This is a genomic window from Rhodoplanes elegans, assembly GCF_016653355.1.
In the GTDB taxonomy this organism is placed as follows: domain Bacteria; phylum Pseudomonadota; class Alphaproteobacteria; order Rhizobiales; family Xanthobacteraceae; genus Rhodoplanes; species Rhodoplanes elegans.
The window spans coordinates 1-45,877 of the sequence record NZ_NHSK01000190.1 but is presented as its reverse complement, the minus strand read 5'-3'; the positions used below and the strand labels follow the sequence as shown (position 1 = coordinate 45,877).

Below are 45,877 nucleotides of genomic sequence, written 5' to 3'. Positions count from 1 at the left end.
AGGGCATTCTGCGCATCGAGCTGCCGCACGAGAACACGCCGATCATCTCCGACCTGCAGATCGGCATGCGGCCGTATCTCGCCGCCTTCGACATCCTGGCGGCCGACATCCAGCAGGCGCTCGGCAATCTCACCCCGGTCACCGGCACGCTCTGAGGGAGCAGCTCCATGGATTTCGTCCGCCTCGCCGGCAACCTCTACTGCGAGGACGTCAACGGGTGGCTGGCGCTGAGGCGCTACAAGCTGCCGTTTCCCAAGGTGAAGACCGAGAACCATCTGCCCGGCGGCGGCGTGATGGAGCTCGACGTACCGATCGGCGCCATCGATCCGCTGACCCTGTCGTTCGACCTGGTCGGCGCCAACCCGGCGATCCTCGGCCAGTTCGGCATGCGGCTCGCGCAGCGCAAGCTCTACACGATCTACGAGCTGATCACCGACGAGAAGTCCGGCGTGAAGCGCGAGCGCATAGTCACGATGCGGGGCCTGTTCGCGGAGGGCGACGCCGAGGAGATGAGCGGGCGCGGCCTGAAGGGCTACGGCTACCAGATCAAGGCGATCACCGACTACGAGGACGTGATCGAGGGCTACGGCATCGTGGCTCGCTTCTCGTTCTGGACCAACACCTGGCAGGGCTACGACATCGACGTCGGCTCCGAGGAGAACCGCATCCTGCGGATTTCGGGCTGAGGCGGCGGCCGCAAGCCCACCCGTGAAGCCCCTTTGATCCTCCTTCGAGGAGCCTCCGATGGACCTTCCCGATCCGATCGACACCACGCCGAGCCTCGCGCCCGTAACGCCGCCGCCCGGCTCGCCCGACGCTGCACGCCGGGGTGGCGGGGCCGCTGCCGCGGCGGCACCCGTGGCGCCGGCGGAGACCGCTCCGGCCCGGCCGCTGCCGGCGGAACGGCTGAAGTTCGCCGGCCGGCCGCGCGAGGAGACGATCACGCTCGACTGGCCGTTCGAGCGCGACGGCGCCGTGGTCGAGACCGTCACGGTCCGCCGCCTCACCGTCGCCGAGGTGGCCGAGGTGGTGGATTCGGGCGCGCTCGCCGAGCACGGCCTGTGGGCCATATGGGCCACGCAGGCCGGGCTGACGATCGGTGAGCTGCGCGGCCTCGACGAGGACGACGGCCAGCGGGTGACGGAGGTCGCCGACCGTTTTTTGCCCCGTGCGTTCGCCGCAGTGTCGGGCGGCTCGTCCGCGGCGAACGGGTCCGCGGTGAGCCCGCCGAGTGGAGCCGCTACGTCGCCCGCGTGAGCGCAACCTTCGGGGGCGGCTGGGACGCGCAGCTGGCGCTCCTCTGGGACGAGCTGATCCTGCGGTGGATCGAGGTGGCCGACGTGGAGGCCGATGCCCAGGACGACGGGTTGGCCGCGCTGCTGGCGCTGATCAGGGGATGAGGCCGGACGCATGACGATCCTCGACGTCGCCCTCCGCCTAAAACTGATCAGCGATCTCAAGCGAGGGGCGGCCGACGCGGCCAAGGATCTGGCCGGCATCAAGACCGCGGCGAGCAGCCTGAACGGCACCCGCGGCCCGGACAAGCTCAAGCGCGACATCGTCGAGGTTTCGACCGCGTCACGCCAGGCCGGCGTTCACCTCGCGACGGTGCGGCGCGAGGCGGCCGGGCTCGGCAATGTGCGCGGTCCGGACAAGCTCAAGCGTGACCTCCTGGAGACGGCCGCGGCGGCTCGGCAGGCGAACCGGGAGCTTGCCGGCGTTCGCACCGCCGGCACCAGGAGCGGGATCGGGCCTGCGGCGGGTGCCGGTGCGCTGCTCGCCGGCAGGTCGGTGCGGCAGCTCGCCGGCGGCGTCACCGCCTATTCGACCGGGCGGCGGGCGTCGCAGGGCTTCGTCGACATGGCGGACTTCGACCGCCGGATGAGCCGGATCGGGCTCACGGCCGACGCTGCGGCCAGCGAGCTGGCGGGTGCCCGCGCGACCGTGAAGGACACGGCGAACCGCACCGGGCTCCTGATCGACGACGTGACCGGGGGACTGGAGGCCATCGTCGCACAGGGCCGGTCGCTGAAGGAGTCGCTTGCACTGCTGCCCTCGGTCGCCACCACGGCGCAGGCGAGCGGCGCCGCCGTCGACGACATGGCGAAGTCGGCCGACTCGCTGGGGACACACCTCAAGATCGGTGCGAAGGACATGCAGGGCGCCTTCGACATCCTGGTCGCCGGCGGCAAGGCGGGCCAGTTCGAGCTGAAGGACATGGCCCGCTACCTGCCGTCGATCCTGCCGGCCGTGAAGGCGCTGGGTGTCGAGGGGAACGCCGGCCTCACGCAGATCACGGCGCTCCTGCAGATCATGCGCAAGGGCGCCGGGACGTCCGAGGAGGCGGCGACCGACCTCACCAACGTGCTGGCCAAGATGACAAGCAACGAGACCGTCAAGAAGTTCGAGAAACAGGGCATCGACCTCGAGAAGGTCATGGCGAACGCCCGCAAGGAGGGGAAGAACCTGCTGGAGGTGTTCGCCGACACCACCTGGAAGGCGATCGGCGGCGACCTCTCGAAGATCAACAAGCTCTTCGAGGACATGCAGGTCCAGCGCGGCATGCGCTCCTGGCTGTCCCAACGCAACGAGCTGAAACGGATGCAGGCCGAGATCGCCCGCACGGCGCCAGGCTCGGTGATGAAGGACGCAGCCGCGCTGACGAACGACGCGCGGTCGGCCGTCAACCGGCTCAGCGACGCCTGGAACGGGTTCTGGATGAGTGCCGGACGCGCGCTCGACGCCGGTGGGGCCACGAAGGCCCTCGAAAAGTTCGGCGGAATGCTCGACACGCTCACCGACCGCCTCGCGAACAACCCGATCACCAATCCCGGGGGCTTCGGCGAGTCCAACCGGAAGCTGACCGAGGCGTGGGAGCGAGAGAAAAGCGCAATTCGCGCCGGGCAGGCGGATCAGGAGGTCAAGCGGCTCGAAGAGCGGCTTGCGAGGGTGGAAGCCGCGGCCGCGAGGGGGCATCCGTCCTCGCGGCGTATCCTGCCCGAGCTGCGGAAGGAGCTGGCCGAAGCGCGCGCCCGCCGAGGGGGCGCCGCGTTGGCCGCAGATGCCCTCGGTGAGAAGGCGGGGGTGACGATCACGGCCGAGGACATGGCGCGGATCAAGCGCGAGGACTACGGCCGCCGCGTTGCCAAGGGCACAGCCGCCTGGCGCTCCGGCTTGACGATGCCGCGGAGCGGGCCGCCGAAGGCAACGCCCCTGCCGTCCACCCCCGAGGTCCCGGTGCTGGGCTTCGACGATTCGACGCCCGGCGGCCGGATTTTCCCGAAGGGCGTGGTCCCGGCGACGCCGCTCAAGACGCTCGACGACGTGAGGCGCAAGGCATCGGACGCCGGCCAGGCGCTGGACCAGCTCGGCCACAAGTCGGTCGCGCCGACCGTCGAGACCGGCGGGCTCGACCAGGCGATCCAGAAGCTCGGCACGATCCAGTCCCTCCTGCAACGGATCGGGTCGATGAGCGTCTCACCCAAGGTCAGCCCGCAGGTCGGGCAGACGGCGGCCGTCAACTCGCGCCAGCTCGGCCGCCTCGGCGACTCGACCGGCGTGCTGTTCGACCGGGCCTGATCGGGGAGCGCGACCATGTCCCGGCTGATGTCCCTCGGGCCCCACGTGTTCATGGTGGTCGGCCTCAACGGCCAGGAGATCGAGACCGGCTCGGAGTCGGTGTGGGTCGACGTGCCGCGCTTCGGGCTGGTCGACGGCGCCCAGATGCACGGCCACAAGCGGCCGAGCATGACGATCCGCGGCACGCTGTTCCCGGACGAGATCGGCGGGTTGCCCGACTACGAGGCGATCCGCGCGAGCCAGTTCGCCGGCCGGCCGTTGCCGATGCTGCGCATGGGCCGTGGCTTCTCGGCCCGGGTGCTCGGCACCGTGACGATCGAGAAGGTCTCCGATCTCGAGACTTTCGGCGGCAAGAAGGTCGCCTTCACGGTCGAGCTGAAGGGATATGCCGGATGAGCACGATCGACCGGCGCTACACGGTGCGGCGCGACGGCCTGCGGCTCGACCACATCGCCCGGGCCGAGCTGGGCAGCGAGCGCAACGGCACCGTCGAGGCGATCCTGGCGCTCAATCCGGGCCTGTCGCAGCGCGGGCCGATCGTGCCGGTCGGCACCGTGATCGCGCTGCCGCCGCGGCAGCCGGCCGGGCCGGTGCGCCGGACCGTCGCCCGCATCTGGGGCGACGCATGACGCCCGTGATCCAGGTGTGGAAGGGCGGCGCCGACCTGCTCGCCGGGCCGATGGGGGCGTACTTCCTGCGCGCCACCTTCCACGACGCGGCCGGCGGCGAGAACGACACCTTCGAGGTCGAGCTGGACGACGACGCGCGCCAGATCCCGCTGCCGCAGGAGGACGACATGCTGGCGCCGATCGCCGGCTACCTGGAGACCGGGGTCGCGGCGCTCGGCCAGTTCAAGGTCAACGACTGGGAGACCGGCTGCGAGGACGGCCCGGAGACCATCGTGATCAAGGCCCGGGCCGCCACCATGACGGGCGACATCAAGGCCGGCGGGCTGAAGCATTTCGACGACAAGACGCTGCGCGAGGTGCTGGAGGACACGGCCAAGGGCGCGGGCCTGTCGGTTGCGATCGACCCGGCGCTGGCGTCGATCAAGCTGCCCTATGTGCTGCGCTGGGAGGCGAGCCCGATCGACTTCGCGACCCGGATCGCGGCCGAGGCGGGCGGCATCGTCAAGCCGGCCGGCGGCAAGCTGACCGTCACCAAGCGCGGCTCCGGCAAGGGTGTCGGTGGGACCGAGCTGCCGCCGATCCGCGTCACCCGGATCGGCTCGGCCGGCTGGCGCATCAACGGCACGCCGCGGCCGCGCCACGGCAAGGTGGTGGCCGCCTGGCTCGACCCGAAGACCGGCCGGCGCAAGACCGTCGAGCACAAGGCCGGCGGCAAGGGGCCGCCCCACACGCTGCTCCATCCGCGGCCGAGCGAGGACGAGGCGAAGCGGGCCGCGCAGGCGCGGGCGACCGAGCTGACCATGGCGACGGGCGGCGGGCACTTCATCGTGCCGTTCAGTGCGGCCAACTCGGCCGGGGCCAAGGTGATCGCCTCCGGCTTCGGCGACGGCATCGACGGGACGTGGTTTTCCGAGTCGATCGAGACCACCTGGGCCAAGGGCCAGCCGGTGCTCTCGACCATCACGGTGACGGCCAATCCGGACGGAAAGGGAGGTGGAACGTGACGGGGCCCGGGTGTCCCCGGCCGCGGGTCGAGTTTGGCGACCAGTCCCGCGGAGCGACGCACGTGAATGGCCGCCACCCCGTCGCGGCTCTGGCGAGCGGCTCACGGGTGGCACGATTCGAGACCAATGTCAGTGGAGACCATCCGCTGCGCCCGCTGCCGGGCGCTGCTTTTCCGTGCGACCGCCGGCGCCATCGCCGGCCCGGTCGAGATCAAATGCCGCCGCTGCGGCACCTTCAACGTGCTGAGGCCGTCCGAGCCCTCCCGAGAGCGCCCCGAGCGTCGAGACCCGAGGTCTCCCGCTCATGGCCCGCCGCAAGGCTCACCACCCGCCGCACCCCGGCGCCTACACCCGCCCGTGGACTGACGTCCCTCGCTACATCCAGGGTGCCGAGGCCGTCGCCGGCTTCGGCACCCGCCAGTTCTATGTCGGCTGGATCGAACGCTCGGTCGCCGTCGACACGGTGCTCCGGCATCACTATTCGGGCAGCATCGTCCGCAACAGCTACGTCAATCTCGGCGTCTTCATCGAAGGCCGGATGCTCGGCGTCATGCAGTGGGGCTACGCCCTCAACCCGGCCGCGACCGGCAAGGTCGTCGAAGGCTCGGGCTCGACCGATTATCTCGAGCTCAACCGGATGTGGCTCTCGGACGAGGCCGCCCGGAACAGCGAGAGCCGGGCGATCGCCTATGCGATCCGCTACATCCGGGCCGTCATGCCCCAGGTCAGCTGGATCCAGTCGTTCGCCGACGAGCGGTGCGGCGGCTGGGGCGTGGTCTACCAGGCGGCCAACTTCCTCTATGTCGGCTGCCACCGAACCACCTTCTACGAGCTGGACGGCGGCTTCTACCACGAGATGCTGCTCACGGCGCACGCCAAGGGCGGCCTGCGGGGCGAGTATCTGCGCCGGAACATCGATCGAGCCGTGGTCCGGCGCTGCCGCCAGTTCCGCTACGTGTTCTTTCTCCGGAAGAGCTGGCGCAAGCGGCTGCGGCTCCGCCCGTTGCCCTATCCGAAGCACCCGCCGGCCCCGTCCGAGGCGGCAAGGTCGGCCGGAGGCATCACACACACGGCCCCGTCTCGAACCGCCTTCGAAGGCGCTTCAGCCGAACCGGAAACCGCTGCCACATGATCTTGCGCGCCATGCCATCCGATTTTGCGCGCTACAGGTCGCCACCGGCGTGGTGCGATCGGCGAAGCGGGCGACGGCGCCCGCGATCCTGGCGCAGCCGCGGGCCGACGGCGCGCCCGTGACGTCGACATCGCCGTCCTCCGGGCAGACCAGCCGCAGATCGATCAGCGCCAGGGCGCCGGTGACCGCGATGCGCACGATGGCGTCGTCCAGAAGATCGATCCCGACGCCTGCCGCGCGCGCGAAACGGTCCTCGCGCCCCGGTGGTCTCCAGATCGTGCACAGCGCCACCGGGCGGCGCGTCGCCTTCAGCGCGTCGGCGACGGCGGCATAGCGGGTGGCGAAGCGATCCCGGATCGCGGCGAGGCGATCGAGCGCGTCCCCGACGCTCGAGGTGGCCTCCGTGGTCCCGGCCAGCGCCGCGATGGCGTCGACGCTCCCGATGCCGACGACGAGATGAGTCACGTCTGCCGGCAGGCGGGCGAGCTGGGCCGGGAGATCGTCGATCGCGGCGCCGTCACGCGCCAGGCTGGAGGCGGCCGCACCGGCGGGCAGGACGCGACGGAGCGCCGCGAGCACGCCGCCGCTCGATCCGGCGTTGGCGCCCGGGTCGAAGACCGTGTCGCCCAGCAGCACCACGTGCATTGGCCGTCCCCGCGTCCTGGCCGCGAGACGTCCGCCGCACCGCGCCCATGCCGTCGTCCATAGAACGCGCCGGCGCGAAAGTCGAAGCCGCGCACGGGGGGAAACGCCGCCAGGGCCGGAGCCCGGACGCGACGTCTCCCGCCGGCGTCGTGGACGCCTTACACCGGCTGCGGCTGCAGGACCGGGTAGTCGGTGTAGCCCTTCGCGCCGCCACCGTAGAACGTCGTCTGATCCGGCGGGTTCAGGGGCGCGCCGCGGCGCAGGCGCTCGACCAGATCCGGATTGGCGATGTAGGCCTTGCCGAAGGCGACGAGATCCGCCCGGCCTTCTGCGAGGGCCGCCTCGGCGAGCGCGGGCGTGTAGCCGTTGTTGGCGACATAGGCGCCCTTGAAGGCGCGGCGCAGCGCCGTCCAGTCGAACGGCGCGTTGTCGCGCGGCCCGCCGGTCGCGCCTTCGATGACGTGCAGGAAGGCCGGGGCGAGCGTGTTCATGCGGGCGACCAGATGGCCGAACAGGGCGGCCGGATCGCTGTCGGTGATGTCGTTGGCCGGCGACACCGGCGAGATGCGGATGCCGGTGCGCTCGCGGCCGATCTCGTCGATGACGGCGGCGAGCACCTCGAGCGTCAGCCGCACCCGGTTCTCCAGCGAACCGCCGTACTCGTCGCTGCGCTGGTTGGTGGAGTCGCGCAGGAACTGGTCGAGCAGATAGCCGTTCGCGGCGTGCACCTCGACGCCGTCGAAGCCGGCCGCGATCGCGTTGGCGGCAGCCTGCCGGTAGGCCGCGACGATGCCGGGCAGCTCCTCGGTGCGCAGCGCCCGCGGCGTCGAGGTCTCGACGAACTGGCCGCCGACCCACGTCTTCGTCTTCGCAGCGATGGCCGACGGCGCGACCGGCGCGCGGCCGCCCGGCTGCAGCGACACGTGCGAGACGCGCCCGACATGCCAGAGCTGGATGACGATGCGGCCGCCCTTTGCATGCACGGCGTCCGTGACGGTGCGCCAGCCGGCGATCTGCTCCGGCGAATGGATGCCGGGCGTCGCCTCGTAGCCCTGGCCCTCCGGCATGATCTGGCTCGCCTCGGTGATCAGCAGGCCGGCCGAGGCACGCTGCGCGTAATAGGTCGCGGCGAGCGGGCCCGGCACGTTGCCGGCAACGGCGCGGTTGCGCGTCAGCGGTGCCATGACGATGCGGTTGGGAAGCTCCATCCCGCCGAGCCGGAACGGCTCGAACAACTTGCCCGAGGATGCGGGAGTGGCCATCGTGATGTCCTTCGTTGATCGCGTCTGACGTTGATCGCGTGTGGATTGCATGCGAGGAGACGCACCGCGCGGGGCGCGCGGCGGGCACGGGGTCGGAACCGCCGGCGTTGCGGCGTCCGCGGTTGAGTTGGGTGCGCTGCACCCCGTCGTCAATGGCGCCCGCCTCGGCGCATCGGAGCACCTGCCATGCAGCCGATCACGGATCCGCGAGACGGCGACGCCGAGGACGACGCCTCCAGCACCAAGCAGCGCTCGCTCCTGTCGCTCGCCGGCAGTCTTCTGGCCGAGATCAGCCTGCCGAAGCTCGTGGTCGCGTGGGTGTGGCTGATCGGCGTGCCGGCGCTCTTGCTCGGCGTCGCGCCGCTGCTCGCCTCGGTCTGGCTGTCGACGGTTTCGACCAAAGTCGCATACGCCGTCTCCGGCGTGTGGTCGGCGCTGGTGCTCGCCGCCGTGCTGGCGCTCGGCTGGTATGGCGGACGCCGGCTCGTCCGCATCGCCGAGGGCAGCTTCTGGGCGCTGACGTCGCTCGCCGTGCAGCCGATCTATGCGCTCGCCCGCGAGGGGCTGCGTCATCTCGCCGAGGCCGTGCTGGCGAAAGGCTCCGGACAGGCGCGCCGGGCGCGGCTGCGGGCTGCGACCGCGGCCGTCGCCGGCCTCGCGGTCGCGGTGCCGGCCGTGCTGCTCGTCGTCTGGCTGTGGCCGTCGACCCGGTGGAGCGGCAGCATGGCGGATCTCGCCGCGCCGCTGCGCCTCGCCGCCGCCGGTGCCGCCAACGCGGCCGTGCTGATCGTCGGCTACTTCGCGGCCGCCGCGGCCGTGTGGGGCATCGCCGACGCCACCATGGACCAGCCGCGCACGCGCCGCTTCTCGGTGAAGGCGGGCGAGGCTGGGCCGGACGAGGCGTCACCGGACGCGACACCTCGACCGGTGGCTCGGCGCTGGCGGGTCGCGCATCTCTCCGACATTCACATCGTCGGCGAGCGGTGGGGCTTTCGGATCGAATGCGGCCGCGCCGGACCGCGCGGCAACGGCCGGCTGCATCGCGTGCTCGCCCGGCTCGCCGAGATCCATGTGAGCGAGCCGCTCGACCTCGTGCTGATCACGGGCGACGTGACGGACGCCGGCCGCTCGGCCGAATGGGCCGAGTTCTTCGACGCGCTGACACCTTATCCCGATCTCGCCGCGCGGCTCCTGATCCAGCCCGGCAATCACGACGTCAACGTCGTCGACCGTGCCAACCCGGCCCGGCTCGACCTGCCGTTCAGCCCGATCAAGCGGCTGCGCCAGGTGCGCACGCTCTCCGCTATCGCGGCCGTCCAGGGGAGCCGTGTCAACGTCGTCGATCTCCAGGCGCGAAAGATCGGGCCGACCTTGGACGCCGCGCTGGCGCCGCATCGAAAAAAGCTCGCAAGCTTCGCCGATCGGGCGGCGCTGCGCGACGTGCCAGCCGTCGCCGACGTGTGGGCGCAGTCGTTCCCGCTGGTCCTGCCGCCGGCGACGCCGGACGGCCTCGGCGTCGTGCTGCTCGACTCCAACGCCGACACGCATTTCTCCTTCACCAACGCGCTCGGCCTCGTCACGGCCGAGCAGATGCGCGGCGTGGAGATCGCGATCGAGGCGCATCCGGCGGCGTGCTGGCTCGTCGCCCTGCATCATCACGCGGTCGAGTATCCGATGCCGGCCAAGGAGTTGTCCGAGCGGATCGGCACCGCGCTGGTCAACGGCACCTGGTTCGTCCGCCGCCTCCAGAAACTGGTGCCCGACGCCGTGGTGATGCACGGCCATCGTCACGTCGACTGGATCGGGACTTGCGGGGATCTCACCATCGTCTCGGCGCCGTCGCCCGTGATGGGCGCGACGAACGACCGCGACACCGCCTTCTATATCCACACTCTCGCACGCGACGCCGAGGGCCGGCTGCATCTGCTGACGCCGGAGCGGGTGGTGATTCCGGGAGAGGTGGAGGGGTGAGGATCCACTCGCTCGTCATGCCCGCGCTCGTCGCGGGCATCCACGTCTTTGCGGTCGTGCGGATGCAAGGACCGTGGATGGGGCCGGGACGAGCCCAATCGGTGCTGCGTTAGGCGTTAAGGCACTGCATCTCGGTGGTCGTCGTCCGCGCAGGCGGACGACCCAGTATCCTCCGGTCCGAGTTGCTTTGATCGAAGGCTGCGGCGTACTGGGTGCTCCGCCTTCGCGGAGCACGACGGAGGAGAGGCTACGGACCTGACGTCAGCTTCTATAGGAAGGAGCCCGGCCATGACGGGCTCCTTCAAGCCTCCTCCGCCGTCTCGTCCGGCTCGCCGGCCAGCAGCGTCGCGACCCAGCGGCTCGCCGGATACTGCTCGCACACGGTGAGGATCGCGATGACGATCGGCACGCCCATGAAGGCGCCGGCGATGCCCCACAGGAAGCTCCACAGGAACACGGCGAGCAGCACCACGAAGGGCGACAGCGACAGCCGGCTGCCGGCGACCCGCGGCTCCAGATAGCTGCCGACCACGAACTGGATCAGGTTGAGCGCGGCGAAGACGACCAGCATCGTCTCCCACGACTGGAAATGCGCCAGCGCGAACAGGGTCGGCGCCAGCGTGGCGACGAACGGACCGATGAACGGAATGTAGTTGAGCGCGAAGGCGATGACGCCCCATTCGGCATAGAGCGGCAGGCCGATCGCGAATGCGAAGCCGGCGACCAGGAGCCCGGTGATCACGCTCATCACGGTGCGCACCAGCATGTAGGTCTGCAGCTTGGCGGCCGTTGCGGCGCCGGCCCGCACCAGACGCTCGGCGCCGATCGCGACGAGCTTTTTCGCCGTGTCCTCCACCTCCAGCAGGCCGAGGATCAGGAACACCAGCGCCACCACGGAAAAGCTCGCGACGCTCTGCAGGCGCGACGCGACGGTCTGGATCGCGCCCACCATCCAGCTCGGGCTGAGCATGTCGGAGAACACGCCCGTGACGGCGAAGCCGTGGCCCTCCAGCCAGACGGTCGCCTCCTGATACATGGCCTGGAACCGCGCCGTGTCGGCGATCAGCCAGCGGGCGGCGCGGCCGAAGCCCCAGCCGATCATGGTGGCGAGCCCGGTCAGCACCACGGCGACGGCGACGACCGTGATCAGCAGGGCGACGAGGCGCGGCAGCCGCGTCTGCAGCGTCGCCTGCACGGGCCAGGCGACCGCGACGACGAAGATGCCGAATGCCACCGGCGCCAGGATCACGCGGCCGTAATAAAGCGCGATGCACACCAGCACGGTGGTGCACACGGCCAGCAGGGTCAGGTGTCCGCGGTTCGGCGTCATGTCGCTTCCGGAAGTTGGTCGGTCGTCATTCCGGGGCGGCGCGGAGCGCCGGACCCGGAATCCAGCCCAGACTGCGGAGTCTGATGCTGCATTCCGGGTTCGGGTCTTCGACCCGCCCCGGAATGACGATCGTTCTCGTCGTCGAGCACGTCACGAGAGGATACGACGTGCCGTCTGTCGCTGCCCAGCGCGCCGTCCCGCCGATCACGCGCTGATCGCGTCGGGGGCGTCGATCGCCTTGCGCCAGTGGCAATCGGCGAAGCAGCAGCCGACGATGCCGTCCTGGAGGCGTCCGCCGATGCGGGCGAGGCGGCCGGAGAGGCCGGCGGCGACCAACGGCTTGCCGATCGGGTAGCAGGTGTTGAGACCGAGTCCCCAGGCGAAGTCGGCGGCGGCGAACCGATGCGCGCGGTTGCCGGCGCCGATCAGCAGCACCGGCGCCGTGTAGCAGAGCTCGGCGAGCGTGCGCAGGAAGCCGGCGACGGGCGCGCCGTCGACCGTGAGGTCGGCGATGATGCAGTCGAAGTTCTCGGTGCCGAGCAGCGTCTCGGCGTCGGCGAAGCGCGCGGCCGTCACGGCGGCCCAGCCGGTGCGGTCGGCGATGGTGCAGACGGTCCGGCACACCGCCGGGTCGTCGTCGATCACCAGCAGGCCGCGTTTCCAGGTCTGGCCGCAAGGCTCTGGCCGCAGCGGGGTCGAGCGGGTCGGCACCACCGTCTCCTGTCGTCGCTCGGGTCGGCGTTCGTCCGGCGGAGGCAGCGCGCATCCGCCGCACAGGCGGCCGGAGGGTCGTCACGGGTGACCATCGACCTCGTCGGACCGTAACTCTTGCACAAAGTTCGCTGAAAAGCCGTTAACGGCTAGCCCATGAAACGGACGGTTGCCCCGTGCCGGACGCACCGCCTGCGGGACCAGCCTCGTCGCCCAGCCGAAACCGCGGGGCAGATCCGCCGGCCGCGCCGCTTCCGCGTCGTTCCGGCCGCCCTGTAAGAGGGGGGAACCGAAAGCAAAACAAGAGGAAAACGCCATGGCTCGACTGCAGGGGAAGGTCGCCGTCGTCACCGGGGCGGGCGCCGGCATCGGGGCCGCGATCTGCCGCGCCTTCGCGGCGGAGGGCGCCGCCGTCGTCGCCGTCGACATCGCGCCCGGACCGCTCGAGGGACTGGTCGCCGACGTGACGGGGGCTGGCGGCCGCATCGCCGGGCTCGTCGCCGACGTCGCCGAGGAGGCGACCGCCGAGGCCGCGGTGGCGCGCGCCGTGTCGGAGTTCGGCGGGCTTCACGTGCTGGTGTCGAACGCCGTGCTCGACCTGCCGCTCGCGCCGCTCACCACGCTGTCGCTCGCCGACTGGCGACGCACCTTCGCGGTCAATCTCGACGCCTCGTTCCTGCTGTCGAAGCACGCCATCCCGGTGATGGAGCGGGGCGGCGGCGGCAGCATCGTGCTGGTCGCCTCCCAGCAGGCGCGCGTCGCCCGGCCGGGCCGCCCCTGGTACTGCGCCGCCAAGGGCGCGCTGGTGCAGCTCGCCAAGGCCATGGCGGTCGACCACGCGGACCAGAACATCCGGGTCAACACGCTGTCGCCCGGCCCGATCGAGACCGGTCGCTATCTCAAGAACTTCGCGACCCTGGAGGCGGCCCGCGCCAGCCACCACACCCTGCTCGGCCGGCTCGGCCGGGCCGACGAGATCGCCGGCGGCGCCGTGTTCCTGGCGAGCGACGAGTCCTCGTTCATGACCGGCTCGGACCTTTTGATCGACGGCGGCTACACGGCGGTGTGAGTTGCCGGCTCCGGTGCGCATCGTGAGAGGTGAAGCGCCTCTCGCGGTGCCCGACCTCTTGCCCCGGACAAGGCGCAGCAGGCCGCAGGTCTGCTGCGCCGCAGAGCCGGGGCCTAGGGGCCGCACGACGGGCGGCCTCCCCTGATCGCCCCTGGGTCCCGGTTCGCGGCGCGTTGCGCCGCGCCCGGGACACGATGTCATTGCCGCGGGATGCCGCGGACCTGCAAATGCCCCTCCCGTGCCCCCCGGGCCGGGGGGGTTGCGGAATCGTGCCGGCCTCCGGCATACCCCGGACCCCGGCGCCGCGGCCTTCGCCCGCGCCGGCCGAGGGTCGGGAGGTCCGAGTGAGCGCAACCAACGTGAGCGCAACCATCAATCGCCGCATCGCCGAGGAGCTGGAGGTGCGCGAGCCGCAGGTCGCGGCGGCCGTCGAACTGCTCGACGGGGGCGCCACGGTCCCGTTCATCGCCCGCTACCGCAAGGAGGCGACCGGCGCGCTCGACGACTCCCAGCTCCGCACCCTGGAGGAGCGGCTGCGCTACCTGCGCGAGCTGGAGGAGCGCCGCGCCGCGATCCTCGAGTCGATCAAGTCGCAGGGCAAGCTCGACGACGCGCTCGAAGCGCAGATCCTGGCGGCCGACTCGAAGGCCCGGCTCGAGGACATCTACCTGCCGTTCAAGCCGAAGCGCCGCACCAAGGCGGAGATCGCCCGCGAGGCCGGCCTCGCGCCGCTCGCCGAGCAGCTGCTCGCCGACCCGACCAACGATCCGCAGGCGCTGGCCGCCACCTTCGTGAACCCGGACAAGAACGTCGCCGACGCGGCGGCGGCGCTCGACGGCGCCCGCGCCATTCTCGTGGAGCGCTTCGCCGAGGACGCCGATCTGATCGGCAAGCTGCGCGAGGCGCTGTGGTCGACCGGCAGGCTGGTCTCCAAGGTGCGCGACGGCAAGGCCGAGGCGGGCGCCAAGTTCTCCGACTATTTCGACTTCTCCGAGCCGCTGACGAAGCTGCCGTCGCACCGCATCCTCGCGATGTTCCGCGGCGAGCGCGAGGAGATGCTGGACGTGCGCATCGAGGGCGAGGAGGCGGCTGCCGGGCCGACCTCTTACGAGCTCTCGATCATGCACCGCTTCGCCATCGCGGATCGCGGCCGGCCGGCCGACAAGTGGCTGATCGACACGGCGCGCTGGGCGTGGCGCACCAAGATCTTCGTGCATCTCACCATCGACTTGCGGCTCCGCCTGTGGACGGCGGCGGAAGAAGAGGCGGTGCGGGTGTTCGCCGCCAATCTGCGTGACCTGCTGCTCGCCGCGCCGGCCGGCACCCGTGCGACGATGGGCCTCGATCCGGGCTACCGCACCGGCGTCAAGGTCGCCGTGGTCGACGCCACCGGCAAGGTGGTGGCGACCGACGCGATCTTCCCGCACGAGCCGCAGCGCCGCTGGGACGCCTCGATCGCGACGCTCGCGGCGCTCGCCCGCGCCCACAATGTCGAGCTGATCGCCATCGGCAACGGCACGGCGTCGCGCGAGACCGACAAGCTCGCCATCGAGCTGATCAAGAAGCATCCCGAGCTGAAGCTGTCCAAGATCGTCGTGTCGGAGGCGGGCGCCTCGGTCTACTCGGCCTCGGCCTTCGCGTCGGAGGAGCTGCCCGGCCTCGACGTGACGCTGCGCGGCGCCGTGTCGATCGCGCGCCGGCTGCAGGATCCGCTCGCCGAGCTGGTGAAGATCGATCCGAAGTCGATCGGCGTGGGTCAGTACCAGCACGACCTCTCCGAGTCGAAGCTGTCCCGCTCGCTCGACGCCGTCGTCGAGGACTGCGTGAACGCGGTCGGCGTCGACGTGAACACGGCCTCGGCGCCGCTGCTCGCCCGCGTCTCGGGCATCGGCTCGGGGCTCGCCCAGAACATCGTGCTGCACCGCGACTCCAACGGCCCGTTCAAGAGCCGCAAGGCGCTCAAGGAGGTGCCGCGGCTGGGGCCGAAGGCGTTCGAGCAGTGCGCCGGCTTCCTGCGCATCCGCAACGGCGAGGATCCGCTCGACGCCTCGGGCGTGCATCCGGAGGCCTACCCGGTGGTGCGCCGCATCCTCCAGGCGACCAAGAGCGACATCAAGGCGCTGATCGGCAACAGCGCGGCGCTGCGCGGGCTGCAACCGAAGAGCTTCGTCGACGAGACCTTCGGCCTGCCGACCGTCACGGACATTCTGAAGGAGCTGGAGAAGCCGGGGCGCGACCCGCGCCCGGCCTTCAAGACGGCCGAGTTCAAGGAGGGCGTCGAGACGCTCGACGACCTCAAGCCCGGCATGATCCTCGAAGGCGTCGTCACCAACGTCGCGGCGTTCGGGGCCTTCGTCGACATCGGCGTGCATCAGGACGGGCTCGTCCACGTCTCGGCGATGTCGAAGACCTTCGTGAAGGATCCGCGCGAGGTGGCGAAGCCGGGCGACATCGTGCGCGTGAAGGTGCTGGAGGTCGACAAGCCGCGCAAGCGCATCTCGCTCACCATGCGGCTCGACGATCAGCCGGGGCAGGAGCAGCGCTCCGGCGCCGGCCGCCCGGGCGGCGGCGGGCGCGACCAGCGCGACATGCGGGGCGGCGGCGGCAAGGGCGGGCCGCGCGTCAACGAGCGCGACACCGGCAACAACGCGCTCGCCGAAGCGCTGCGCCGCGCCGGCCTGGGGGGCGGCAGCACCGAGAAGGGCCGGCGCTGATTAAAGTCTGGAGTGCGCAGTGCGTAGCCCGCATGAAGCGCAGCGGAATGCGGGAATCCGAGGCGCGCGTGTCGCCCGGGCGCGCGTGCCGCCCGCATTCCGCTGCGCTCCATGCGGGCTACGAGCTCTGCCGCACCGTCATGCCCTCGCGCCGCGGCCCGTCCACGGCCGCATCTTCTCGGGGATGCGCATGTCCTTCGGGATCGCGGCGTCGCGGGCGATGCCGCGCACGTGCTCCAGCGGAGCGCGAAATCCGCGGCGGTGCTCGTAGCCCCAGGTGAGTCGGCGGCGCGGCCGCTGGTCGCCGCCGGCGGCGAGTGCCGCGGCGACGTCGAGCGCCGTGACGCCGAGGAGCGCCGCGAGCGCCAGGCCGCGGGCGCCGCGGCGGCGGCTCGAGCCGTCGTGACCCGCCGCGAGCGTGGCGATGTCGAGGGCATCGCCGGCGACGCGACCCCACAGCCAGGGCGCGGGCTGCGAGGCCGTGAGCAGGCCGATGCCGGTGGCGATTTCGCGCGCCCCGTAGGCCTGCACGAGCGATTCCTGGCCGCGCAGGCCGATCCGTCGCGTGATGGCGCGGGGCGCGACGATCTCGGCGACGCCGAGCGCGATCGAGAACCAGCCGAGCCCGCGCGCCAGCGCGTGCGAGGTCGGGGCGGCGCCCCGGGTGCGATCCAGCATGGCGGTTCTCCTCACGGCTGCAGCACGACCTTGACGCAGCCGTCCTGCTTGTCGCGGAACGTCTTGTAGAGCTCGGGCCCGTCGGCGAGCTTGGCGCGGTGCGTGATCACGAAGCCGGGGTCGATCTGGCCCTCCTCGATCCGCTTCAAGAGATCGTCGGTCCAGCGGTTCACGTGCGTCTGGCCGGTCCGGATGGTGAGGCCCTTGTTCATCGCCATGCCGAACGGGATCTTGTCGAGCACGCCGCCGTAGACGCCGGGCACCGACAGCACCCCGGCGGGCCGGCACACATACATCATCTCGCGCAGCACGTGCGGCCGGTCGGTCTCCAGCATCACGGCCTGCTTGGCGCGGTCGTACATGGAGTCGAGCGTCGCGGTGGCGTGCGCCTCGAGGCCGACGGCGTCGATGCACTTCTCCGGCCCCTTGCCGCCGGTAAGGTCGTTCAGCCGCTCGACGACGCTCTCGGTCTCGAAGTCGATCGTGATGGCGCCGCCGGCCTTCGCCATGGCGAGCCGCTCGGGCACGCGGTCGATGGCGATCACCTGCTTCGCGCCGAGCATGACGGCGCTCCTGATGCAGAACTGGCCGACCGGGCCGCAGCCCCAGATCGCCACCGTGTCGGTCGGTTCGATGTCGCACTGCACGACGGCCTGCCAGCCGGTCGGGAAGATGTCGCCGAGGAACAGCACCTGCTCGTCGGTGAGATTGCTCGGCACCTTCACGGGCGCGACGTCGGCATAGGGCACGCGGACATATTCGGCCTGGCCGCCCGCATAGCCGCCGGTGAGATGCGTGTAGCCGAACAGGCCCGCGGTGCTGTGGCCGAACACCTTGTCGCCGACCGACTTGTTGCGGTTCGAGCGCTCGCACACCGAGAAGTAGCCGCGGCGGCATTGATCGCATTCGCCGCAACAGATCGTGAACGGAACGACGACGCGATCGCCGACCTTCAGCTTCTTGTTCTCGGACCCGACCTCGACCACCTCGCCCATGAACTCGTGGCCCATGATGTCGCCGGACTCCATGCCGGGCATGAAGCCGTCGTACAGATGCAGATCGGAGCCGCAGATCGCGCAGCTCGTCACCTTGATGATGGCGTCGCGCGGATGCTCGATTTTCGGATCCGGCACCTCGTCGCAGCGGATGTCCTGCTTGCCGTGCCAGCACAGAGCCTTCATGAGACGTCTCCCCGAGCGCGTGTTCCGCATGCCTCCGGCACCGCGCCGGCGCGATCCGTCGCAGCGCCCGCGCTGCAGTTCGGCCGCCGTCGATGCGAACGTTCCCTCGTCAACGTGTCGGTCGGGGCGACGTTCCTGGCCGAGCCGTCGGCCGATGCGGGAAAGCGCGATCGCGTGTCGCTCGCCCGACGCCGGGGGACCACGCTCGCACGGGAACAATCGGCCTGCCGGTGTCTTGGTCCGGAGAACCCCAGCCCGAGCCGGACGACGAGCCGCGATGCCCCGCTACACGATCAGGATCAGCGACGAGGAGATCGCCTACGAGGCGTCCGACATCGTTCTGCCGGACCCGGAGACGGCGTCCGAGCTGGCGGTCAAGCTGGTCGCCGACCTGTTCTCGTCGGGACCGGCCGGGTTCGCGGCGACGGGCTGGTCACGCTGCTCGATCCGGGTGGTCGCCGACGACGGGGAGCAGGTGTTCGCGGCGAGCGCCAGCGAGGCGGCCATGATCGAGCGGGATCTGGTGAGAACCGAGTCCGGAGCCCGGGCGAACGACTGAGACTAATCCGCGCGGGCGGCGCGACGTCCACGGCGGCCGAGTTCGGCGCGACAGCCCCTCGTCATTCCGACAAAAACAGCACGGGCCGACTGATCCCGCGAACGGGAGCAGCCGGCCCGAGCCGAACATGTCTACAAGGCGCGCCGTCCGCTGCGCCGCCCGGTCAGAGCCGTGCGGCGGCGGACGTTCGCCGCATCAGCGCCGCGAGTCGAGCGACACGCCGAGCGAATAGGCCTTCTGGCGGGTCGCGCCTTCGGTCCGCTTCAGCGCCTTCGCGATCTTCGCGGTCGGCAGCTTCTGCTTGGCGAGCGCCTTCAGCTCCTTCACGTCGTCGTTGGTCCAGCCGCGCCGCTTGGAGGCGCCGGCCTTCTTCGCGGTGGCGGCGGTCTTGCTCGCTGCCTTCGGGGCCGCGACCTTCTTGGGCGCCGTCACCTTCTTGGCCGGGGCCTTCTTGGCGGCAGCCTTCTTGGGGGCGGCCTTCTTCGGTGCGGCCTTCTTGGCAGTCGTCGCTTTAGCCATCGATTACTCCTCGATCGGGCTGAGGCGGAACGCGCGATGTGCGGCCTCGAGAGCTGCGGTTCCGCGGTTTCGTGAGACGTGTCGTCGGTGCGTTCGGTCCGGCTGTTCTGATGCCCGTGGGCCGCATCACGACGCGATGGGACGCATGACGACCATCGCGCAGCATACAAAGGAGTGTTCCGGTTATCTCATCACGACGCCGCTGTAAACCTTTGATCTGCATTTCATGCGGCATAAGCACAGAACATTTCGGATCAGGACCGGATCAGGTCGAACCTCAGGGGCACCTCACATCGTCTGATCTCGTCTGGTCGGCGGTGCGGAATGGCGTTCCGGCCGCCGCAGGATCCCTCGTTTCTCGCCATAACGAATTGTTAACGCGAAAGCATCGGTCGTGATCACGTACGGGCGCGGGGCGACCCGGGTCTGATCAGCAAGATCCGCCACCGACGTGAGGCATCGGCGAAGCAGGACACGGCGGCGCTTCGGCCGCCCGCTCGCCCGCTGTCGTGGGGGCCGATGGGCAGGGACGATCGCGCTCTTGCTTGGACCCGCCCCTATGCGACGCATCGCCACGCTGCTCCCCGCCGGCGAGCCGGACGCGATGCTGATCACGCCGCCCCGTGGCGGCGCATCGCCGGTGACACCTCATAATCTGTTCCCGCTGCCGTGAGGCCCGGTGCCGAGCCATCGTCGCGACGAGGTCATCACGTCCGCGCCCGTCGCGCGGTGATCCTCTCGGTCGCCCGCGGCGGGGCGGCGTCGCTCTCGCCGAAATGTCCGTTTGTTGGTGAAGCGTTCGGCAGGACGCGCTGTCAGATCGCCGGCTCCGTCGACGGACGGAGCCGCGGCAAACTCCGCGTCCGGCCCGATGGCGCATCGGACGTCTTGCGTTTCAGAGAGAATTATTTTTTAGTAGTGGCGGTCAGAATCGATGTGGAAGAAAAATTATTCTTCCAGAGCGCAGGATCATGAAACAGGACACCACGCCGGCCCGCGTCCGCAAAGTGGACGCGGTCGATCGCCGAATTCTCACCGTGCTGCAGCGGGACGCGAGCATCACGCTCGCCGCGCTCGCCAAGCAGGTCCACCTGTCGCAGACGCCGTGCTGGAAGCGCATCCAGCGCCTCGAGGCGGACGGCGTGATCACCGGCCGGGTGGCGCTGGTGTCGCCCGAGAGGATCGGCCTCGGCCTCACCGTGTTCGTCTCGATCGAGACGAGCGACCATTCCAAGGAGTGGCTCGACGGCTTCGCCACCTCGATCTCGGCGCTGCCGGAGGTGATGGACGTCTACCGGATGGCCGGCGACGTCGACTACATGCTGCGCGTCGTGGTCGCCGACATGGGCGCCTACGACACCTTCTACAAGCGGCTGATCGAGACCGTGCCGCTGAAGAACGTGACGTCGCGCTTCGCGATGGAGCGGATCAAGTCCAGCACGGCCTATCCGGTGCCGGGACCGAGCGAGCCTCGCGCCGGCGCCCGCGCCTCGGCGTGAGCTGGGAGCGAGTGGCGAGTAGCGAGTAGCGATCTCGCGCGGCCACTCCTCCCTGTTCGCTACTCGCTATTCCCTACTCGCGTCTCTCCGGAAACAGCCGCAGCGCCCGCAACGCCACGTGCATCGTGTCGCCGCGGGCGACCGAGACATCGGCCGGCAGCTCGATCTCGACCGGCGGCAGGCCGTCGCCGAGGCGCAGCTCCGCCCGCCGCGCCGGGCCGGCGCGCCTGACCCCGACGACGGTCGTTGCGAGCCCGCCGGAGCGCACATCGGCCGCGACGAGGTCACGCGGCCGCAGGAACAGGGCGGCCGGCCCGCTCGGCGCGGCGGCGGGCGCCGGCACGGCGTGCGGGCCGATCCGCACGACGCCCCGCTCCACCGTCACGGGAAGCCGCAGCGCGTCACCGATGAACCCGGCCACGAAGGCGCTCGCCGGATGGTCGTAGACCTCGTCCGGGGTGCCGATCTGCTCGATGCGGCCGTGCGCCAGGATGGCGACCCGGTCGGCGAGCTCCAGCGCCTCGTCCTGATCGTGGGTGACGAACAGTGTCGTGTGGCCGGTGCGGTCGTGCAGGTCGCGCAGCCAGCGCCGCAGGTCGCGCCGGACCTTCGCGTCGAGCGCGCCGAAGGGTTCGTCCAGCAGCAGCACCTTGGGCTCGACGGCGAGCGCGCGGGCGAGCGCGACGCGCTGCCGCTGGCCGCCGGAGAGCTGCGAGGGGAAGCGCCGCTCGAGCCCGGAGAGCTGGACGAGATCGAGGAGGTCGGCGACGCGGCGCCGGATCTCGGTGCCGCTCGGCCGCAGCCGGCGCGGCCGCACCTTCAAGCCGTAGGCGATGTTGCCGGCGACGTCGAGATGCTTGAAGAGCGCGTAGCTCTGGAAAACGAAGCCGACGCGGCGCGCCTGCACGGGCACGAAGGTCGCGTCCTCGCCGCCGAAGAAGATGCGCCCGGCAGTCGGCTGCTCGAGGCCGGCGACGACGCGCAGGAGCGTCGTCTTGCCCGAGCCCGACGGCCCGAGCAGCGCGACGAGCTCGCCCGCCTCGACCGACAGGTCGACCCCGGCAAGCGCCGGGGTGCCGGCGAACCGCTTCTCCAGCCCTTCCGCCCGTATCGCGACCGTGTCCACGCCGTCAGTATAAGCGGGTTCGCCCGAGCGCGTCACCGTAGCGCCATTCGAGGACCGACTTGGCGAGGAGGGTGACGAGGGCGAGACCGGCGAGAAGGGAGGCGACGGCGAAAGCCGCCACGAAGTTGTACTCATTGTAGAGAATCTCCACGTGCAGCGGCATCGTGTTGGTCAGGCCGCGGACGTGGCCGGAGACCACCGAGACGGCACCGAATTCACCCATGGCGCGCGCATTGCACAGGAGCACGCCGTAGAGCAGGGCCCATTTCACGTTGGGCAGCGTCACCGTCAGAAAGGTGCGGAACCCGGAGGCGCCGAGCGTCAGCGCCGCCTCCTCCTCGGCCGTGCCCTGCTCCTGCATCAGCGGGATCAGCTCGCGGGCGACGAACGGGAAGGTGACGAACACCGTGGCGAGCACGATGCCGGGCACCGCGAAGACGATCTGCAGGTCGTGCGCCGCGAGCCACGGGCCGAGATAGCCCTGCGCCCCGAACAGCAGCACGAAGACCAGGCCCGAGACCACGGGCGACACCGAGAAGGGCAGGTCGATCAGCGTGATCAGCAGGCTCTTGCCGGGAAACTCGAACTTGGCGATCGCCCAGGCGGCGGCCACGCCGAACACCAGGTTGAGCGGCACGGCGATCGCCGCCACCGTGAGGGTGAGGCGGATGGCCGCCTGGGTGTCGGGGTCCGCGAAGGAGTCGAGGTAGTGCGCGACGCCGCGTCGCAGCGCCTCGGTGAACACGGCGACCAGCGGCAGCACGACGAACAGCGCCAGGAACGCCACCGCGACGGCGATCAGCAGGATCTTGGTGCGCCGCGTCTCGTCGATCACCGGGCGTGGCCGCGCCGCCGCCGAGGTCGAGCCCGCGCGTCCCGACACGGCGTCGTCCGGATCCGTCGACCCGGGGGCCGTCTCCTGCGGCTCAGACATGGCCGAATCTCCGCCGGCTGAACATCTGCAGGAGGTTGATGGCGAGCAGCAGCAGGAACGAGATCGCGAGCATCACGGAGGCGATCGCGGTGGCGCCGGCGTAGTTGAACTCCTCCAGCTGGATGACGATGAGGAGCGGCGCGATCTCGGAGCGGAACGGGATGTTGCCGGCGATGAAGATCACCGAGCCGTACTCGCCGACGGCACGGCCGAAGGCGAGCGCGAAGCCGGTCAGCACGGCCGGCAGCAGGGTCGGCAGCACGACGCGCAGGATGGTCTGACGCCGGGTGGCGCCGAGCGTCGCCGACGCCTCTTCGATCTCGCGGTCGAGATCGGCCAGCACCGGCTGCACGGTGCGCACCACGAAGGGCAGCCCGACGAAGACGAGCGCGACGAAGATGCCGAGCGGCGTGAAGGCGATCTGGATGCCGAAGGGGGCGAACAGCGCGCCTATCCACCCGGTCGGCGCGTAGACGGCGGCGAGCGCGATGCCGGCAACCGCGGTCGGCAGGGCGAAGGGCAGATCGACCACCGCGTCGAGCACGCGCCGGCCGGGGAAGTCGTAGCGGGTCAGCACCCAGGCGACCAGCAGCCCGAACACCGCGTTGGCGGCGGCGGCGGCGAGCGACAGGCCGAAGCTCGTCTCCAGCGCGGCGAGCACGCGCGGCGTCGTCGCGATCCGCCAGATGCCGGAGATCCCGAGCCCGCTCGCCCGGACCACCAGGGCGGCGAGCGGGACCAGGACGATCAACGACAGATACGTGACGGCGAAGCCGAAGGTGAGGCCGAAGCCGGGCAGCGCGCTCGGCTGTCGGAACCGCCACGGCGCCCGCGGCGGTGCGGCGCCGACCATGCCGGAGGGAGCCGCGAGGCTCATCGGCCGCGCGCCCCCGGGGCGTAGATCTGATCGAACACGCCGCCGTCGGAGAAGTGCTCGGCCTGCGCCTTGGTCCAGCCGCCGAACACCTGGTCGATAGTGATCAGCTTGACCTTGCCGAAGCGGGCGACGTCCTCGGCGGCCGCCGACTCGGGCTTCGAGGGACGATAGAAGTTCGCCGCGATGATGCGCTGCGCCGCAGGCTCGTAGAGGAAATCGAGATAGGCCTGCGCGATGGCGCGGGTGCCGCGCTTGTCGACGACCTTGTCGACGAGTGCGACGGGCGGCTCGGCGACGATCGACAGCGACGGGTAGACGATGTCGAACTTGTCGGCGCCGAACTCCTGCAGCGCCAGGAACGCCTCGTTCTCCCAGGCGATCAGCACGTCGCCGAGCCCGCGCTGGACGAACGTGGTGGTGGAGCCGCGCGCGCCGGTGTCGAGCACCGGCACGTTCTTGTAGATCGCCGCGACCAGCGCCTTGGCCTTCGCGGCGTCGCCACCCGAGCGGTCGAGCTCGAAAGCCCAGGCGGCGAGATAGTTCCAGCGCGCCCCTCCCGAGGTCTTCGGGTTCGGCGTGATCACCTGGATGCCGGGCTTCGCCAGATCGTCCCAGTCCTTGATGCTCTTCGGGTTGTTCTTGCGGACGAGCAGCACGATCGTCGACGTGTAGGGCGAGGAGTTGTTGGGCAGCCGCGCCTGCCAGTTCGCCGGCAACAGATCCTTGCCCTCGCGCGCGATGGCGTCGATGTCGCCGGCGAGCGCCAGCGTCACCACGTCGGCGTCGAGGCCGTCGATCACCGAGCGGGCCTGGCGGCCGGAGCCGCCGTGCGAGGTGCGGATCGTCACGGTCTGGCCGGTCTTCTCCCGCCACGCCTTGGCGAAGGCGTCGTTGATGGCGCGGTAGAGCTCGCGCGTCGGGTCGTAGGACACGTTGACGATCGTCACGGTCTGGGCCTGCGCGGATGTGACGCCGAACCCCGTCGGTCCGACGCCGCCGATCATCAGGGGCGCGGCCAGCATCGCCGCCACCCGCAGACTTCGCCACAGCGGCTTGGTCGAGGCACCAATCATTGCGTCACCTGTCTTTCCGGTCCGTCGCGGGACGAGCGGAGATCCGGGTCGATTCATCGCGACCGGAAACCGCTCTGGTTGCCAGCCGGATCGTCGTGTGATCGGCCGAGAGGGCGATGGAAGCCGCAATCGGACGAACCCGCAATCTGGGGCGGACAGAAAAGTCGGTCCACGCTGTCCGCCGCGCGAGCCGAGAACGATCCTCTCTCGCGGGCCGAATCGGGAGAGCGCTCTTCGCCGCGGGCGGTACGCATCATGCCGCGCGCATGCTGGACAAGCGGCGCCGCCGGGTCAACCCGTGCCGGCCGACTGCGGGCCGCGAGTCGGCCGGCGGGGCGAGGCCTGCACGCCCTGGCCGAACCGGCTGCGAAGCGGTATCATGCGATGCCTATCCAGCCTTCGCTCCACGGAGGCAATCATGCTCGAAGACGGCTTCTCGTCTCCCCCGTCCCCGCCTCCACGATCATCGCCGAAGCCTTCGGCAGCGCCCTCTGCGGCCTCTCTCGCCGCGTCGGTTCCGCGTGCGGCGCTCCCGGCGCCCTGGTCGGTCCTGGGCCGGAGCGCCGTTCGGCTGCTCCTGCTCGGTCTCCTCGCCGTCGTCGTGACGGCCGCGCCGCCGGTGGCGGGCGCCCCGAAGCGGGCCGACGCGCAGGCGGCCGACCGCACCGCCTGCGCCGGCAAGGATCCGGACGCGTCGATCGCCGCCTGCAGTCGTCTCCTGGACGGCGTCGCGAACGCGCCGGTGAGCGAGCGCGCGATCTGGTTCAACAATCGCGGCGTGGCGCTCAACCAGAAAGGCCACCACGACCTCGCGATCCGCGATTTCGACGAGGCGATCCGGCTCGGCCACCGCGGCGCCTACGCGAATCGCGGGTTCGCCCATCGGCGCAAGGGCGACCTCGATCAGGCCGCGCGCGACTACGGCGAGGCGATCCGCCTCGATCCGAGTCGGCCGCAGGGCTACAACAATCTGGGCGTCGTCTATCGCCTGCGCGGCGAGCTCGATCGCGCCATCCGCGAGTACGACGAGGCGATCCGGCGCGATCCGAAGTACACGAGCGCCTACAACAATCGCGGCTTCGCCCTCGTGATGAAGGGCGAGACCGACCGCGCCATGCGGGATTTCGACCAGGCGATCACGCTCGATCCGGCCTATTCGAACGCCTATCGGCATCGCGCCGATGTCTTGGCGCGGCGTGGCGACATCCGCGGCGCGATGCGGGACTACGACAGCGCCATCCGGCTCGACCCGAAATACGCGGCCGCCTATCGGGGACGCGGCGAGCTGCTGGCGCGCATCGGCGATGTCGATCGTGCCCTAGCCGATCTCGACGAGGCGATCAGGTTCGATCCGGCCGATCCCGGCGCCTACACGGCCCGGGGGCAGGTGCTCGAGCAGAAGAACGAGTCGGCGCGCGCGCTCTCGGACTATCGGATCGCCGTGACGCTGCCGGAGTCGAGCGAGGCGAAGGCGGCGCGCGACAAGGCCCGTGACCGGATCGCCGCGCTGGCGGCGGCACCGCCCGTGGCGGCGCCGGCCGCCGTCACCTCGGCGGCTGCGCCCGCCACCGCAGCGATCGCGCCATCCGCGGCGCCGCAGAAGAGCATCGCGGCGCCGGCGTTCGCCCGCCGCGTCGCGCTGATCGTCGGCAACAGCGCCTATGTCCATGCGCCGCCGCTCGCCAATCCGGAGAACGACGCCGGCGACGTCGCCGCGGCGCTGCGCCGCATCGGCTTCGACGTCGTCGAAGGCCGCAACCTCGATCGCCGCGGCATGGACGACGCGGTGCGCAGCTTCGGCCGCAAGCTCGACGGGGCCGACCTGGCCGTCTTCTTTTATGCCGGGCACGGGCTCCAGGTCGCCGGAAAGAACTATCTGGTGCCGGTCGACGCGAAGCTCGAACGGCCGGGCGACCTCGCCCTCGACGCCGTCGACGTTTCGCTGGTGCTGGCCCAGATGGAGGCCGACAAGCGGGTCAATCTGGTGTTCCTCGACGCCTGCCGCGACAATCCGCTGTCGCGCAGCCTCGCCCGCTCGCTCGGCACCCGCTCGGCGAGCGTCGGCACCGGGCTCGCCTCGATCCAGAGTGCGCTCGGCACCATGATCGCCTACGCGACCCAGCCCGACAACGTCGCGCTCGACGGCGAGGGCCGCAACAGCCCGTTCACGACGGCGCTGCTCAAGCACATCGGCACGCCCGGCGTCGACATCGGCACGATCATGCGGCGGGTGCGGGCCGAGGTGGTGACGGCGACGCGCGAGAAGCAGGTGCCGTGGGATCACTCCTCGCTGATCGGAGACGTCGTTATGGTGCCGTGACGGACGGTTGCCGCGCCGGGGGCGCGATCAGACGAGCGCCAGCAGCGCGCCGGCACCGGCGCTGAGCAGCACCACGAGCCAGGGCGGCGTCTTCCAGGCGACAAGCAGCAGGAACGCCGCGGCGGCCAGCGCGACGTCGAGGCCGCCGTGAATCGCCGCCGTCCACACCGGATCATAGAGCGCGGCGAGCAGGATGCCGACCACGGCGGCGTTGACGCCGCGCAGCGTCGCCTGGGCGCTCGCGCGTCGCCGCAGCGCCTCCCAGAACGGCAGCACGCCGATCACCAGGAGGAACGACGGCAGGAAGATCGCGGCGAGGGCGATCGCGCCGCCGAGCCAGCCGTTCGGCGCAGGTCCGGCGACCGCGCCCAGATAGGCCGCGAAGGTGAACAGCGGACCCGGCACCGCCTGGGCCGCCCCGTAGCCGGCGAGAAACGCGTCGTTGCTCATCCAGCCGGGCGGCACCACGGCGGCCTGCAGCAGCGGCAGCACCACGTGGCCGCCGCCGAACACCAGCGAGCCGGCCCGGTAGAAGGCCTCGACCAGGGCGGCGAGGTGCGCGCCGGTCGTGCTCGCCAGCACGGGCAGTCCGGCGAGCAGCACAAAGAACAGGATCAGCGCGATCACGCCGGTGGTTCGGCCGATGGTCAGCGGCAGCGGCGCGTGATCCGACGCGGCGTCGCCGCGGGGCAGGAGGAGAAGTCCGGCGAGGCCGCCGATCACGATCGCGACGATCTGGCTGAACGCCGACGGCACCGCCAGCACGATCGTGGCGGCGATCACGGCGAGCGTGGCCCTCTCACGGTCGGGCGCGAGGGAGCGCAGCATGCCGAGCACGGCCTGCGCGACGACCGCGACGGCGGCGATCTTCAGCCCGTGCAGCCAGCCGGCGCCGCTCGGGTCACCGAGCGCCCGGATGCCGTAGGCGAAGGCGACGAGCGCGATCGCCGACGGCATCGTGAAGCCGATCCAGGCGGCGAGCGCGCCGGGAAAGCCCGCGCGCAAAAGTCCGACCGCGATGCCGACCTGACTGGAGGCCGGGCCGGGCAGGAACTGGCAGAGCGCGACGAGGTCCGCATAGGCGCGGTCGTCGAGCCAGCGCCGACGCTCGACGAACGCGGCGCGAAAATAGCCGAGATGCGCGATCGGCCCGCCGAACGAGGTGAGGCCGAGACGGAGGAAGACGAGCAGAACCTCGGCCGCGGTGCCGGGCCCGCTGCGGGTCCCGTCGTCCGCCTTCGCGTCGTCGCGGAGGGTCACGGTCTGATCAGGCGGTTTCGCAGCACGCCGATCTTCTCGATCTCCAGCTCGATCACGTCACCGGAGGAGAGGGTGCGGCCGAGCTCGTGGGCCGAGCCGGTGCCGACCGTGCCGGAGCCGATGATCTCGCCGGCATAGAGCGTCTCGCCGCGCGAGACGTATTGGATGATGTCCCAGAAGGTCCAGTGCATGTCGGCCGAGTTGCCGCCGCCCTGGCGTTCGCCGTTGAGGCGCACCTCCATGGCCAGCGCGTGCGGATCGCCGATCTCGTCGGGCGTCACGATCCACGGGCCGAACACGTTGCCGGTGTCGAAGTCCTTGCCCTTGGCGGGGCCGAGGCCGGCGCGCATCTCCTCGAACTGCACGTCGCGGGCGCTGAAGTCGTTGTAGATCGTGAAGCCGAACACGTGCGCGGGCGCGTCGGCCGCCGCGATGTCGCGGCCGGTCTTGCCGATCACGCAGGCGAGCTCGAGCTCGTAGTCCATCCACTCGGAGAAGGATGGCCAGATCACGTCCGCCTCGTGGCCGACCACGTTGAAGCGGTTGCATTTGTAGTAGACCGGATGCTCGTACCAGACGTCCGGCATCTTCTGCGGCCGGCCGGTGCGCTTCGCCACCTGGTCGCGGCTGTTCCTCACATGCGCCTCGAACGCCATGCCGTCGCGCAGCTGACGCGGGATCGGGATGGGGGCCAGAAGCTTGACGCCGTCGAGGTCGTCGACCGCCTCGCTCGGCCATTCGCGCACCAGCTCCTCGACCCGGGCGAGACCGGGCGCGGCCGCGTCGATCAACGACAGCATGTCGGCGAGGATCGGATCCTGGCGCTTGTGGACGATCTCGGCCGCGGTGGCGAGATCGAGCACGGCACGCTGCTCGACGTCGACGACGCCGAGGCGGGGGCGCTTGCGAAGGCCGATGAAGGTGGCGAGCTTCATGCGCGATGCGAGGTCCGCTGAAGGGGGCCGGGGACGGTGGGCAGCGTGGGCGCGGACGCTAGCACGTCCGCGTGACGGCCCGAAAGCATCAGGACACCATCGGCGCGCCGCGTCTTCGGGGCGTCGTTAAAAGTCATGATGAATTCGAACGATCGTGTCGCTGCAAGGCTGTACGGCGAAACGCATCTTACGCCGTTCGGCTGATCGGCTCGACCTTTGCCCTCTCACCGCTGGAGAGGCTCTGCATGAAGGCTCGGTCGTCCCGGGGCGGCGCGCAGCGCCGAGCCCGGGACCCATACGCCCTGACTCGCGTGAGCCATCGACACGGGGAGTATGGATCCCGGGCTCGCGAACCTTGCGGTTCGCGCCCCGGGATGACGGATCATGCAGCGCCCTCCGCAGAGGAGAGCTGAAGGCCGCGCCGTTGCTCCGCCTCCGCCTCAAGCGAGCAGCGCCGCCATGATGCGGTCGCGGCTGAGCGGAAGCGATCGGATGCGGGTGCCGAGGGCGCGCGCCACCGCGTTGCCGATCGCCGCGGCGGTCGGGCCCATGGCGGCCTCGCCGACGCCGAGCGGCGGGTCGCGGTCGTCGCCGACCAGCCGGATGTCGATCTCGGGGATCTGCGAGAAGCGCAGGATCGGATAGTCGTCCCACATCGCCGTCGCGACCTTGCCGTCGGCGAAGCGCAGCTCCTCGAACAGCGTCCAGCTCGCCGCCTGGATGATGCCGCCCTCGAGCTGGTTGACGGCGCCGTCCGGCGTGATCACGAGGCCGCAGTCGGCGGCGCCCCAGATCTTCACGAGCCGCACGCTCTCGTCGACCTCGACCTCGGCGGCGACCGCCATGTAGGCGGCGCGGTTCTTGTAACGTCCGAAGCCGAGCCCGAGCCCGCGTCCTTCGCCGACCGGTGCCGTGCCGGGCCAGCCGCACATCTCGGCCGCCGCCTCGATCACGCCACGCGCCCGCGGATCCGACATCAGCGCCAGCCGGTAGGCGACGGCGTCGGCACCGGCCGCCTCGGCGAGCTCGTCGATGAAGGACTCGATGGCGAAGATGTTGGCGAAGGCGCCGAGCCCGCGCAGCGAGGAGGTGCGCAGCGGGATCGGATCGACCGTGTGGTGGATCATCCGGTGGAACGGCAGGTCGTAGAGCGCGTGCGCGTTGCGGCTGGCGCCCCCGCCGGCGGCGTCGGGATTGTCGTTGCGCATCGCCGGCTGCGGCGGCGGGTTCGGCAGCGCCTCGCGGCTGCGCAGGCCGTGGTGGCCGTGCGAGCCGGGCCGGTTCGAGTGCACCGGGCTCGCGAGATCGATGGTCCAGCTCTTCGGAAGCCTGTTGGGCCGCCTCTCCGCATCGAGCACGGCGCGCATGCGGATCACCATGGCGGCACCCATCGGGGCGGCCAGAAACTCGTCCTCGCGGGTGAACAGCACCCGCACGGTGCGGCCGGGGTGTCGGGTGGCGAGGAACGCCGCATCGAAGGCGACGTCGTCGGCCGTGTTGTGGCCGTAGCAGCCGGCCGCCTGCCGGTGCAGCACCGTCACGGTCTCGGCCGGGCGATCGAGCGCGCGGGCGATCTGGGCGCGCAGCGCATAGGGATTCTGGGTGTGCGACCAGACGGTCAGGTGACCGGCCTCGTCGAGCCGGGAGAGGCCGCAGGACGGGCCGATCGAGCCGTAGGTCTGGAACGGCCGCCAGTAGGTCGCCTCGACGATCTCGCCGTCGTCGTCCGCGGGCGGCGTGCCGGTGTCGACGGTGCGCGAGCGGGCCGGCTGGGCGAGCAGCCAGTCCGGGCTGTTGGTGGTGTCGGGGAGCGGCGTCCCGCCCTCCCAGACGGCTTTTTCGCGTGCGACGAGCGCGGCGCGCTGGACGGCGTACTCACGCGCGCCCAGGATCGCAGCGAAGTCCCCGTCACGAAGAATCTCGATGGGCGTGCCCGCGGCCCGGCGGATCGCCGCCTCGTCGAGCGACGCCAGCCGGGCGTTCTGCCAGGGGCGATGGACCACGCGAGCATGCAGCAGGTCGTGCGCCGTCATGTCGTGGATGAAGCCGCGGCCTTCGATCTTGGCCGGCAGGTCGACGCGCGGCAGGTTTTGGCCGACCACGCGATAGCGGGTCGGCGACTTCGCGGGCGCTCCGCCGGTCGCCGGGCGGACGAGATCGACCTCGCCGGCGAGCGACCAGTAGTCGTGGCCGGTGTCCTGCCCGTCGCGGCGGATCCGCCCGTCCTCCATGTCGAGGGTCTCGGCCGATACGCCGAGCCGCTCGGCCCCGTGGGTGAGAAACAGCGCCCGCACCTCGGCGCAGGCGAGCCGGATCGCCGCGCCCGACATCGCGACCGAGGTGCTGCCGGCCGTCACGCCCTCGTTCGGTCCGGCGGATGTTTCTCCGGACACGGTTCTGATCCGGCTCGGATCGACGTCGAGTTCCTCGGCGGCGATCTGCACGAGCGCGGTGAGGATGCCCTGGCCGATCTCGACCTTGCCGGTGGAGACGCGGACCCGTCCCTCGGCCTCGAAGCCGACCCAGTCGGACAGCAGGGGATTGTCGAGGAGACTCTGCGGCAGCGTGTTCGGGATCATGCGCCGGCTCCCGCGGCGGCGTTCGCCGCCAGGACGGCGCCGGCGCGCTGGACGGCGCGGACGACCCGGTTATGGACGCCGCAGCGGCACAGGTGGCGATCGAGCGCGTCGAGGATCTCCGGCCGGGTCGGGCTCGGGTTGCGGGCCAGCAGCGCGGCGCCCGAGATCATGATCCCCGACAGGCAGTAGCCGCATTGGCCGGCCTGCTCGTCGAGCAGCGCCTGCTGTAGCGGGTGCAGCCCGCGGCCGCTGCCGAGTCCCTCGATCGTGACGACGCTGCGTCCGGCGAGCGAGCCGATTTCGCGCGAGCAGGAGTAGGCGGGCTCGCCGTCGATCAGCACCATGCAGGCGCCGCACTGCTCCTGGCCGCAGCCGAATCGGCTGCCGGTGAGGCCGAGCTCCTCGCGCAGCACGGCGAGCAGCGGGCGGGTCGGGTCGCCGGAGAGGCGGACCGGGGCGCCGTTGACGATCAAGGCGACTGCGGGGGCGTCGTCGGCCGATAGGGTCATGGCTGTTTCGATGGGGCGGGGGTTTTGGGGAAGGCTCGCGATTATAGACGCGGGCGACGGCGCGGCAATTGCGGCGGAGCGTCCGGTGCGGCCGGCTCGGGCCGGTGGCCCGGTCCGGTCGCCGAGGCTTTCGGCCTCCCCCGTCTTCTGCTACCGAGAGAGTCGCGCTTCCGCTCGACGGAAGCCGATCGTTTCGCGTTGGCGTTCGACGGCCCGGCTGGGCCTCGACGATGAGACGACGGAGTACCGTTGATGCGAGCACGTTCGATGCGAGCACGTTTGATTCGAGCACGTTTTGCTGGGGCTCTCGCGCTGGTTCTTTTGGTCGGCGGATGCGGCTTCCTCGATGCTCCGCAGAAGGGCGACCCCGGTCCTGCCGGCCCGCCCGGACCGCCCGGTCCGGCCGGCCCCGCGGGTCCTCCTGGACCGGCCGGCCGCGGCGCCGGTGGGCTGCGCTTCGCCGAGTTCACCTGCCAGCAGACCGCCTGCTCGGCCGCCTGCGAGCCGAACGAGCGGCTGGTCAACGCCTTCGCGGTCAACCCGGCCGGCACCTTCACGGTCGAGGACGACCGCAGTGTCGTCTACACGCCGCCGCGCCGCGGCCCGTCCGGCAAGCTGGTCCTGGTCTGCGTCGCCCCCTGACGGGCGGCGTAACGCCGTCCGCCGGGTGATGGCCATCGCCTGATCTGCCCTCACGCGAGGGCGAGGAGCGCCAGGGCGGCGACCGCCGCGGCGAGGCCGAGGCCCTTGCGGGGCGTCATCGCCTCGCCCTCCACGGCGATGCCGAGCAACGCCGCCGGCACGAACCCCATCTGGGCGATCGGCACGACGACGCTCGCCTGACCGGCCGAGAGTGCGTTCACCATCAGGAGGAAGGCCGCCGCCAGCACCACGGCGGTCGGCACCGCGTGCCGCCACAGGCCGGGCGGCCAGGCGAGCCCGCGCTCGATCGCCGCCGTCGACAGGACGGCGAGGCTCGCGAACACCATCGCCTGGGCGGCGACGAGCGTCGCCGGCGGGGCGCCGCCGACGCTGCCGAGCTTGTGGCAGAAATAGCCGACCCCGGCCGCGACGGTGGCGACCAGCACCTCGGCGAGCGAGCGGCCCGAGAGCCTGCGTGTGCCGGCGGGCGGCGCCCCGCCGAGAAGGAGCGGCACGGCGAGGAGCGCCAGCACGAGGCCGCCGAGCTTGGCCGCCGTGACCGGCTCGCCCAGCGTCGCGATCGCCAGCCCGACGGTGACGACGAAGCCGAGCCGGAACACCGGGCCGTTGACGCTCACCGGCCCGGTGCGCAGGCTGCGGGCGAACAGGAAGAAGCCGACGAACAGGAACAGGCCGGCGAGATTGCCCCACAGCGCGGCGCCGCCGACCGACAGCGTGCCGGTCGCCGCGGCGTAGAGGATCACCGACGGCGCGAACAGGCAGGCCTGCCCCATCAGGAACTGATGCGCCGCATAGCCGTCTCGGGCGGCGCGGCGGTAGATCCAGTCGCCGATCCCGAAGCAGACCAGCGCCCCGAAGGCACACGCGGTCGCGGCCGTCATCGCCGGCTTTCGCGCATCAGCTTTGCAGACAAAGCATACGGTGCCGCTTCGAGGCGCCGATCCCGCACCGCGGCAGGCGTTTCCGCCGTCTCTTCCCTTTGCAATTTCCAAATCCCTGTCGGATGATCGGCGCCCGCGACCGAACGGATCGCCAAACGCCGCGAACGCGGCGCCGGCACGGACGGCCGACCGCGGCTCCTCCCGGCGCTCGGAGAGGACGTGGACGCGCCGCCTCCCGCCGACATAACAACAGGAGGAACGAAACGCCATGCCGAGAGTGACTCGTCGTGCCTTCGTGGCCGCAACCGCCGCCGGAACCGCATCGGCCGTGATCGGGATGCCGGCGATCGCCCAAGCCGCGCCGTTCAAGATCGGTCTTCTCACGGTGAAGACCGGTCCGCTCGCGCAAGGGGGCATCCAGATGGAGCAGGGCATCTCGGTCCTGCTCAAGCAGCGCAACAACATGTTCGCCGGCCGCAAGGTCGAGCTGATCTCGGCCGACACGGGCGGCAATCCGGCCGGGGCCAAGACCAAGGCGTCCGAGCTGATCGAGCGCGACAATGTCGACGTGGTGCTCGGGCCGCTCGCCGCCTTCGAGCTGCTGGCGCTGAACGACTACATCCGCCAGAAGGGCACGCCGCTGATGAGCCTCGCGGCCGCCGAGGACGTGACCCAGCGCAGCACCAACCCGTTCATCATGCGCCCCTCGGCGACCTCGGCGCAGTGCTGCCACGTGCTCGGCGACTACGCCGCCAAGGAGCTGAAGTACAAGCGCGCCGCGACGATCTCCGAGGATTTCGCCTTCGGCTACGAGCAGATGTCCGGCTTCCAGCGGGTGTTCGAGGACAACGGCGGCAAGGTCGTCAAGAAGCTGTGGCCGCCGCTGGTGACGCCCGACTATACGCCCTACATCGCCCAGATCGGCAATGTCGACTGCGTCGCCAACGGCTTCGCCGGGTCGAACCCGGTCAAGTTCATGCGCGCCTACGCGGATCTCGGCATGAAGCGCATCCCGCTGCTCGCCGGCTGGACCGCCATGGACGACGCGCTCCTGAAGAGCCTCGGCGACGAGGCGGTCGGCGTCGTCTCGGCCGCCTGGTACTCGGCCTCGCTCGACAGTCCGGTCAACAAGCAGTTCGTCGCCGACATGGCGAAGGACTACAACGTGCTGCCGGGCGGCTACTCGGCCGGCATGTACATCGCCGGTCAGGTGGTGGAAGAGGCGCTGAAGAAGACCGGCGGCAAGTCGGACGACAAGAAGGCGTTCAACGAGGCGCTGCGCGGCGTCTCGCTCGCCGACACGCCGCGCGGGCCGGTGAAGTTCGACAAGTACGGCAACGTCGTCGGCGACGTGCACATCCGCCGTTGCGAGCGCAAGGGCGGGGCGCTCGTCAACACCATCGTCAAGACCTATCCGGACGTGAGCCAGTTCTGGACCTACGGCGACCAGGCCTTCCTGGCCAACCCGGTCTACGCGCGCGACTACCCGCCGGCGAAGAATCTGGAGTGAGCTCGTCCGAGCGTCCGTCCTCGTGGTGAGGAGGGGCGCACGGTCGTCGGGCACGACGCCCGCTCACCCTCTCCCCGCGTGCGGGGAGAGGGTGGCTCGCCGCGCAGCGGCCGAGCCGTGATCGGGCACAGCACCGGCTCTCCCTCTCCCCGCGTGCGGGGAGAGGTCGGGGTGAGGGGGCGCCTCCGTATCCACGCGACGCCCCCTCACCCGGACTTCGCGCCTGCCGGCGCAAAGTCCGACCTCTCCCCGCAGGCGGGGAGAGGTGACGACCCCAGCTCACGCATCGCCATCGTCAGTCGAGGTTGCTCGGAGTTCTGCATGAGTCTCTGGTTGACCCTCGCCGTGAACAGCTTCGCGCTCGGCGGGCTCCTGTTCCTGCTCTCGTCGGGCTTCTCGCTGATCTTCGGGCTGATGCGCATCCCCAACCTGATGCACGGCTCGTTCTTCATGCTCGGCGCCTATCTGGGCGTCACGTTCCTGGATCGCGGCGCCAACTTCTGGATCGCGGCGATCGGCGCGGGGCTGATCACGGCGCTGCTCGGCGGCCTGATCGAGCGGTTCCTGCTGCGCCGCCTGGAAGGGCAGGTGCTGCCGCAGGTGCTGCTCACGCTCGGCTTCGCCTTCATCATCGGCGACGTCTGCCTGATGATCTGGACGGGCGATCCCTGGCAGCCGTCCACGCCGGCGCATCTCGCCGGCGCCGTGCAGGTCGCCGGCCTGTTCTTCCCGCTCTACCGGCTGGTGATCCTGGCCGTCGCCGTCGTCGTCGCCGTCGCGCTGTGGATCATGGTCGACTGGACGCGGCTCGGCGCGATGATCCGGGCCGGCGTCGACGATCCGCCGATCGCCCGCGTCGTCGGCATCAAGGTGTCGCAGCTCTTCACCCTGATCTTCTCGCTCGGCGCCGCGCTCGCGGCGTTCGCGGGCGTGATGGGCGCGCCCTATCTCTCGGTCTATCCCGGCCTCGACTTCGAGATGCTGCCGCTCGCCCTGATCGTCGTGATCCTCGGCGGAACGGGAAGCCTGCTCGGCGCCCTGGTCGGCAGCTTCATCATCGGCTTTCTCTACAACTTCGGCCAGGCGATGTTCCCGGACCTCGCCTATGTGATCCTGTTCCTGCCGATGCTGCTCGTGCTCGTCCTGCGCCCGCAGGGCCTGTTCGGAAAGGTGGTGGCATGAGCGCGGCGTCCGGTCTCGTCGGGCCGCGCGCCGCGGCGATCGCCGTGGCGCTGCTGCTCCTCCTCACCTTGCCGGTCTGGATCGTCAACGCCTACTACGTCAACATCGCGAGCCAGATTCTGTTCTTCGCGGTGTTCGCGCTCGCTCTCAACGTGCTGGTGGGCTATGGCGGGCTCACCTCGCTCGGCCATGCCGGGCTGTTCGCGATGGCGGGGTACACGGCGGCGCTGCTGCTCGGCCGCGGCCACGGGCATCTGGTCGCCGACCTTGCAGCCCTCGCCGTCACGGTGCTCACCGCCGCCATCTATGCGGTGTTGTCGCTGCGGGCGACCGGCATCGGCTTCCTGATGATCACGCTGGCGATCGGCCAGATCCTGTGGGGCATCGCCTATCGTTGGGCGAGCCTCACCAACGGCGACAACGGCATCAACGTCGCGACGCGGCCGGCTCCGTTCGGCCTGAGCCTCTCGGGTGCCGACGGCTTCTACTATCTCTGCCTCGCCGTGTTTCTCGCCTGCGTCGTCACCATGGCCGTGGTGGTGCGCTCGCCCTTCGGAGCGAGCCTGCGCGGCACCCGCGACCAGGAACGGCGCATGTCCGCGCTCGGCTACAACGTCTGGCTGATCCGCTTCTTTGCGTTCCTGCTCTCCGGCTTCTGGTCGGGCGTCGCCGGGCTCCTGTTCCTCTACTACAACCAGTTCATCAGCCCGCAGGTGGTGGCGCTCACCACCTCGGCCGAGGCGCTCCTGATGGTGATCGCCGGCGGCACCGCGACGCTGCTCGGCCCGATCGTCGGCGCCGCCATCGTGGTGATCATGAAGAACGTGGTCAGCGCCTATATCGTGCGCTGGAACATGGTGCTCGGCATCATCTTCATCCTGATCATCAGCTTCATGCCGGACGGGCTGGTGCCCGGCACGGCACGGTTTTGGGCGTGGGCGCGCCATCGCCTGCGCCACGGCAAGCCGAAGCCGCAGGCCGTCGAGACCGCCGCGCCGGCCGCCACGAAGGAGGGCGGGGCATGATCGCGCTCGAGGTCAAGGAGCTGAGGAAGTCGTTCGGCGGCCTCTACGTGACGCGCCGGGTGAACCTCGCAGTCGCGGCCGGCGAGCGCCGCCTGATCATCGGCCCGAACGGCGCCGGCAAGACCACGCTGTTCAATCTCGTCACCGGCGAGATCACGCCGGACTCGGGCTCCATTTCGTTGTTCGGCGAGACCATCACCAGGACGCCGGTGCGTGAGCGCGCCCATCGCGGCATGGCGCGCACCTATCAGATCATCACGCTGTTCGGCCGCGACACGCTACGTCGCAACGTCATGCTGGCGCTGCTCGGCCTCTCGAAGCGGCGCTGGAACCCGTTCATCGCCTTCGAGCGCCAGCGCGACCTGGTCGACAAGGCCGAGGCGGCGCTCGCCATGGTCGGCCTCGCCCATCTCGCCGACCGGCCGCTCGCCGAGACCTCCTACGGCGAGCGCCGCCGCGTCGAGATCGCCATGGCGCTTGCCCAGAAGCCGCGCGTGCTCCTCCTCGACGAGCCCTTCGCCGGCCTGTCGATCGACGAGCGCCAGGACGTCCACAAACTGCTGATGGCGGTGCCGCGCGACGTCACCATGGTGATGATCGAGCACAACATGGACGTCGCGCTGGAGTTCGCCGAGAAGATCACGCTCCTCAATTTCGGCGAGGTGATCGTCGAGGGCACGCGCGCCGAGGTGGTCGCCGATCCGCGCACCCGGGAGGTCTATCTTGGCCACTGACGCACTCGCGCTCGCCGGCGTCGACGCCTATTACGGCGACAGCTGGATCCTGCAGGGCGTGTCGTTCCGGCTCGGCGAGGGGCGGCTGCTCGGCCTGCTCGGCCGCAACGGCGCCGGCAAGACCACCTGCATGAACGTCGCGGTCGGGCTGCTGCCACCGCGCCGCGGCAGCGTGCGGGTGTTCGGCGACGAGACCTCGCGGCTCGCGCCGGAGCAGATCGCGCTGCGCGGCGTCGCGCTGGTGCCGCAGGGCCGCCGCGTCTTCCGCAGCCTGAGCGTGCGCGAGAACCTCGTCGTGGCGGCGCGAAAGCCGGTCGGTGGTGGGGCGGCGGCGTGGTCGCTCGACACCGTCTACGCGATGTTCCCGCGGCTCGACGAGCGCAAGCACCAGATGGCGGCGCATCTGTCGGGCGGCGAGCAGCAGATGCTGGCGATCGGCCGCGCCCTGATGTCGAACCCGCGCGTCCTCCTGATGGACGAGCCGTCCGAGGGGCTGGCGCCGCAGATCGTCGCCGACGTGATGGCGACGGTGCGCAAGCTCAAGGAGAGCGGCCTCTCCATCGTGCTGGTGGAGCAGAACCCCAAGCTGGTCTTCGATGTCGCCGACGACATCGTCATCCTCGACACCGGCCGCGTCGCCGTCGCCGCCACCACGGCTGAGGTCGAGCACGGCGTCGATCTCGGCCAGCATCTCGGGGTGTTTTGAGGACGGCGGGGCGTTCCACTCCGCCCTCACCCTGAGGAGCGGCCGCAGGCCGCGTCTCGAAGGGCGAGGGCGGGCACCGCAGTGTCAGGTGGCCGCATGGTTCGAGACGCGCTCCTGCGGAGCGCTCCTCACCATGAGGATGGAGTCCGTCGACCTCGGCGGCGGGGTGACTGGTGTCACTCCTCCGTGTCCGCCAGCAGGGCGGCGTTGCCGCCGATCGCGGCCGTGTTGATCGTGACGGTCTGCTCGACGGCGAAGCGGCGCACGTAATCGGGGCCGCCGGCCTTGGGGCCTGTGCCGGACAGGCCGCTGCCGCCGAACGGCTGGGTGCCGACCACGGCGCCGATCATGTTGCGGTTGACGTAGACGTTGCCGTGGCCGAGCCGGGCGATCGCGCGCTCGGCCGTCGCGCCGATGCGCGAGTGAATCCCCAGCGTCAGCCGGGTGCCGTTGCGGGCGATGTCCTCCAGCAGGTCGTCGAAGCCGTCGGCGCGCCAGCGCACGACGTGCAGGACGGGTCCGAACACCTCCTCGCGCAGATCGCTCGCCCGGTCGAGCGCGATCACGGCGGGCGGCACGAAGGTGCCGCGATCCGGCAACGGCCGATCCTCGTCGGCGCGCCACAGGACGCGGCCTTGCTCCTCGGCCCGGTCGAGCCAGGCGAGAAGGCGGTCCTGCGCATCGGCATCGATCACCGGGCCGACATGGGTCGCGGGGCTGCGCGGGTCGCCGATCGCCAGCTCCTTCGCGGCACCGACCAGCATCGTGATCACGGGCTCGGCGACGTCCTCCTGGACGCACAGGAGCCGCAGCGCCGAGCAGCGCTGGCCGGCGGAGCGGAACGCCGACGTGATCACGTCGTCGACGAGCTGCTCGGGCAGGGCGGTGGCGTCGGCGATCATCGCGTTGATGCCGCCGGTCTCGGCGATCAGCGGCACCAGTGGCCCGTCGCGGGCGGCCAGATCCTGGGCGATCGACCGCGCCACCGCGGTCGATCCCGTGAAGGCGACGCCGGCGAGCCGCGCATCGGCGACCATCAGTGCGCCGACGTCGCCGTCGCCGGGCAGCAGATGCAAGGCGGTCAGCGGGATCCCGGCGGCGTGCAGGAGCCGCACGGCATGCGCGGCAACGAGCGGCGTCTGCTCGGCCGGCTTCGCCACCACGGCGTTGCCGGCGACGAGCGCCGCGGCGACCTGACCGGTGAAGATCGCCAGCGGAAAGTTCCACGGGCTGATGCAGGCGACCACGCCGCGCCCGCGCCGGCGCAGAACGTTCGACTCGCCGGTCGGGCCGGGCAGCGGCTCGGGCGAGAGCGTCCGACGAGCTTCCAGCGCGTAGTAGCGGCACAGATCCACGGCCTCGCGGAGCTCGGCGAGCGCGTCGTCGAGGGTCTTGCCGCCTTCGGCCTGGAGGAGGGCGATCAGCGGCCCGCGGTCCTCTTCGATCAGGTCGGCGGCGCGCAGGAGCGCCGCCGCCCGCGTCTGCAGCGCCGTCGCGTCCCAGCCCGCAAAGCCGGCGGCCGCCGCCGCCATGGCGGCCGTGACGATCGCTGCGTCGGCCTCGGTGACCCGGCCCACCACCGCGCCGTCGATCGGCGAGACCACGTCGCGGACATGGCCGGGCAGGGCGACGCCGTCCACCAGCGGGGCCGCCACCAGCGGCGGCGCGTCGCGCGCGTCGGGCAGCCGCGAAGCGGCGACCACCGCCGCCAGGCTCTCGGCATGGCCGAGCTCGATCCCCTCGCCGGCGCGCCGCCCCGGATGGATGTCGCAGGGCCGCGGCAGCCGCGGGTTTCGCGCCTGCGCGGCGCTGCCGATGATCTCGGACGGGCGCTTCAGAACGGTGGCGAGCGGCACGGCCGGGTCGGCGGCCTGCGACACGAAGGACGAGTTGGCGCCGTTCTCCAGGAGCCGCCGCACCAGATAGGCGAGCAGGTCGCGGTGGACGCCGACCGGGGCGTAGACCCGGCAGGCGGCGGCGGGCTCGTCGGCGAGCAGCCGCTCGTAGAGCGCCTCGCCCATGCCGTGCAGGCGCTGGAACTCGTAGCCCTCGGTGCCGCCGGCGATCTCGATCACGCTGGCGATCGTCAGGGCATTGTGGGTGGCGAACTGCGGGGACAGATGCGGCCGTGCCGCCAACAGGGCCCGCGCGCCGTCCAGATAGGCGAGGTCGGTCATCGCCTTGCGGGTGAAGACGGGATAGTCGGCGAGGCCGCGCTCCTGCGCGCGCTTGATCTCGGTGTCCCAATAGGCGCCCTTCACCAGCCGCACCGGGATGTGAGTGCCGCGCGCGCGGGCGAGGTCGACGAGCCAGGCGATCACGGCGCCGGCGCGCTTCTGATACGCCTGTACGGCGAGCCCGAGCCCGCCCCAGCCGGCGAGGTCCGGCTCCGCCAGCAGCCGCTCGTACAGGTCGAGCGACAGCTCCAGCCGGTCGGCCTCCTCGGCGTCGATGGTGATCCCGATGCCGTGCGCGCGCGCCGCGCAGGCGAGGTCGCGCAGCCGCGGGCCGAGCTCGGCCGTCACCCGGTCCCGCGACACCGCCTCGTAGCGCGGATGCAGGGCGGAGAGCTTGACCGAGAGGCTCGGCCGGTTGGCGTCCCGTGCCGCCGTGGGACCCGAGCGGCCGCCCATCGCGGCGAGCGCGGCGGCGTAGCTCGCGGCGTAGCGCTCCGCGTCGGCGGCCGTGCGGGCGCCTTCGCCGAGCATGTCGAACGACCAGCGCAGCCGCGGCTGCCGCTCGGCCCGGTGGACCGCCTCGCCGATTGTCTCGGCGAACACGAAGTGGGTTCCCAGGAGCCGGATCGCCTGGCGGACCGCGGCCCGCACGGCCGGGCGGCCGAGCCGGGCGACCAGCGGTGCGACGAGACCGTGCGGCGTCTCCTCGGAGGCGACCACGCGGGCCGACAGTCCGAGCGCGGTCGCGGCGACGGAGCCGACCAGGGTGCCGGAGCGGCCGGCGTGGTGGACGAAGTCGGCGGCGCGCAGCCGGTCCTCGATCAGCCGGTCGGCCGTGGCGTCGTCCGGCACCCGCAGCAGCGCCTCGGCGAGCACCATCAGGGCGAGGCCCTCGCGGGTGGAGAGGGCGTACTCGCGCAGCAGGTCGTCGATGCCGCCGATGCCGCTCGGCCGGGTGCGCACCGCCTCGACCAGGCGGGTCGCCCGCGCCTCGATCCGCGCTTCGGCGGCGGGATCGAAGTGCGCGCCGGCCAGGATGCGTTCGGCAATCGGCTCGTCCGGGGGCGCCAGCGGTGCCCGGAACGGCCCCGGGCCGGATGGCGGGTGCGACGTCGGCACGGCCGCCTCCTGCGTGGTCATGGTGACCTCCTCGCCCCGGGCTCGTGCATCCGCTGACGACGATGAACGGCGGTCGTCGCCGCTGCGACACAGTGTCGGGCCGCCGGACCGCGACGGGACACGAAATCGCGCGCCAGATCAGCGACCTTGTGGCATCGTCGCGACGGCCGACGGTGTTTCGCGGCGCGGTACGGCGTTCGGCCGTTCGGCGGCTGCGAACCCGGTGCCGGATGCGAGACTGGAACAAGGGCAAGAACAATGCGCATGGGCAGGCTCCTGCGGCGCCTCCTGCTGCTGCCGGCGACGGCCGTCGTGGTCGTGCTGGCGGCGGCCACGATCCTCGCGTGTCCGGCGGCCGCCCAGCCCTACGTCAAGTTCACGCTCGACGGCCGCATCGACAGCCGCGCCGCGCCGTTCCTGCTCGCCCTCGACCGCGGCTGGCTGAAGGCCGAGGGCCTCGACGTCTCGATCGACCCGGCGACGTCGCCCCAGGAGGCGCTCACGCGCGTCGCCACCGGCACCTACGACCTCGCCCTCGTCGACATCAACGCGCTGATCAAGTTCCGCGACCAGACGCCCGCCGCCGCCATGCCGGCCGTGTTCATGGTGGAGAACCGGCTGCCCTTCGCGGTGCTGGCGCGTCGCGGCCGCGGCATCGTCGGCCCGAAGGAGCTCGACGGCAAGCGCCTCGGCGCCTCCACGGCGGACGGCTCGGTCACCTATCTACAGGTGTTCGCCAAGCTGAACGGCATCGACCCGGCCCGCCTGCGGCTGGAGACCGTCGCCCTGCCGGTGCGCGAGCCGATGCTGGCCTCCGGCCAGGTCGACGCCATCGCGGCGCGCACCGCCACCGTGGTCGACCTGCGGGCCCGCGGCGTGCCGGCCGAGGACATCGTGGTGCTGCCGATGGCGGACTACGGCGTCGCCCTCTACGGCCAGGCGATCGTCGCCAGCGCGCGCATGGTGGCCGAGCGGGGCGCCGCGCTGCGGTCCTTCCTGCGGGCCGCCGCGCGCGGCCTCGAGGAGACGGCCCGCGACCCCGCCAAGGCGATCGACGTGGTCGTCCAGCGGACCGACCCGACCCTGCGGGCGCGCGAGCTGGCGAAGCTGGAGATCGACCTCGCCGGCAGCCTGGTGACGCCGGAGGTGCGCGAGAACGGCTTCGGGGCGGTCGACATGGCGCGGCTCGGCCGCGCCATCGATCAGCTCGCGCTGGGCACCGAGCTGCGCGTAAAGCCGAAGCCGACCGATGTGTTCGATCCGTCCTTCCTGCCGCCGCTCGACGAGCGACTTCCCCCCGGCGGCGCGGCGCGCTGACAGCTAAAAACGGCGAGGCCCGGGGCGCTCGTGCGCTCCGGGCCTCTTGTATTCTGGGCCTCGTGAAGTCCGAGGCTCTCGCGGGCGCCGTGTCAGGCCACCGACTGCATTCCGGAGCGTGCGGCCGCCCGCAGGTCGGGCGTGCGCGCCTCGACGGCGCGGCCGTCGCCGCCCGCCTTGATGGCGCCGCGCGGCCGCAGCGTCTCGGCCAGCACGGCGACGAGATCGTCGCGCACGACCGGGTCGGCGTCGGTCCCGGTGCAGATGCTGCAGGCGACGTCGGCCAGCGCCGGCAGGTCCGGGTCGTCGCAGATCGAGCCGGCGTCGGCGAGCGTCCGCGTCATCGCGCTGACGCCGAGCCCCGCCGCGACGGCGCGTCGCAGCTCGTCGATGTGACCGGCCGTGAAGACGATGTCGAAGCTGCGCCCGGCATTCTCCAGCGCGGCGACCATGTGGCGGTGGAACATGCAGGTCTCGCCGCGGCTGACCAGCGGCAGCGGCTTGCCGGGATCGAGCCCGAGCGGCCCGCGCGTCCACACCAGATCCTCGCGCCAGTGATGGCTCGCCATCTCGTGCGGGTGCGGGCTCGTCATCGCGACGACGACGTCGATCTCGCCGTGCTCGAAATCCTGCAGGAGCGTGGCGCTGCAGCCGGTCTTCATGTGCAGCCGCACGTCGGGCCAGCGCGCCCGGAACGCCGCCAGGCTCTGCCACAGCGGCAGCCCGACGAAGTCGCCGGGCAGGCCGAAGCGCAGGAGGCGGCCGCGGCCGCTGCCGTGCGCGAGCGACACGATCTGGTCGTTGATGGCGAGCAGCTTGCGCGCCTGGCCGACGACGTTGCTGCCCTTCTCGGTGAGGCTCACGCCGGGCGCACTCTTGTCGAGCAGATCGAAGCCGAGCAGGAACTGCAGCCGCTTGATCTGCGCGCTGACCGCGGGCTGGGTGACACCGAGCTTCTGGGCCGCCTTGGTGAAGCTGCGCAGATCGACGACCGTCAGCAGCGTGCGCAATAGCTCGGTCGGAATATTCGTCATCGAAAAACCCGCTGGTGCCCTGGTGCAGTGCGCTCGATCGGCCTTGCTCCTGGCTCGATCCGGTCAGCGTGCCAAATCTCGCGGACAATCAATTTGATCTAGGTCAGTTCGCGCGCTGCGGTGCGGGATTTTCAGCGTGGCAAAGCGCCTCGTGACGGTGGTGCCGCGGTAGTCGATTCTCGTCGGGGTGTGGGCTCGCGACGCGTGTTTCTCGCGGGCCGTCGAAACCGTCCCATGTCGCGCGCCGGATGTGCGCCGGCGGACTCGCGACGGGCGGCCACCGGCGCGGTCGAACTTTGGACGCTTTCCTCCGGCTTGGCTGTCGCTCGCCTCCGGTCGGGGAGGGGTCTTTTGCGTTCGCGCAGCCGATCGGATTACACTGTCACGCCCGAGACCGGGATCCGGGCGCGAATTCCTCACTACGGGGCTGGTCATCCGATGCGCGTGTCGTCTCCGCTCGTCGTTCTCCCGGCCGCCGTGGGCCTCGCGCTCGCGGTCGCCACCGCCGATGCGCGTGCCGCCGGAGAGGCGCTGCTGCTCGTCGAGGCCGACACCGGCAAGGTGCTGAAGGCCGAGAACGCCACGCATCCGTGGTATCCGGCCTCGGTCACCAAGCTGATGACCGCCTACGTGACGCTGCGTGCCGTGAAGGAAGGCCGAATCACCCTCGACTCGGTGTTCACCGTGTCGCCGAACGCGGTCGCCCAGCAGCCGACCAAGATGGGTTTCGCCACCGGCACCCAGGTCACGGTCGACAACGCCCTCAAGATGATGATGGTCAAGTCGGCCAACGACATCGCCGTGGTCCTGGCGGAAGGCGTGTCGGGCTCGGTCGAGGCCTTCGCCGACGAGATGAACGCCGCCTCGGCGCGGCTCGGCATGACCCAGTCGAGCTGGGTCAATCCCAACGGCCTGCCGGCCGACGGGCAGATCACCTCGGCGCGCGACATGGCGATCCTGGCCCGCGCGGTGCTGCGCGAGTTCCCCGAGTACGAGGGCTACTGGGGCATCCCGGCGATCCGCTTCGGCAAGCGCATCATCCGCAACACCAACTCGCTGCTCGTCCGCTATCCGGGCGTCGACGGCATGAAGACCGGCTTCATCTGCGCCTCGGGCTTCAACGTGGTCGCCACCGCGACGCGCGACGACCGCCGGCTGATCGCCGTGGTGTTCGGGGCGCGGTCGTCGGCGGTGCGGGCCGCCAAGGCGGCCTTCCTGTTCGAGAACGCCTTCACCAACACCGGGCTCGGCTGGTTGGCGCCGTCCTACGGCAACGTCGCGTCGCTGGCGCCGATCGCGGCCGAGCCACCGAACCTGCGCGAGGAGATGTGCGGCAAGCACCGCCGCCGTCCGGCTGCCGAGGACGCCGACGACGAGGAGATCGCCGGCGTGCCGGGCAGCTCCGGAACCGGCGAGCCCGGCGGCGTGCAGGGC

At 71.1% G+C, this 45,877-nt stretch carries 41 protein-coding genes; 23 read left to right on the top strand and 18 right to left on the bottom strand.

Annotated features, from left to right (window positions below):
• Positions 1–167 precede the first annotated feature (167 nt).
• The 9 genes from CCR97_RS22945 to CCR97_RS22905 all read left to right on the top strand — a co-directional run bounded on the left by CCR97_RS22945 (position 168) and on the right by CCR97_RS22905 (position 6,344).
• Positions 168–686: a phage major tail tube protein gene (locus tag CCR97_RS22945; RefSeq protein WP_111360753.1), complete on the top strand. Its 519-nt coding sequence runs from the start codon at positions 168–170 to the stop codon at positions 684–686.
• Positions 687–744: 58 nt separating this feature from the next.
• Entirely contained in the window at positions 745–1,257 is a 513-nt protein-coding gene (locus CCR97_RS22940) for a phage tail assembly protein (protein ID WP_201159891.1), read from the top strand.
• Positions 1,254–1,400, top strand: a complete 147-nt coding sequence (locus CCR97_RS22935) for a hypothetical protein (RefSeq protein WP_170146059.1) — start codon at positions 1,254–1,256, stop codon at positions 1,398–1,400. Before CCR97_RS22940 ends, CCR97_RS22935 begins: the two co-directional genes overlap by 4 nt.
• A gap of 10 nt (positions 1,401–1,410) precedes the next feature.
• A complete protein-coding gene (locus tag CCR97_RS22930; RefSeq protein ID WP_111359974.1) occupies positions 1,411–3,579 on the top strand; it encodes a phage tail tape measure protein in 2,169 nt (722 codons plus the stop codon).
• Positions 3,580–3,594: 15 nt separating this feature from the next.
• Positions 3,595–3,975 carry a phage tail protein gene (locus tag CCR97_RS22925; protein ID WP_111359973.1) on the top strand — a complete coding sequence of 127 codons (381 nt, stop codon included), beginning with the start codon at positions 3,595–3,597 and terminating at the stop codon, positions 3,973–3,975.
• Positions 3,972–4,208 carry a tail protein X gene (locus tag CCR97_RS22920; RefSeq protein WP_111359972.1) on the top strand — a complete coding sequence of 79 codons (237 nt, stop codon included), beginning with the start codon at positions 3,972–3,974 and terminating at the stop codon, positions 4,206–4,208. The genes CCR97_RS22925 and CCR97_RS22920 overlap by 4 nt, the downstream gene beginning before the upstream one ends.
• Entirely contained in the window at positions 4,205–5,212 is a 1,008-nt protein-coding gene (locus CCR97_RS22915; RefSeq protein WP_201159890.1) for a phage late control D family protein, read from the top strand. Before CCR97_RS22920 ends, CCR97_RS22915 begins: the two co-directional genes overlap by 4 nt.
• 66 nt (positions 5,213–5,278) lie before the next feature.
• On the top strand, positions 5,279–5,578 hold the full coding sequence (locus CCR97_RS32575; protein ID WP_420826096.1) for a Com family DNA-binding transcriptional regulator: 300 nt from the start codon (positions 5,279–5,281) through the stop codon (positions 5,576–5,578).
• A complete protein-coding gene (locus tag CCR97_RS22905) occupies positions 5,517–6,344 on the top strand; it encodes a Mom family adenine methylcarbamoylation protein (protein ID WP_201159888.1) in 828 nt (275 codons plus the stop codon). Before CCR97_RS32575 ends, CCR97_RS22905 begins: the two co-directional genes overlap by 62 nt.
• Here CCR97_RS22905 and CCR97_RS22900 read toward each other — a convergent pair.
• On the bottom strand, positions 6,315–6,989 hold the full coding sequence (locus tag CCR97_RS22900; protein WP_111359547.1) for an SGNH/GDSL hydrolase family protein: 675 nt from the start codon (positions 6,987–6,989) through the stop codon (positions 6,315–6,317). The two genes, CCR97_RS22905 and CCR97_RS22900, sit on opposite strands and share 30 nt — an antisense overlap.
• 158 nt (positions 6,990–7,147) lie before the next feature.
• Entirely contained in the window at positions 7,148–8,251 is a 1,104-nt protein-coding gene (locus tag CCR97_RS22895; RefSeq protein WP_111359546.1) for an alkene reductase, read from the bottom strand.
• Between the two features lie 186 nt (positions 8,252–8,437).
• On the opposite strand from CCR97_RS22895, the gene CCR97_RS22890 reads away from it, so the two are divergent.
• A complete protein-coding gene (locus CCR97_RS22890; RefSeq protein ID WP_111359545.1) occupies positions 8,438–10,222 on the top strand; it encodes a metallophosphoesterase family protein in 1,785 nt (594 codons plus the stop codon).
• A 301-nt stretch (positions 10,223–10,523) separates the two neighbouring features.
• On the opposite strand, the gene CCR97_RS22885 is transcribed toward CCR97_RS22890, so the two are convergent.
• Positions 10,524–11,552, bottom strand: a complete 1,029-nt coding sequence (locus CCR97_RS22885) for an AI-2E family transporter (protein WP_111360180.1) — start codon at positions 11,550–11,552, stop codon at positions 10,524–10,526.
• Between the two features lie 204 nt (positions 11,553–11,756).
• Positions 11,757–12,263 carry a DNA-binding transcriptional response regulator gene (locus tag CCR97_RS22880; RefSeq protein WP_170146076.1) on the bottom strand — a complete coding sequence of 169 codons (507 nt, stop codon included), beginning with the start codon at positions 12,261–12,263 and terminating at the stop codon, positions 11,757–11,759.
• A gap of 316 nt (positions 12,264–12,579) precedes the next feature.
• Between CCR97_RS22880 and CCR97_RS22875 the strand changes: the two genes are divergently transcribed.
• The gene (locus tag CCR97_RS22875) at positions 12,580–13,332 is read left to right on the top strand and encodes an SDR family NAD(P)-dependent oxidoreductase (protein WP_111360178.1); all 753 of its coding nucleotides are present in this window, start codon (positions 12,580–12,582) and stop codon (positions 13,330–13,332) included.
• A 344-nt stretch (positions 13,333–13,676) separates the two neighbouring features.
• Entirely contained in the window at positions 13,677–16,046 is a 2,370-nt protein-coding gene (locus CCR97_RS22870; protein ID WP_420826095.1) for a Tex family protein, read from the top strand.
• Between the two features lie 138 nt (positions 16,047–16,184).
• Here CCR97_RS22870 and CCR97_RS22865 read toward each other — a convergent pair whose 3' ends face one another.
• Both CCR97_RS22865 and CCR97_RS22860 read right to left on the bottom strand, forming a co-directional pair.
• On the bottom strand, positions 16,185–16,724 hold the full coding sequence (locus CCR97_RS22865) for a cyclase dehydrase (protein ID WP_201159886.1): 540 nt from the start codon (positions 16,722–16,724) through the stop codon (positions 16,185–16,187).
• An 11-nt stretch (positions 16,725–16,735) separates the two neighbouring features.
• Positions 16,736–17,905: a zinc-dependent alcohol dehydrogenase gene (locus CCR97_RS22860; protein WP_111357688.1), complete on the bottom strand. Its 1,170-nt coding sequence runs from the start codon at positions 17,903–17,905 to the stop codon at positions 16,736–16,738.
• Positions 17,906–18,182: 277 nt separating this feature from the next.
• Here CCR97_RS22860 and CCR97_RS22855 point away from each other — a divergent pair, with 277 nt between their 5' ends.
• The gene (locus CCR97_RS22855; protein WP_111357689.1) at positions 18,183–18,464 is read left to right on the top strand and encodes a DUF6894 family protein; all 282 of its coding nucleotides are present in this window, start codon (positions 18,183–18,185) and stop codon (positions 18,462–18,464) included.
• A gap of 195 nt (positions 18,465–18,659) precedes the next feature.
• Here the strand turns inward: CCR97_RS22855 and CCR97_RS32365 are convergent, their stop codons facing one another.
• On the bottom strand, positions 18,660–18,983 hold the full coding sequence (locus CCR97_RS32365) for a hypothetical protein (RefSeq protein WP_207199560.1): 324 nt from the start codon (positions 18,981–18,983) through the stop codon (positions 18,660–18,662).
• 971 nt (positions 18,984–19,954) lie between these two features.
• On the opposite strand from CCR97_RS32365, the gene CCR97_RS22845 reads away from it, so the two are divergent.
• On the top strand, positions 19,955–20,482 hold the full coding sequence (locus CCR97_RS22845; protein WP_111357690.1) for an Lrp/AsnC family transcriptional regulator: 528 nt from the start codon (positions 19,955–19,957) through the stop codon (positions 20,480–20,482).
• Between the two features lie 73 nt (positions 20,483–20,555).
• Here CCR97_RS22845 and CCR97_RS22840 read toward each other — a convergent pair whose 3' ends face one another.
• The 4 genes from CCR97_RS22840 to CCR97_RS22825 are packed head-to-tail and all read right to left on the bottom strand — an operon-like array spanning position 20,556 to position 24,492.
• Positions 20,556–21,608: a sulfate/molybdate ABC transporter ATP-binding protein gene (locus CCR97_RS22840; RefSeq protein ID WP_111357691.1), complete on the bottom strand. Its 1,053-nt coding sequence runs from the start codon at positions 21,606–21,608 to the stop codon at positions 20,556–20,558.
• Positions 21,609–21,612: 4 nt separating this feature from the next.
• On the bottom strand, positions 21,613–22,542 hold the full coding sequence (gene cysW, locus CCR97_RS22835; protein WP_111357692.1) for a sulfate ABC transporter permease subunit CysW: 930 nt from the start codon (positions 22,540–22,542) through the stop codon (positions 21,613–21,615).
• A complete protein-coding gene (gene cysT / locus CCR97_RS22830) occupies positions 22,535–23,395 on the bottom strand; it encodes a sulfate ABC transporter permease subunit CysT (RefSeq protein WP_420826097.1) in 861 nt (286 codons plus the stop codon). Before cysT ends, cysW begins: the two co-directional genes overlap by 8 nt.
• A 20-nt stretch (positions 23,396–23,415) precedes the next feature.
• Positions 23,416–24,492 carry a sulfate ABC transporter substrate-binding protein gene (locus CCR97_RS22825; RefSeq protein WP_420826094.1) on the bottom strand — a complete coding sequence of 359 codons (1,077 nt, stop codon included), beginning with the start codon at positions 24,490–24,492 and terminating at the stop codon, positions 23,416–23,418.
• A 601-nt stretch (positions 24,493–25,093) separates the two neighbouring features.
• On the opposite strand from CCR97_RS22825, the gene CCR97_RS22820 reads away from it, so the two are divergent.
• A complete protein-coding gene (locus CCR97_RS22820; protein ID WP_170145868.1) occupies positions 25,094–26,812 on the top strand; it encodes a caspase family protein in 1,719 nt (572 codons plus the stop codon).
• A 27-nt stretch (positions 26,813–26,839) separates the two neighbouring features.
• Here the strand turns inward: CCR97_RS22820 and chrA are convergent, their stop codons facing one another.
• The 4 genes from chrA to CCR97_RS22800 form a co-directional block, all read right to left on the bottom strand.
• Positions 26,840–28,072, bottom strand: a complete 1,233-nt coding sequence (gene chrA / locus CCR97_RS22815) for a chromate efflux transporter (protein ID WP_111357695.1) — start codon at positions 28,070–28,072, stop codon at positions 26,840–26,842.
• Positions 28,069–29,007: a fumarylacetoacetate hydrolase family protein gene (locus CCR97_RS22810; protein WP_111357696.1), complete on the bottom strand. Its 939-nt coding sequence runs from the start codon at positions 29,005–29,007 to the stop codon at positions 28,069–28,071. The genes chrA and CCR97_RS22810 overlap by 4 nt, the downstream gene beginning before the upstream one ends.
• A 440-nt stretch (positions 29,008–29,447) precedes the next feature.
• Positions 29,448–31,586, bottom strand: a complete 2,139-nt coding sequence (locus CCR97_RS22805) for a xanthine dehydrogenase family protein molybdopterin-binding subunit (protein ID WP_111359357.1) — start codon at positions 31,584–31,586, stop codon at positions 29,448–29,450.
• Positions 31,583–32,095: a (2Fe-2S)-binding protein gene (locus tag CCR97_RS22800; RefSeq protein WP_111359358.1), complete on the bottom strand. Its 513-nt coding sequence runs from the start codon at positions 32,093–32,095 to the stop codon at positions 31,583–31,585. Before CCR97_RS22800 ends, CCR97_RS22805 begins: the two co-directional genes overlap by 4 nt.
• 267 nt (positions 32,096–32,362) lie before the next feature.
• Between CCR97_RS22800 and CCR97_RS22795 the strand changes: the two genes are divergently transcribed.
• Complete coding sequence (locus CCR97_RS22795) at positions 32,363–32,737, top strand: hypothetical protein (protein WP_170145991.1); 375 nt, start codon at positions 32,363–32,365, stop codon at positions 32,735–32,737.
• 50 nt (positions 32,738–32,787) lie between these two features.
• On the opposite strand, the gene CCR97_RS22790 is transcribed toward CCR97_RS22795, so the two are convergent.
• Positions 32,788–33,639 carry an EamA family transporter gene (locus CCR97_RS22790; RefSeq protein ID WP_146618875.1) on the bottom strand — a complete coding sequence of 284 codons (852 nt, stop codon included), beginning with the start codon at positions 33,637–33,639 and terminating at the stop codon, positions 32,788–32,790.
• A 268-nt stretch (positions 33,640–33,907) separates the two neighbouring features.
• Here CCR97_RS22790 and CCR97_RS22785 point away from each other — a divergent pair, with 268 nt between their 5' ends.
• The 5 genes from CCR97_RS22785 to CCR97_RS22765 all read left to right on the top strand — a co-directional run bounded on the left by CCR97_RS22785 (position 33,908) and on the right by CCR97_RS22765 (position 38,796).
• On the top strand, positions 33,908–35,149 hold the full coding sequence (locus tag CCR97_RS22785; RefSeq protein WP_207199558.1) for an ABC transporter substrate-binding protein: 1,242 nt from the start codon (positions 33,908–33,910) through the stop codon (positions 35,147–35,149).
• Between the two features lie 321 nt (positions 35,150–35,470).
• Positions 35,471–36,331, top strand: coding sequence for a branched-chain amino acid ABC transporter permease (locus CCR97_RS22780; protein WP_111358654.1), 861 nt, complete (start codon positions 35,471–35,473; stop codon positions 36,329–36,331).
• Complete coding sequence (locus tag CCR97_RS22775) at positions 36,328–37,356, top strand: branched-chain amino acid ABC transporter permease (protein WP_201159883.1); 1,029 nt, start codon at positions 36,328–36,330, stop codon at positions 37,354–37,356. The genes CCR97_RS22780 and CCR97_RS22775 overlap by 4 nt, the downstream gene beginning before the upstream one ends.
• Entirely contained in the window at positions 37,353–38,090 is a 738-nt protein-coding gene (locus tag CCR97_RS22770; protein WP_111358653.1) for an ABC transporter ATP-binding protein, read from the top strand. Before CCR97_RS22775 ends, CCR97_RS22770 begins: the two co-directional genes overlap by 4 nt.
• Entirely contained in the window at positions 38,080–38,796 is a 717-nt protein-coding gene (locus CCR97_RS22765) for an ABC transporter ATP-binding protein (protein WP_207199557.1), read from the top strand. Before CCR97_RS22770 ends, CCR97_RS22765 begins: the two co-directional genes overlap by 11 nt.
• Positions 38,797–38,972: 176 nt before the next feature.
• On the opposite strand, the gene putA is transcribed toward CCR97_RS22765, so the two are convergent.
• Complete coding sequence (putA, locus tag CCR97_RS22760) at positions 38,973–42,113, bottom strand: bifunctional proline dehydrogenase/L-glutamate gamma-semialdehyde dehydrogenase PutA (protein ID WP_111358651.1); 3,141 nt, start codon at positions 42,111–42,113, stop codon at positions 38,973–38,975.
• Positions 42,114–42,356: 243 nt separating this feature from the next.
• On the opposite strand from putA, the gene CCR97_RS22755 reads away from it, so the two are divergent.
• Entirely contained in the window at positions 42,357–43,409 is a 1,053-nt protein-coding gene (locus tag CCR97_RS22755) for an ABC transporter substrate-binding protein (RefSeq protein WP_170145948.1), read from the top strand.
• Positions 43,410–43,501: 92 nt separating this feature from the next.
• Here the strand turns inward: CCR97_RS22755 and CCR97_RS22750 are convergent, their stop codons facing one another.
• Positions 43,502–44,443, bottom strand: a complete 942-nt coding sequence (locus CCR97_RS22750; protein ID WP_201159882.1) for a LysR family transcriptional regulator — start codon at positions 44,441–44,443, stop codon at positions 43,502–43,504.
• A gap of 438 nt (positions 44,444–44,881) precedes the next feature.
• Here CCR97_RS22750 and CCR97_RS22745 point away from each other — a divergent pair.
• A partial coding sequence (locus tag CCR97_RS22745; protein WP_201159881.1) for a D-alanyl-D-alanine carboxypeptidase family protein occupies positions 44,882–45,877 on the top strand: 996 nt, incomplete at its 3' end.

Coding starts and splice junctions, on each gene's coding strand:
- CCR97_RS22860 (WP_111357688.1), bottom strand. CDS start 17,905: ATGAAGGCTCTGTGCTGGCACGGCAAGCAGGACATCCGCTGCGACGAG.
- CCR97_RS22790 (WP_146618875.1), bottom strand. CDS start 33,639: ATGACGGCCGCGACCGCGTGTGCCTTCGGGGCGCTGGTCTGCTTCGGG.
- cysW (WP_111357692.1), bottom strand. CDS start 22,542: ATGTCTGAGCCGCAGGAGACGGCCCCCGGGTCGACGGATCCGGACGAC.
- CCR97_RS22795 (WP_170145991.1), top strand. CDS start 32,363: ATGCGAGCACGTTTGATTCGAGCACGTTTTGCTGGGGCTCTCGCGCTG.
- CCR97_RS22895 (WP_111359546.1), bottom strand. CDS start 8,251: ATGGCCACTCCCGCATCCTCGGGCAAGTTGTTCGAGCCGTTCCGGCTC.
- CCR97_RS22785 (WP_207199558.1), top strand. CDS start 33,908: ATGCCGAGAGTGACTCGTCGTGCCTTCGTGGCCGCAACCGCCGCCGGA.
- CCR97_RS32365 (WP_207199560.1), bottom strand. CDS start 18,983: ATGGCTAAAGCGACGACTGCCAAGAAGGCCGCACCGAAGAAGGCCGCC.
- CCR97_RS32575 (WP_420826096.1), top strand. CDS start 5,279: ATGGCCGCCACCCCGTCGCGGCTCTGGCGAGCGGCTCACGGGTGGCAC.
- CCR97_RS22845 (WP_111357690.1), top strand. CDS start 19,955: ATGAAACAGGACACCACGCCGGCCCGCGTCCGCAAAGTGGACGCGGTC.
- CCR97_RS22855 (WP_111357689.1), top strand. CDS start 18,183: ATGCCCCGCTACACGATCAGGATCAGCGACGAGGAGATCGCCTACGAG.
- CCR97_RS22750 (WP_201159882.1), bottom strand. CDS start 44,443: ATGACGAATATTCCGACCGAGCTATTGCGCACGCTGCTGACGGTCGTC.
- CCR97_RS22945 (WP_111360753.1), top strand. CDS start 168: ATGGATTTCGTCCGCCTCGCCGGCAACCTCTACTGCGAGGACGTCAAC.
- CCR97_RS22865 (WP_201159886.1), bottom strand. CDS start 16,724: ATGCTGGATCGCACCCGGGGCGCCGCCCCGACCTCGCACGCGCTGGCG.
- CCR97_RS22755 (WP_170145948.1), top strand. CDS start 42,357: ATGGGCAGGCTCCTGCGGCGCCTCCTGCTGCTGCCGGCGACGGCCGTC.
- putA (WP_111358651.1), bottom strand. CDS start 42,113: ATGACCACGCAGGAGGCGGCCGTGCCGACGTCGCACCCGCCATCCGGC.
- CCR97_RS22805 (WP_111359357.1), bottom strand. CDS start 31,586: ATGATCCCGAACACGCTGCCGCAGAGTCTCCTCGACAATCCCCTGCTG.
- CCR97_RS22825 (WP_420826094.1), bottom strand. CDS start 24,492: ATGATTGGTGCCTCGACCAAGCCGCTGTGGCGAAGTCTGCGGGTGGCG.
- CCR97_RS22890 (WP_111359545.1), top strand. CDS start 8,438: ATGCAGCCGATCACGGATCCGCGAGACGGCGACGCCGAGGACGACGCC.
- CCR97_RS22925 (WP_111359973.1), top strand. CDS start 3,595: ATGTCCCGGCTGATGTCCCTCGGGCCCCACGTGTTCATGGTGGTCGGC.
- CCR97_RS22780 (WP_111358654.1), top strand. CDS start 35,471: ATGAGTCTCTGGTTGACCCTCGCCGTGAACAGCTTCGCGCTCGGCGGG.
- CCR97_RS22800 (WP_111359358.1), bottom strand. CDS start 32,095: ATGACCCTATCGGCCGACGACGCCCCCGCAGTCGCCTTGATCGTCAAC.
- cysT (WP_420826097.1), bottom strand. CDS start 23,395: ATGGTCGGCGCCGCACCGCCGCGGGCGCCGTGGCGGTTCCGACAGCCG.
- CCR97_RS22940 (WP_201159891.1), top strand. CDS start 745: ATGGACCTTCCCGATCCGATCGACACCACGCCGAGCCTCGCGCCCGTA.
- CCR97_RS22915 (WP_201159890.1), top strand. CDS start 4,205: ATGACGCCCGTGATCCAGGTGTGGAAGGGCGGCGCCGACCTGCTCGCC.
- CCR97_RS22875 (WP_111360178.1), top strand. CDS start 12,580: ATGGCTCGACTGCAGGGGAAGGTCGCCGTCGTCACCGGGGCGGGCGCC.
- CCR97_RS22905 (WP_201159888.1), top strand. CDS start 5,517: ATGGCCCGCCGCAAGGCTCACCACCCGCCGCACCCCGGCGCCTACACC.
- CCR97_RS22810 (WP_111357696.1), bottom strand. CDS start 29,007: ATGAAGCTCGCCACCTTCATCGGCCTTCGCAAGCGCCCCCGCCTCGGC.
- CCR97_RS22885 (WP_111360180.1), bottom strand. CDS start 11,552: ATGACGCCGAACCGCGGACACCTGACCCTGCTGGCCGTGTGCACCACC.
- CCR97_RS22775 (WP_201159883.1), top strand. CDS start 36,328: ATGAGCGCGGCGTCCGGTCTCGTCGGGCCGCGCGCCGCGGCGATCGCC.
- CCR97_RS22900 (WP_111359547.1), bottom strand. CDS start 6,989: ATGCACGTGGTGCTGCTGGGCGACACGGTCTTCGACCCGGGCGCCAAC.
- CCR97_RS22770 (WP_111358653.1), top strand. CDS start 37,353: ATGATCGCGCTCGAGGTCAAGGAGCTGAGGAAGTCGTTCGGCGGCCTC.
- CCR97_RS22920 (WP_111359972.1), top strand. CDS start 3,972: ATGAGCACGATCGACCGGCGCTACACGGTGCGGCGCGACGGCCTGCGG.
- CCR97_RS22930 (WP_111359974.1), top strand. CDS start 1,411: ATGACGATCCTCGACGTCGCCCTCCGCCTAAAACTGATCAGCGATCTC.